This window comes from Enterobacter sp. WP_7_1 (assembly GCF_003688535.1).
GTDB classification, from domain to species: domain Bacteria; phylum Pseudomonadota; class Gammaproteobacteria; order Enterobacterales; family Enterobacteriaceae; genus Enterobacter; species Enterobacter asburiae.
This window is the reverse complement of record NZ_REFK01000002.1, coordinates 689,957-746,319: the sequence shown is the minus strand read 5'-3', so window position 1 is coordinate 746,319 and position 56,363 is coordinate 689,957. Positions and strand designations below refer to the sequence as shown.

The 56,363-nt window shown below is 55.5% G+C and carries 58 protein-coding genes, 1 pseudogene and 1 riboswitch (2 of these 60 running past the window's edge); of the genes and pseudogenes, 27 read left to right on the top strand and 32 right to left on the bottom strand.

Annotation, left to right across the window (positions count from 1 at the left end; all coding sequences use genetic code 11):
* Both nhaB and dsbB read left to right on the top strand, forming a co-directional pair.
* Positions 1–1,191 carry the 3' portion of a Na(+)/H(+) antiporter NhaB gene (nhaB, locus tag BJ885_RS12885; protein ID WP_121932081.1) on the top strand. Its footprint begins 348 nt before the window's first position, so 1,191 of the gene's 1,539 nt are visible here — the last part of the coding sequence; its start codon lies beyond the left edge, outside the window; it ends in the stop codon at positions 1,189–1,191.
* Between the two features lie 143 nt (positions 1,192–1,334).
* Complete coding sequence (gene dsbB, locus BJ885_RS12880) at positions 1,335–1,865, top strand: disulfide bond formation protein DsbB (RefSeq protein ID WP_024909807.1); 531 nt, start codon at positions 1,335–1,337, stop codon at positions 1,863–1,865.
* A 123-nt stretch (positions 1,866–1,988) separates the two neighbouring features.
* Here dsbB and BJ885_RS12875 read toward each other — a convergent pair whose 3' ends face one another.
* From BJ885_RS12875 to BJ885_RS12865, 3 genes are all read right to left on the bottom strand, one after another.
* The gene (locus tag BJ885_RS12875; protein ID WP_047652292.1) at positions 1,989–2,429 is read right to left on the bottom strand and encodes a YcgN family cysteine cluster protein; all 441 of its coding nucleotides are present in this window, start codon (positions 2,427–2,429) and stop codon (positions 1,989–1,991) included.
* Between the two features lie 93 nt (positions 2,430–2,522).
* The gene (locus BJ885_RS12870; RefSeq protein WP_121932080.1) at positions 2,523–3,182 is read right to left on the bottom strand and encodes a fumarylacetoacetate hydrolase family protein; all 660 of its coding nucleotides are present in this window, start codon (positions 3,180–3,182) and stop codon (positions 2,523–2,525) included.
* Positions 3,183–3,229: 47 nt separating this feature from the next.
* A complete protein-coding gene (locus BJ885_RS12865; RefSeq protein WP_029742143.1) occupies positions 3,230–3,505 on the bottom strand; it encodes a YcgL domain-containing protein in 276 nt (91 codons plus the stop codon).
* 123 nt (positions 3,506–3,628) lie between these two features.
* On the opposite strand from BJ885_RS12865, the gene minC reads away from it, so the two are divergent.
* Genes minC through minE form a run of 3 tightly spaced genes read left to right on the top strand, consistent with a single transcriptional unit; the run spans position 3,629 to position 5,445 of the window.
* The gene (gene minC / locus BJ885_RS12860) at positions 3,629–4,336 is read left to right on the top strand and encodes a septum site-determining protein MinC (protein ID WP_121932079.1); all 708 of its coding nucleotides are present in this window, start codon (positions 3,629–3,631) and stop codon (positions 4,334–4,336) included.
* A gap of 23 nt (positions 4,337–4,359) precedes the next feature.
* Positions 4,360–5,172, top strand: coding sequence for a septum site-determining protein MinD (minD, locus tag BJ885_RS12855; protein WP_029742160.1), 813 nt, complete (start codon positions 4,360–4,362; stop codon positions 5,170–5,172).
* Positions 5,173–5,175: 3 nt separating this feature from the next.
* Positions 5,176–5,445, top strand: coding sequence for a cell division topological specificity factor MinE (minE, locus tag BJ885_RS12850; protein WP_008500504.1), 270 nt, complete (start codon positions 5,176–5,178; stop codon positions 5,443–5,445).
* Positions 5,446–5,520: 75 nt separating this feature from the next.
* On the opposite strand, the gene rnd is transcribed toward minE, so the two are convergent.
* The 5 genes from rnd to BJ885_RS12825 all read right to left on the bottom strand — a co-directional run bounded on the left by rnd (position 5,521) and on the right by BJ885_RS12825 (position 11,900).
* Entirely contained in the window at positions 5,521–6,648 is a 1,128-nt protein-coding gene (gene rnd, locus BJ885_RS12845) for a ribonuclease D (protein WP_121932103.1), read from the bottom strand.
* A 71-nt stretch (positions 6,649–6,719) separates the two neighbouring features.
* Positions 6,720–8,405, bottom strand: a complete 1,686-nt coding sequence (gene fadD, locus BJ885_RS12840) for a long-chain-fatty-acid--CoA ligase FadD (protein WP_147449220.1) — start codon at positions 8,403–8,405, stop codon at positions 6,720–6,722.
* 203 nt (positions 8,406–8,608) lie between these two features.
* Entirely contained in the window at positions 8,609–9,190 is a 582-nt protein-coding gene (locus BJ885_RS12835) for a Slp family lipoprotein (protein WP_032658483.1), read from the bottom strand.
* 37 nt (positions 9,191–9,227) lie between these two features.
* On the bottom strand, positions 9,228–9,923 hold the full coding sequence (gene tsaB / locus BJ885_RS12830; RefSeq protein WP_121932077.1) for a tRNA (adenosine(37)-N6)-threonylcarbamoyltransferase complex dimerization subunit type 1 TsaB: 696 nt from the start codon (positions 9,921–9,923) through the stop codon (positions 9,228–9,230).
* Between the two features lie 66 nt (positions 9,924–9,989).
* Positions 9,990–11,900 (bottom strand): ATP-dependent DNA helicase, encoded by a 1,911-nt coding sequence (locus tag BJ885_RS12825; RefSeq protein ID WP_121932076.1) that lies wholly within the window; start codon positions 11,898–11,900, stop codon positions 9,990–9,992.
* A gap of 133 nt (positions 11,901–12,033) precedes the next feature.
* Between BJ885_RS12825 and BJ885_RS12820 the strand changes: the two genes are divergently transcribed.
* On the top strand, positions 12,034–12,378 hold the full coding sequence (locus BJ885_RS12820) for a RidA family protein (RefSeq protein WP_029742004.1): 345 nt from the start codon (positions 12,034–12,036) through the stop codon (positions 12,376–12,378).
* Positions 12,379–12,384: 6 nt separating this feature from the next.
* Here BJ885_RS12820 and BJ885_RS12815 read toward each other — a convergent pair whose 3' ends face one another.
* Complete coding sequence (locus BJ885_RS12815) at positions 12,385–12,576, bottom strand: YoaH family protein (protein WP_023336068.1); 192 nt, start codon at positions 12,574–12,576, stop codon at positions 12,385–12,387.
* Between the two features lie 61 nt (positions 12,577–12,637).
* Here BJ885_RS12815 and pabB point away from each other — a divergent pair, with 61 nt between their 5' ends.
* From pabB to BJ885_RS12790, 4 genes are all read left to right on the top strand, one after another.
* Positions 12,638–13,963 carry an aminodeoxychorismate synthase component 1 gene (gene pabB / locus BJ885_RS12810; protein ID WP_121932075.1) on the top strand — a complete coding sequence of 442 codons (1,326 nt, stop codon included), beginning with the start codon at positions 12,638–12,640 and terminating at the stop codon, positions 13,961–13,963.
* Between the two features lie 6 nt (positions 13,964–13,969).
* Positions 13,970–14,548: a CoA pyrophosphatase gene (locus BJ885_RS12805; RefSeq protein WP_023312196.1), complete on the top strand. Its 579-nt coding sequence runs from the start codon at positions 13,970–13,972 to the stop codon at positions 14,546–14,548.
* Positions 14,549–14,732: 184 nt separating this feature from the next.
* Positions 14,733–16,097: an L-serine ammonia-lyase gene (gene sdaA / locus BJ885_RS12800; protein ID WP_023312197.1), complete on the top strand. Its 1,365-nt coding sequence runs from the start codon at positions 14,733–14,735 to the stop codon at positions 16,095–16,097.
* 130 nt (positions 16,098–16,227) lie between these two features.
* Positions 16,228–17,826 (top strand): cyclic diguanylate phosphodiesterase, encoded by a 1,599-nt coding sequence (locus BJ885_RS12790; RefSeq protein WP_029742002.1) that lies wholly within the window; start codon positions 16,228–16,230, stop codon positions 17,824–17,826.
* Between the two features lie 6 nt (positions 17,827–17,832).
* Here BJ885_RS12790 and yoaE read toward each other — a convergent pair whose 3' ends face one another.
* Together yoaE and BJ885_RS23580 are read right to left on the bottom strand one after the other, a co-directional pair.
* Positions 17,833–19,392, bottom strand: coding sequence for a CNNM family cation transport protein YoaE (gene yoaE, locus BJ885_RS12785; RefSeq protein WP_121932073.1), 1,560 nt, complete (start codon positions 19,390–19,392; stop codon positions 17,833–17,835).
* Entirely contained in the window at positions 19,380–19,538 is a 159-nt protein-coding gene (locus tag BJ885_RS23580; RefSeq protein ID WP_404851393.1) for a protein YoaL, read from the bottom strand. Before BJ885_RS23580 ends, yoaE begins: the two co-directional genes overlap by 13 nt.
* A gap of 317 nt (positions 19,539–19,855) precedes the next feature.
* On the opposite strand from BJ885_RS23580, the gene manX reads away from it, so the two are divergent.
* The 5 genes from manX (at position 19,856) to mntP (ending at position 24,011) form a co-directional block, all read left to right on the top strand.
* A complete protein-coding gene (manX, locus tag BJ885_RS12775) occupies positions 19,856–20,821 on the top strand; it encodes a PTS mannose transporter subunit IIAB (protein ID WP_032658500.1) in 966 nt (321 codons plus the stop codon).
* A gap of 46 nt (positions 20,822–20,867) precedes the next feature.
* Positions 20,868–21,668 (top strand): PTS mannose transporter subunit IIC, encoded by an 801-nt coding sequence (gene manY / locus BJ885_RS12770; RefSeq protein ID WP_008500490.1) that lies wholly within the window; start codon positions 20,868–20,870, stop codon positions 21,666–21,668.
* Between the two features lie 12 nt (positions 21,669–21,680).
* The gene (locus BJ885_RS12765) at positions 21,681–22,532 is read left to right on the top strand and encodes a PTS mannose transporter subunit IID (protein WP_006810994.1); all 852 of its coding nucleotides are present in this window, start codon (positions 21,681–21,683) and stop codon (positions 22,530–22,532) included.
* Positions 22,533–22,587: 55 nt separating this feature from the next.
* The gene (locus tag BJ885_RS12760; protein ID WP_121932072.1) at positions 22,588–23,046 is read left to right on the top strand and encodes a DUF986 family protein; all 459 of its coding nucleotides are present in this window, start codon (positions 22,588–22,590) and stop codon (positions 23,044–23,046) included.
* A gap of 198 nt (positions 23,047–23,244) precedes the next feature.
* Positions 23,245–23,434, top strand: a riboswitch (yybP-ykoY riboswitch).
* 10 nt (positions 23,435–23,444) lie between these two features.
* Positions 23,445–24,011 carry a manganese efflux pump MntP gene (mntP, locus tag BJ885_RS12750; RefSeq protein WP_029741998.1) on the top strand — a complete coding sequence of 189 codons (567 nt, stop codon included), beginning with the start codon at positions 23,445–23,447 and terminating at the stop codon, positions 24,009–24,011.
* Here the strand turns inward: mntP and rlmA are convergent.
* The 7 genes and pseudogenes from rlmA to mgrB all read right to left on the bottom strand — a co-directional run bounded on the left by rlmA (position 24,008) and on the right by mgrB (position 29,241).
* Positions 24,008–24,823: a 23S rRNA (guanine(745)-N(1))-methyltransferase gene (gene rlmA, locus BJ885_RS12745; protein ID WP_121932071.1), complete on the bottom strand. Its 816-nt coding sequence runs from the start codon at positions 24,821–24,823 to the stop codon at positions 24,008–24,010. The two genes, mntP and rlmA, sit on opposite strands and share 4 nt — an antisense overlap.
* Positions 24,824–24,888: 65 nt before the next feature.
* Positions 24,889–26,607, bottom strand: a complete 1,719-nt coding sequence (ftsI, locus tag BJ885_RS12740) for a peptidoglycan glycosyltransferase FtsI (RefSeq protein ID WP_121932070.1) — start codon at positions 26,605–26,607, stop codon at positions 24,889–24,891.
* Between the two features lie 219 nt (positions 26,608–26,826).
* A complete protein-coding gene (gene cspE / locus BJ885_RS12735; RefSeq protein ID WP_001062678.1) occupies positions 26,827–27,036 on the bottom strand; it encodes a transcription antiterminator/RNA stability regulator CspE in 210 nt (69 codons plus the stop codon).
* A 13-nt stretch (positions 27,037–27,049) separates the two neighbouring features.
* Positions 27,050–27,194, bottom strand: a pseudogene (locus tag BJ885_RS12730) (DUF2627 domain-containing protein).
* Between the two features lie 525 nt (positions 27,195–27,719).
* A complete protein-coding gene (locus tag BJ885_RS12725) occupies positions 27,720–28,709 on the bottom strand; it encodes an MBL fold metallo-hydrolase (protein WP_121932069.1) in 990 nt (329 codons plus the stop codon).
* Between the two features lie 23 nt (positions 28,710–28,732).
* Positions 28,733–29,023, bottom strand: a complete 291-nt coding sequence (locus BJ885_RS12720; protein ID WP_008500484.1) for a YebO family protein — start codon at positions 29,021–29,023, stop codon at positions 28,733–28,735.
* 74 nt (positions 29,024–29,097) lie between these two features.
* Positions 29,098–29,241 (bottom strand): PhoP/PhoQ regulator MgrB, encoded by a 144-nt coding sequence (gene mgrB, locus BJ885_RS12715; protein WP_006175995.1) that lies wholly within the window; start codon positions 29,239–29,241, stop codon positions 29,098–29,100.
* A 161-nt stretch (positions 29,242–29,402) separates the two neighbouring features.
* On the opposite strand from mgrB, the gene BJ885_RS12710 reads away from it, so the two are divergent.
* On the top strand, positions 29,403–29,642 hold the full coding sequence (locus tag BJ885_RS12710) for a YobH family protein (protein WP_029741993.1): 240 nt from the start codon (positions 29,403–29,405) through the stop codon (positions 29,640–29,642).
* Between the two features lie 68 nt (positions 29,643–29,710).
* On the opposite strand, the gene kdgR is transcribed toward BJ885_RS12710, so the two are convergent.
* Positions 29,711–30,502, bottom strand: coding sequence for a DNA-binding transcriptional regulator KdgR (kdgR, locus tag BJ885_RS12705; RefSeq protein ID WP_023312208.1), 792 nt, complete (start codon positions 30,500–30,502; stop codon positions 29,711–29,713).
* A gap of 179 nt (positions 30,503–30,681) precedes the next feature.
* Here kdgR and BJ885_RS12700 point away from each other — a divergent pair, with 179 nt between their 5' ends.
* A complete protein-coding gene (locus BJ885_RS12700) occupies positions 30,682–32,055 on the top strand; it encodes an MFS transporter (RefSeq protein ID WP_121932068.1) in 1,374 nt (457 codons plus the stop codon).
* Positions 32,056–32,105: 50 nt separating this feature from the next.
* Here BJ885_RS12700 and htpX read toward each other — a convergent pair whose 3' ends face one another.
* From htpX to BJ885_RS12680, 4 genes are all read right to left on the bottom strand, one after another.
* Positions 32,106–32,987 (bottom strand): protease HtpX, encoded by an 882-nt coding sequence (gene htpX / locus BJ885_RS12695; RefSeq protein ID WP_014884290.1) that lies wholly within the window; start codon positions 32,985–32,987, stop codon positions 32,106–32,108.
* A 193-nt stretch (positions 32,988–33,180) separates the two neighbouring features.
* On the bottom strand, positions 33,181–35,229 hold the full coding sequence (prc, locus tag BJ885_RS12690) for a carboxy terminal-processing peptidase (protein ID WP_121932067.1): 2,049 nt from the start codon (positions 35,227–35,229) through the stop codon (positions 33,181–33,183).
* Between the two features lie 19 nt (positions 35,230–35,248).
* Positions 35,249–35,935 (bottom strand): RNA chaperone ProQ, encoded by a 687-nt coding sequence (gene proQ / locus BJ885_RS12685; RefSeq protein WP_023336085.1) that lies wholly within the window; start codon positions 35,933–35,935, stop codon positions 35,249–35,251.
* Between the two features lie 96 nt (positions 35,936–36,031).
* Positions 36,032–36,529, bottom strand: a complete 498-nt coding sequence (locus BJ885_RS12680) for a GAF domain-containing protein (protein WP_008500476.1) — start codon at positions 36,527–36,529, stop codon at positions 36,032–36,034.
* A gap of 132 nt (positions 36,530–36,661) precedes the next feature.
* Here BJ885_RS12680 and yebS point away from each other — a divergent pair, with 132 nt between their 5' ends.
* The 4 genes from yebS (at position 36,662) to BJ885_RS12660 (ending at position 42,413) form a co-directional block, all read left to right on the top strand.
* A complete protein-coding gene (gene yebS / locus BJ885_RS12675) occupies positions 36,662–37,945 on the top strand; it encodes a membrane integrity lipid transport subunit YebS (RefSeq protein WP_023312213.1) in 1,284 nt (427 codons plus the stop codon).
* Positions 37,914–40,547, top strand: coding sequence for a PqiB family protein (locus tag BJ885_RS12670; RefSeq protein WP_121932066.1), 2,634 nt, complete (start codon positions 37,914–37,916; stop codon positions 40,545–40,547). The genes yebS and BJ885_RS12670 overlap by 32 nt, the downstream gene beginning before the upstream one ends.
* 77 nt (positions 40,548–40,624) lie before the next feature.
* Positions 40,625–42,067 carry a 16S rRNA (cytosine(1407)-C(5))-methyltransferase RsmF gene (gene rsmF, locus BJ885_RS12665; RefSeq protein WP_121932065.1) on the top strand — a complete coding sequence of 481 codons (1,443 nt, stop codon included), beginning with the start codon at positions 40,625–40,627 and terminating at the stop codon, positions 42,065–42,067.
* Between the two features lie 106 nt (positions 42,068–42,173).
* On the top strand, positions 42,174–42,413 hold the full coding sequence (locus BJ885_RS12660; protein ID WP_008500472.1) for a YebV family protein: 240 nt from the start codon (positions 42,174–42,176) through the stop codon (positions 42,411–42,413).
* A gap of 34 nt (positions 42,414–42,447) precedes the next feature.
* Here the strand turns inward: BJ885_RS12660 and pphA are convergent, their stop codons facing one another.
* Positions 42,448–43,092 (bottom strand): protein-serine/threonine phosphatase, encoded by a 645-nt coding sequence (pphA, locus tag BJ885_RS12655; RefSeq protein WP_121932064.1) that lies wholly within the window; start codon positions 43,090–43,092, stop codon positions 42,448–42,450.
* A 166-nt stretch (positions 43,093–43,258) separates the two neighbouring features.
* Between pphA and BJ885_RS12650 the strand changes: the two genes are divergently transcribed.
* The gene (locus BJ885_RS12650; RefSeq protein ID WP_047647455.1) at positions 43,259–44,200 is read left to right on the top strand and encodes a VirK/YbjX family protein; all 942 of its coding nucleotides are present in this window, start codon (positions 43,259–43,261) and stop codon (positions 44,198–44,200) included.
* Between the two features lie 173 nt (positions 44,201–44,373).
* On the top strand, positions 44,374–45,270 hold the full coding sequence (locus tag BJ885_RS12645) for a benzoate transporter (protein WP_059346924.1): 897 nt from the start codon (positions 44,374–44,376) through the stop codon (positions 45,268–45,270).
* A 440-nt stretch (positions 45,271–45,710) separates the two neighbouring features.
* Here BJ885_RS12645 and BJ885_RS12640 read toward each other — a convergent pair whose 3' ends face one another.
* From BJ885_RS12640 to yobA, 3 genes are read right to left on the bottom strand one after another with little or no spacing between them, the layout of a single operon-like run.
* Positions 45,711–46,049 (bottom strand): YebY family protein, encoded by a 339-nt coding sequence (locus tag BJ885_RS12640; RefSeq protein WP_045404471.1) that lies wholly within the window; start codon positions 46,047–46,049, stop codon positions 45,711–45,713.
* Between the two features lie 16 nt (positions 46,050–46,065).
* Complete coding sequence (gene copD, locus BJ885_RS12635; protein ID WP_121932063.1) at positions 46,066–46,935, bottom strand: copper homeostasis membrane protein CopD; 870 nt, start codon at positions 46,933–46,935, stop codon at positions 46,066–46,068.
* Between the two features lies 1 nt (position 46,936).
* A complete protein-coding gene (gene yobA / locus BJ885_RS12630; protein WP_121932062.1) occupies positions 46,937–47,308 on the bottom strand; it encodes a CopC domain-containing protein YobA in 372 nt (123 codons plus the stop codon).
* Positions 47,309–47,444: 136 nt separating this feature from the next.
* Here yobA and BJ885_RS12625 point away from each other — a divergent pair, with 136 nt between their 5' ends.
* The 3 genes from BJ885_RS12625 to exoX all read left to right on the top strand — a co-directional run bounded on the left by BJ885_RS12625 (position 47,445) and on the right by exoX (position 49,123).
* Entirely contained in the window at positions 47,445–47,675 is a 231-nt protein-coding gene (locus BJ885_RS12625; RefSeq protein WP_013096102.1) for a DNA polymerase III subunit theta, read from the top strand.
* Positions 47,676–47,785: 110 nt separating this feature from the next.
* On the top strand, positions 47,786–48,436 hold the full coding sequence (locus BJ885_RS12620; protein ID WP_121932061.1) for a carbon-nitrogen hydrolase family protein: 651 nt from the start codon (positions 47,786–47,788) through the stop codon (positions 48,434–48,436).
* A 24-nt stretch (positions 48,437–48,460) separates the two neighbouring features.
* On the top strand, positions 48,461–49,123 hold the full coding sequence (gene exoX / locus BJ885_RS12615; RefSeq protein ID WP_010432611.1) for an exodeoxyribonuclease X: 663 nt from the start codon (positions 48,461–48,463) through the stop codon (positions 49,121–49,123).
* Here exoX and ptrB read toward each other — a convergent pair.
* The gene (gene ptrB, locus BJ885_RS12610) at positions 49,120–51,180 is read right to left on the bottom strand and encodes an oligopeptidase B (protein WP_121932060.1); all 2,061 of its coding nucleotides are present in this window, start codon (positions 51,178–51,180) and stop codon (positions 49,120–49,122) included. The two genes, exoX and ptrB, sit on opposite strands and share 4 nt — an antisense overlap.
* An 85-nt stretch (positions 51,181–51,265) precedes the next feature.
* A complete protein-coding gene (locus BJ885_RS12605; RefSeq protein ID WP_024909700.1) occupies positions 51,266–51,913 on the bottom strand; it encodes a tellurite resistance TerB family protein in 648 nt (215 codons plus the stop codon).
* 170 nt (positions 51,914–52,083) lie between these two features.
* On the opposite strand from BJ885_RS12605, the gene purT reads away from it, so the two are divergent.
* Positions 52,084–53,262 carry a formate-dependent phosphoribosylglycinamide formyltransferase gene (gene purT, locus BJ885_RS12600; RefSeq protein ID WP_121932059.1) on the top strand — a complete coding sequence of 393 codons (1,179 nt, stop codon included), beginning with the start codon at positions 52,084–52,086 and terminating at the stop codon, positions 53,260–53,262.
* 41 nt (positions 53,263–53,303) lie between these two features.
* Here purT and kdgA read toward each other — a convergent pair whose 3' ends face one another.
* The 3 genes from kdgA to zwf all read right to left on the bottom strand — a co-directional run.
* Complete coding sequence (gene kdgA / locus BJ885_RS12595) at positions 53,304–53,945, bottom strand: bifunctional 4-hydroxy-2-oxoglutarate aldolase/2-dehydro-3-deoxy-phosphogluconate aldolase (protein WP_014884307.1); 642 nt, start codon at positions 53,943–53,945, stop codon at positions 53,304–53,306.
* A 39-nt stretch (positions 53,946–53,984) separates the two neighbouring features.
* Positions 53,985–55,796: a phosphogluconate dehydratase gene (gene edd, locus BJ885_RS12590; RefSeq protein WP_121932058.1), complete on the bottom strand. Its 1,812-nt coding sequence runs from the start codon at positions 55,794–55,796 to the stop codon at positions 53,985–53,987.
* A gap of 232 nt (positions 55,797–56,028) precedes the next feature.
* Positions 56,029–56,363, bottom strand: the end of a protein-coding gene (gene zwf, locus BJ885_RS12585) for a glucose-6-phosphate dehydrogenase (RefSeq protein WP_023312228.1). Its footprint extends 1,141 nt past the window's final position; only the last 335 of its 1,476 coding nucleotides appear in the window; its start codon lies off the right edge, out of view; its stop codon occupies positions 56,029–56,031.

Genomic DNA, 56,363 nt, shown 5'->3' with positions numbered 1-56,363 from the left:
TTCACGCGCCTGCTGCTCAGCATTCCGTCGAAAATGTTCCTCTCGCTGGCGTTTTGCCTTGCCGCCGCCTTCCTGTCGGCCTTCCTGGATGCGCTGACGGTCGTCGCGGTGGTGATAAGCGTTGCGGTTGGGTTTTACGGTATTTATCACCGCGTGGCCTCCTCTCGCCCAAATGAGGACCTGCAGGATGACAGCCACGTCGAGGCGCATAACCGTGACGTGCTGGAACAGTTCCGCGCGTTTCTGCGCAGCCTGATGATGCATGCCGGCGTGGGTACCGCGCTGGGCGGCGTGATGACCATGGTGGGCGAGCCGCAAAACCTGATCATTGCCAAAGCGGCGGGCTGGCACTTCGGTGAGTTCTTCCTGAGAATGGCCCCGGTGAGCGTACCGGTGCTGATCTGCGGGCTGGCGACCTGTCTGCTGGTGGAGAAGTTTCGCCTCTTCGGCTATGGGGCGCAGCTCCCGGAGCCGGTACGTCAGGAACTGCATAAATTCGATGTGCAGAGCCGAAGCCAGCGGACGCGCCAGGAGACGCTACGACTGATTGCTCAGGGGATCATCGGCGTCTGGCTTATCGCGGCGCTGGCGTTCCATCTTGCCGAAGTGGGGCTGATTGGCCTGTCAGTCATTATTCTCGCCACCACCTTTACCGGCGTGACGGATGAACATGCCATCGGCAAGGCGTTTACCGAAGCCCTGCCGTTTACCGCCCTGCTGGCGGTGTTCTTTGCCGTCGTGGCGGTGATTATCGACCAGCACCTTTTCGCGCCGATTATTGCCTTTGTACTACAGGCATCACCGGATGCTCAGCTCTCGCTGTTTTACCTGTTTAACGGCCTGCTCTCGTCGATCTCAGATAACGTCTTCGTCGGGACGGTCTACATCAACGAGGCCAAAGCGGCCATGGAGCAAGGCGTTATCAACGCCGGACAGTTTGAGCTGCTGGCCGTGGCGATCAATACCGGCACCAACCTGCCGTCGGTAGCGACGCCAAATGGCCAGGCCGCCTTTCTGTTCCTGCTGACCTCCGCCCTCGCGCCGCTCATACGTCTTTCTTATGGCAGGATGGTGTGGATGGCGCTGCCCTATACGCTGGTGCTCACGATCGTCGGATTGCTTTGCGTCAAAATTACCCTCATTCCCTGTACGCAATGGCTGGTACAAGCGGGTATACTTGCGGCGCAGTAAACTATGCATCTCGGGCAGTTCGCTGCCCGTTTGCCTTTTCGCACGATAAACATCCAATTACGTTTTATTTCGCCAGGTACAGGTGGCGCGAAAAACGAATTCGTTTACACTGCGCTTTCTAAGCATGTTCCAGGGAAATGATTATGTTGAGATTTTTAAACCAGTGCTCCCGCGGTCGCGGAGCGTGGTTGCTAATGGCCCTGACCGCCTTTGCGCTGGAAATGGTCGCGCTGTGGTTCCAGCACGTAATGGGACTGAAACCTTGCGTGCTGTGTATTTACGAACGCTGCGCGCTGTTCGGCATTATGGGTGCGGGCCTGGTCGGCGCGATTGCCCCAAAATCGCCGCTTCGCTATGCCGGTATTGCCATCTGGATCTACAGCGCCTGGAAAGGAATTGAACTCTCCTGGCAGCACACCATGATGCAACTGCATCCGTCACCGTTTATGACCTGTGATTTTGCCGCCCGCTTCCCGAGCTGGCTGCCGCTGGACAAATGGCTGCCGCAGGTGTTTGTCGCATCCGGTGACTGCTCCGTTCGTCAGTGGGAATTCCTGACGCTGGAGATGCCGCAGTGGCTGGTGGGTATTTTTGCCGCCTACTTCGTCGTGGCGCTGCTGGTGCTGATTGCCCAGCCGTTCAAACCGAAGAAACGCGATCTTTTTGGAAGGTAAAAGCAAAACGGCAACCTCGGTTGCCGTTTTTAGCGTTTGCGCCCTCTCCCATGGGAGAGGGTTGGGGTGAGGGCATCAGGCCGCACAAACACAAAAAAACCCGCCTCGGCGGGTTTTTTATTCTCAACGGGTCGGGTGGTTCATGATGTGATCTTCCCAGTCACGCACCTCGGATTCTTTCACCGCAATGTGGCGCACAGAAATACGTTCACCGTGCATCGCCGCTTTTGACCCGGTCAGCAGCGGGTGCCAGTTCGGTAAATCTTTCCCTTCCGCCAGCAGGCGATACGCGCAGGTATGCGGCAGCCATTCAAACGTTGGCAGATTATCCCGGGTTAGCTTGATGCAGTCAGGCTCAAATTCAAACCGGCGCTCATAGTTGCGGCACTGGCAGGTTTTAATGTTTAACTGCTTGCAGGCAACGTTGGTGAAGTAGATTTCGTCCGTATCTTCATCCATCAGCTTGTGCAGGCAGCACTGCCCGCAGCCGTCGCACAATGATTCCCATTCCGCGTCAGTCATGTCGTCGAGAGTTTTGCTTTGCCAGAAAGGGATGTCGTTCATCAGGATGTCCACACGTCAAAAGAAAGCGCACCTTATAACGAGTCTGGCACGTTGTTGCAAGTTTTGCCGCCCTCTTCAGGCGGCAAGATGGGGTTACAGCACGCGGGTTTTCAGCGACAGGCCGTTAAAACCGACCTCTAGCTCGTCACCGCTGAGTAGCGGACCAACGCCTTCTGGGGTCCCGGTCAGGATCACATCGCCTGGTTTAAGGGTAAAGAAGCGGCTCATGTAGGCGATCAGCGGCACAATCTTATGGATCATGTCTGCCGTGGTGCCCTGCTGGCGGATCTCGCCGTTGACCTTCAGGTTGAGCGGCGTGTCCTGCGGATCGCCGGTAAATTCGCTCACCGGCACAAACGCCGAAATCGGGCAGGAATTATCAAACCCTTTGGCTTTTTCCCACGGCTGCCCTGCTTTTTTCATTTTGCCCTGCACGTCACGCAGGGTGAGGTCCAGCGCCACGCCGTATCCGGCAATCGCTTTTTTAACATGTTCTTCTGAGGCCTGGCGCAGCGTCGCGCCGATCAGCACCGCAAGCTCAACTTCGTGATGCACCGAGCCCAGCCCCTGCGGCAGCGCCAGCGGCTGGCGGATATCGCAAAGCGCCGTTTCAGGCTTAATGAACAGGACCGGCTCTTCTGGCGTCGCGCTGCCCATCTCCTGAATATGTTTTGCATAGTTGCTGCCCACGCAAACCACTTTGCTGACGGGATAATCCAGTAATGCACCTTGCCAGTTATGATGTTGATACATGGTCGACCCCTAAACGGTTGATGTGTTGTGCCCAAAAACAGTTGAGACTATTTTTTACCGTTCGCCTCAAGATGCTGTTTTAATAAATTCTCGGGTGGCGGTGGAAGCTGTAAATAATAGCCTTGCTCGGCTAAGGCCGTTTTCACTTTATCCAGATCGGCATTAATCAGTTTCTTACGACCATCAAGCGGCAGCAGCATCGCCAGCTGTGGTCGGCCAAAGTTCTTCATTAATTCTTCAGGCACGCGTGAAAAATCGTCTTTCTTTTCGACATAAAGATAGGTCTGGTCACGGCTTGTACTTCTGTAGATCACACAAAACATGTTTTTACTCTGAATTAATGGGTGGTTGCTTGCCTCAATATACTCCTGACTATAACATGCCTGATACTCTTCGGAATATCGCAGCGAGTGGTTGCGGTTAATAGCAAATTGAGTAAGGCCAGGATGTCAAACACGCCCATCGAGCTTAAAGGCAGTAGCTTCACCTTATCAGTGGTACATTTGCATGATGCAAAACCCGAGGTTATTCGTCAGGCGTTAGAAGACAAAATCGCCCAGGCTCCCGCCTTTCTGAAGCACGCCCCTGTTGTTATCAACGTCAGCGGTCTTGAGGCTCCGGTTAACTGGAAACTTCTCCAGCAGGCCGTCTCCTCGACCGGACTGCGAATCGTGGGCATCAGCGGCTGCAAAGATGCTGAGCTGAAAGCGGAAATTGAGCGTGCGGGGCTGCCCCTTCTGAATGAGGGCAAAGAAAAAGCCTCGCGTGCAGCACCCGCTGCCGTGCAAACGCCCCCTCCTGCGGTGCAAAACGTTACTTCCGTCACAAAAACGCGAATGATTGATGTGCCGGTTCGTTCCGGTCAGCGCATTTATGCACCAAACTGTGATCTGATTGTTACAAGCCACGTCAGTGCTGGCGCTGAGCTGATTGCAGATGGCAATATTCACGTATACGGTATGATGCGTGGACGTGCGCTCGCAGGTGCAAGTGGCGATCGAGATGCGCAAATATTTTGTACTCACCTGACGGCGGAACTGGTGTCCATCGCAGGTGAATATTGGCTGAGCGACAAGATCCCAGCCGAATTTTATGGCAAAGCGGCTCGCCTGCTTCTGGCAGACGACGCGTTGACCGTTCAACCGTTGAATTGATCCCTTTTTAACAAGGAATTTCTATGGCACGCATTATTGTTGTTACTTCGGGTAAAGGAGGCGTTGGCAAGACCACCTCCAGCGCGGCCATCGCTACTGGTTTGGCCCAGAAGGGAAAGAAAACCATCGTTATCGACTTCGATATCGGTCTGCGTAACCTCGACCTCATCATGGGATGCGAGCGTCGCGTCGTGTATGACTTCGTAAACGTCATTCAGGGCGATGCCACGCTTAACCAGGCGATGATCAAAGACAAGCGCACCGAGAATCTCTACATTCTTCCGGCTTCTCAGACGCGTGACAAAGACGCACTGACCCGTGAAGGCGTGGAAAAGGTGCTCGACGATCTGAAAAAAATGGATTTCGACTTCATTGTCTGCGACTCCCCTGCGGGCATCGAAACCGGTGCCCTGATGGCGCTCTACTTCGCTGATGAAGCGATCATCACCACCAACCCTGAAGTTTCATCCGTGCGTGACTCTGACCGCATTCTGGGCATCCTCGCCTCTAAATCCCGTCGTGCGGAGAATGGCGAAGACCCGATTAAAGAACACCTGCTGCTCACCCGCTACAATCCGGGCCGCGTGAACAAAGGTGACATGCTGAGCATGGAAGACGTGCTGGAGATCCTGCGCATTAAGCTGGTAGGCGTTATCCCGGAAGATCAGTCCGTGTTACGCGCGTCTAACCAGGGCGAGCCAGTGATCCTTGATACATTGGCAGATGCAGGTAAAGCTTACGCCGATACCGTTGACCGTCTGCTGGGAGAAGAACGTCCTTTCCGCTTCATTGAAGAAGAGAAGAAAGGTTTCCTCAAACGCCTGTTCGGAGGATAAGTTATGGCATTACTGGACTTTTTTCTCTCGCGGAAAAAGAACACCGCCAACATCGCAAAAGAACGTCTGCAAATTATCGTTGCGGAGCGTCGTCGTAGCGACGCCGAGCCTCACTACCTGCCGCAGCTGCGCAAGGACATCCTGGAAGTGATCTGTAAGTATGTGCAGATTGACCCGGAGATGGTCACGGTGCAGCTGGAACAAAAAGACGGGGATATTTCGATTCTGGAGCTGAACGTTACGCTCCCGGAAGCGGAAGAGTCGCGTCCGTAGGTTTGTGTTTTCGTCGCCCCGGTAAGCGCAGCGCCACCGGGGAAATATGCCGGGTATATCGCCCGGCATATTTTTTTATCGCGGGTAACCTTCCAGCAGCGTATTCAGGCGATCGGCCATCAATTCCCCGCGCCAGCCCGCCATCATCTCCGGCACGCCATTCTGCGGCTTCAGCTTCCAGTGCCAGTTCAACAGCTGGTTAATCTGACGACGTGAGGCGAGCAGTTCCGCGCTCAGCTTGCTTTCCGTTGCAACTGCCTGCACCAGCGCTTTGATATCCTTAAACGCTTTGCGATAGCCCGGCATGTCCATCAGGTTCAGCAGCGGTTCCGGCAGCGCATCTTCCGGCAGCTCCTGCGCTTTGGCGACCAGCGCCAGCAGGGTTTTACCGTGGAAGCGGATCTCGCTGCCCGAAAGGCCAATGCTGTCCAGCTCGCCCAGGCTGCCAGGCATATAGCGCGCGACTGCCCAGAGATGCTCTTCGCGAACCACAAAGTTAACGGCCAGATCGCGCTCGCGCGCTTTACGCAAGCGCCAGTCTGCCAGCAGCTGCAGGCATGCCAGCTGACGCGTACGCAGCTGCCAGGCGTTGCTGATATCGCGCCAGGCCTCTTTCGGGTCAACCACTTCCTGACGACGCTGCTGGGTCATACGGCACTCGTCCAGCGCAGCAGCGAGCCAGCCGGAGGCTTCCGCCTCTTTCATCAGCTGTCCGGCAATTGGCAGCAGGTAAAACACGTCTGCCGCCGCATACTCCAGCTGACGCTCGGTAAGCGGGCGCGCCAGCCAGTCGGTACGGGATTCACTTTTATCCAGCGTCAGGCCCGTATACTCCTCCACCATGGCAGCAAAGCCCCATGAGAGCGGACGATTGCTGAATGCCGCAAGGATCTGCGTGTCAATCAGCGGCTGGGGCATGATGCCAAAAGTGTTCAGAAAGACTTCCAGATCTTCACTGCCTGCGTGCAGGTATTTCGTCACGGCGGTATCGAGCAGCAGGTCACGCATCGGCGTCCAGTCGGTAATGCCGAGAGGGTCAATCAGCGACACGTTTTTACCGTCGTACATCTGAATCAAACCCAGCTGCGGATAATAGGTCCGGGTACGGACAAACTCGGTATCCAGGGCAATGGCAGGAAAGTCGCGCGTCACTTCGCACAGCGAAGCCAGCTCGTCGTTGGTCGTGATCATCTGGTAATTCAAAACGGGTTCTCTTTTGTTTGCGCCCATAAAAAACGCCGGCTTAACCGGCGTCTGGGCGATTAGCGTGAAGCTCAGGCCTTATTGTCTACTTTGCCACGGGCTTCGTCACGTAATTCTCGTCGTAATATCTTTCCGACGTTGGATTTCGGCAGCTCATCGCGGAATTCAACCAGCTTCGGCACCTTGTAGCCCGTCAGCTGACGACGGCAGAACGTTACCAGCGCCTCCTCCGTCAGGGAAGGATCTTTCTTGACCACAAATATCTTAACCGCTTCACCGCTGCTGCCGGAAGGGACGCCGACAGCCGCCACTTCGAGTACGCCGCTGTGCTGCATAACCACGTCTTCGATCTCATTCGGATAGACGTTGAAGCCGGAGACCAGGATCATGTCTTTCTTGCGATCGACGATGCGCAGGAAGCCCTCATCATCCATTACCGCAATATCACCGGTGTGCAGCCAGCCGTCTTTGATGATTTCGTCAGTCGCATCGGGACGCTGCCAGTAACCCAGCATCACCTGCGGACCTTTGACGCACAGCTCACCCGGCTCGCCCGGCGCGACTTCGTTATCGTTATCATCGACCAGTTTGGCCTCGGTGGAAGGAACCGGCAGACCAATGCTTCCACTGTGATAGTCGATATCGTGTGGGTTGACGCTGACCAGCGGAGCACATTCCGTCAGCCCATAGCCTTCCAGCAAATACTGGCCGGTGAGCTTCACCCAGCGCTCGGCGACCGCCTGCTGAACCGGCATGCCGCCCCCCGCAGAGAGATGCAGCGTGGAGAAATCCAGCTGCTGGAACTCTTTGTTATTAAGCAGCGCGTTAAACAGGGTGTTCACCCCCGTCATGGCGGTGAATGGGTATTTCGCCAGCTCTTTCACCAGGCCCGGGATATCGCGCGGGTTGGTGATGAGGATGTTCTGACCACCCAGTTCAATAAACAGCAGGCAGTTCATGGTCAGCGCAAAGATGTGATACAGCGGAAGCGCGGTGATCACCACCTCTTTGCCCGGATGCAGCAGCGGCCCGTAGGTGGCGTTCACCTGTTCAAGGTTTGCCAGCATATTGCGGTGGGTGAGCATGGCCCCTTTGGCGACGCCGGTGGTTCCGCCTGTGTATTGCAGAAACGCAAGATCTTCCGCGACCACTTCGGGTTTCACATACTGCATACGGTAGCCCGCATGCAGCGCGCGGCGGAAGGAGATGGCGTCCGGCAGGTGGTATTTTGGCACCAGGCGCTTGACGTATTTGACGACAAAGTTAACCAGCGTGCCTTTGGCAGTGGAGAGCTGATCCCCCATGCGCGTCAGTATGACGTGTTTAACCTGGGTTTTGTCGACCACTTTTTCCAGGGTATGGGCGAAGTTGGACACAATGACAATCGCGGCCGCGCCGCTGTCGTTCAGCTGATGCTCCAGCTCGCGCGGGGTATACAGCGGGTTAACGTTGACGACAATCATCCCGGCTCGCAGGATACCGAACAACGCCACCGGGTATTGCAGCAGGTTTGGCATCATCAGCGCGACGCGGTCCCCTTTTTGCAGCCCCAGCCCTTCCTGAAGATACGCCGCAAAGGCGCGGCTACGCTCCTCAAGCTTACGGAACGTCATGACCTCGCCCATATTCACGAATGCGGGCTGGTCCGCGTAGCGCCTTACCGAGCGCTCAAATAATTCCACCAGGGATTGATAACGGTCAGGATTGATCTCAGCAGGAACATCTGCGGGATAACGGTTAAGCCAAACCTTCTTCAATGCATCACCTCTGAAATGAGTGTTCGTCGTCATCACAACCCCGATAATAAACAGTTTGTTAACATTATATTAACTCAGCGTACCAGTTTATTAATTGTTCACATTTAAGGTTGCGAAGCGCGTCACTCTTTTTTTTCGTTTTATCCGTAAAAAAACAGAGACAGCGGCTGAGCCGCTGTCTCTTTTCTAACAATAACAGTAAGTTACTCAGTAACGATCGTCTGAACCTGTGCAGGGCCCGGGTTATACCAGCCCCAGCCCGGGTAGCCATAACGATAAGGATGTGGACCCCACATCCACGGATCCATCGGCTGAGGCGGCATGATCACCTGCTGTGCCAGCCGCCAGCGTTTATACCCATTGACCTGCATGGTCATAAATTTATACGGCGTGCTGCCGATTTTACCCTGCACGGCGCCGGTAATCGGCCCGACGACGGTCACCAGCTGTCCGCGAAAATCGACCGGATCGAGGAAACCACTGACGTCCGCATAGATACGCCCGCGAGAGGCCTCACCCAGTACCGGCCGCGCGCCGCTGTCCAGCGGAACGGTCGCGATCTCCAGACGGGTTTTCCCCTGCTGGTTTTGTACGTCGATGACCTTACCGCCAAAGCGCGCTTCCTGGCCGACGTAAAGCTCAGGCGCATTCATCACTCGCACCAGATCCTGCTGTGGCGTCGGGCTGCTGCCCTTAATCGCATCAGGAACGGAAACGCATCCGCTCAGTGCTATGGCAACCGCGCCTGCCATAATAAGGCGTACTACTTTAGTCTGAACCGCCATGATGCGACTCCTTTTTCTCAGTTCCTGTTACTGAGATTCACTCGCGGCCCGGAAGTTTCTTCCACGCAACGGTGTTTCGCAAATAAACCGGCTCCGCGTGTTCAACGGCAACGGTTTTTCCTGCCGCGAGCAGCTGGCAGGCAATCGGAAGCATGTCTTCCGCAGCCGGCAGCAGCATGTTGCCGTCCACCAGCATCACCCCGGTGTCGTTTGCCATGTCAGGCCACGCCGGCCAGCCGGTACCGACGGTCGCCCACTCACCGGAGAGCTGCTGCAGCCGCTCAGTGACCGCTTCCGGCTTGAGCACGGCTTCCGTCTCTTCACCGTGCCACACGCCCTGCTCGTCGCGGGTGTATTCGGCCCAGTAAACTTCGCCCATGCGGGCATCTATTGCGGCCAGGACGCGCGTTGCCCCGGTCATGCGCCATGCGCCCTGCGCCATGGTGGCGAGGGTTGAGACGCCGATCATCGGCAGTTCGGCGCCCAGCGCCAGCCCCTGCGCAATGCCGATCCCGATACGTACGCCCGTAAAGCTGCCGGGGCCACGGCCAAAGGCCAGCGCGTCGAGGTCGGTTAAGGAGGTGTTGCCCTGAGTTAAAATGGCTTTTACCAGGGGCAGAATGCGTTGGGTGTGTTCCCGTGGGCACTCTTCGAAATGAGCAGAAACAGCACCGTCGTTAAACAGAGCGACAGAGCAAGCCTCTGTCGCGGTATCAATAGCCAGAATTCGCATCAGTCGTCGCGCTCTCGCAAGGGTCAGTCACAAAATGGCGCGCATCTTAGCACACTCCGGGGTAAATTACTCCGCCGTTGGGTTTGCCAGGAAACGCACCGCGCGTTTTATGTCCCGCGTCCGCGGCGCGGGCGGCAGGCTGGCGAGGAAGGTTGCCCCGTAAGGACGCATCACCAGCCGGTTATCGCAAATGACCAGCACCCCGCGATCGGTAACGTCGCGGATTAATCGCCCTACCCCCTGCTTGAGGGTAATCACCGCATCCGGCAGCTGTACCTCGTCAAACGGATCGCCCCCGCGCAGACGGCAGTCTTCCATCCGCGCCTTCAGCAGCGGGTCGTCCGGAGAGGTAAATGGCAGCTTATCAATGATCACCAGCGAGAGCGTATCGCCGCGCACGTCCACCCCTTCCCAGAAGCTGCTGGTTGCCACCAGCAGGGCATTTCCGGCGCTGACAAACTGCTGTAACAGCTGGCCTTTGCTGGTTTCTCCCTGCAGCAGCACCGGTAAGGCCATGGTGGCGCGGAACTGCTCGGCGAGGTCACGCATCATGGCGTGAGAGGTGCAGAGCATAAAACAGCGGCCGTTGTTGGCCTCGATCATCGGTTTCAACATCGCGGCCAGATGGCGCGCCGCGCCCGGCTGGTTCGGCAGCGGCAGATTACGGGGAACGCAGAGCAGCGCCTGTTTTTCGTAATCGAACGGGCTGGGCAGGAGCAGGGATTCCGCCTCCTCAATGCCAAGACGTTCCGTGAAGTGATGCAGATCGTCATTCACCGACAGAGTTGCCGAGGTGAAGATCCAGCTCCCCGGCTTTTGCGCCATCACCTCTTTAAATTTATCGGCCACCGTCAGCGGCGTGAGCGCCAGCGTGAAGTGCCGCGAGGTGCACTCATACCAGTAGCTGAACCCCGGCTGGTTAATCTCTTTCAGCCGCTTGAGCCGCCCGCGATAGAGCGTGGCGCGTTCGAAGGCCGCGTCCAGCAGCGCGGAGCGGCCGAGGGACAGTTTTGCCACGTCGTAGCAGAGTTCCAGGGCATCATCGAGCAGCAGCAGCGCGCGCTGGATGTTTTTGTCCGCCAGCAGCTCGCGCAGGTTGCCGCGATAGCCCGGCTCGCCGAGCTGTAAGCGGAAATCCTGCGCGCTTTGGGCCAGACGGTCGGCGCACTTCTGCAGCTGCTGGGTATCTTTGAGTTCGGTCCGGTAAGCGATGGTGAAATCTTTCGCCAGATCCTGCAGCTGGCGGCTGGAAAGCGACTGGCCGAAGTACTGGCTGGCGATGTCCGGAAGCTGGTGGGCTTCGTCGAAAATCATCACGTCCGCCTCCGGGATCAGCTCGCCGAAACCGCTGTCCTTGACGACCATATCCGCGAGGAACAGATGGTGGTTCACCACCACCACATCCGCATCCATCGCCGTTTTGCGCGCCTTCACCACAAAGCAGTCTTTATACAGCGGACAGTCGCTGCCGAGGCAGTTGTCGTTGGTGCTGGTCACCAGCGGCCAGGCAGGCGAGTCTTCCGGCACGCTCGCGCAGGTGCTGATATCGCCCTCTTCAGTCTGGTTCGCCCAGGCGCGAAGGATAATAACGTCGCTGAGGGTTTGCACCGGCAGGTCGCCGCCCGCCAGCGCCTGCTGCTCAAGACGTTCCAGACAGAGATAGTTGGAGCGCCCCTTCAGCAGGGCCAGACGTCCCTTGTATTTCAGCGCTTTCGCCACCGTGGGCAAATCGCGGCTGTAGAGCTGATCCTGCAGCGCCTTCGAACCGGTGGAAATAATCACCTTCTTCTTCGCGCGCAGCGCCGGAGCAAGGTAAGCATACGTTTTACCCGTGCCGGTTCCGGCTTCGACCACCAGCGGCTGAGCCTTATCGATGGCGCGTGCAACGGCGTGCGCCATCTGGCGCTGAGGCTCACGGGGCTTGAAGCCGGGAATAGCCTGCGCTAATTGACCTTCAGGGGAAAAATCGTCTGCCACGGTGCTCTCTCACTGTATTTTTGCACAGGGATTATGTCAGCCCATCCTCTCCTGTGCCACCCCAAATAGTGACGACAGGAGAACAATATGGCAGTCTTGCCGCCTGACGACGAAAAATAACGAGGAAACGTTTATGACAATTGTGCGCATTGATGCCGAAGCCCGCTGGTCTGATGTGGTGATCCATAACCAGACGCTTTACTACACCGGCGTACCGGCTAACCTGGACGCGGATGCGTTCGAGCAGACGGCTAACACCCTGGCACAGATTGATGCGGTGCTGGAAAAACAGGGCAGCGACAAATCCCGCATTCTGGATGCGACGATTTTCCTGGCAAACAAAGATGATTTCGCGGCGATGAACAGAGCCTGGGATGCATGGGTGGTGGCGGGTCACGCGCCTGTACGCTGCACCGTACAGGCCACGCTGATGAAACCGGAGTATAAGGTTGAGATCAAGATTATCGCGGCGGTGTAAGCCCGATTACTCCTCTGGATCTTCATCTTCATCTTCGAATCGCGCCACGATCCGCTCGCCGGAATGACTGGCGCGAATCTCCTGAGCGACAACCGTAATCGCCTGTCCGCTGCTCATCCCCTGGGACATCAGTTCCTGAATTCGCTCAACCGCTTTCTGCTGCTGTTCATGGCTCAGAGAAGGTAAACCTGCAAACATCGTCAACTCCTGCTAAATTATTTGCGCTAATTATTTCACGCTGCCCGGTAGTATGCCACACATGAACATGCGCTTCCCCACTGTTATTACCTTGCCCTGGCGTGCAGACGCCGCTGAATTCTGGTTTGCCCGCCTGAGCCATCTTCCGTATGCGATGCTGCTGCATTCCGGCCATGCGGACCATCCCTATAGCCGCTTCGACATTCTGGTGGCAGATCCGCTAAAGACGCTGACAACCGATGACCTGTCGTTAACGGACGATCCCCTGAAGCAGCTGCAGCAAGCCATTAACGCGCTGGGCTTATCTGCTGCGCCGAACCCGGACTTCCCTTTTCAGGGGGGCGCACTGGGCCTGTTTGGCTACGATCTGGGTCGCCGTTTCGAAACGCTGCCGGAGCATGCGCAGGCAGATATTTCCCTGCCAGACATGGCCGTGGGGCTGTATGACTGGACGTTAATTGTCGATCACCAGAAAAAAGCGGTTTCCCTGCTGAGCCATCATGACGTCCAGGCGCGTCTGGCGTGGCTGGAGGCGCAACAGCCTGCACCGGCACAGACGTTCACGCTCACCTCCGGCTGGCGCTCAAATATGAGCGCAGCGGAGTATGCCGAAAAATTCGCGCGCGTTCAGGCGTATCTGCAAAGCGGTGACTGCTACCAGGTTAACCTCGCCCAGCGCTTCCAGGCGACATACCGGGGAGATGAGTGGCAGGCATTTACCCGTCTTAACGCCAGCAATAAGGCGCCGTTCAGCGCGTTTGTCCGTCTGGAACGGGGGGCCATACTCAGCCTGTCTCCGGAGCGTTTTATTCATCTGGCAGAGGGCACGATTCAAACCCGTCCGATTAAAGGCACTCTGCCGCGTCTTGCCGATCCCGACGCCGATCGCCAGCAGGCGGAAAAGCTGGCCGCCTCGCCGAAAGACCGCGCCGAGAACCTGATGATTGTCGATCTGATGCGTAACGACATTGGCCGCGTCGCCGAACCGGGCAGCGTGCGCGTGCCGGAACTGTTTGTCGTCGAGCCTTTCCCGGCGGTGCATCATCTGGTCAGTACCATTACCGCGCGTCTCCCTGCCTCTCGCACCGCCTGCGATCTGCTCCGCGCCGCGTTCCCGGGCGGCTCCATCACCGGCGCGCCAAAGGTGCGGGCGATGGAGATCATTGATGAGCTGGAGCCGCACCGCCGCAACGCCTGGTGCGGCAGCATCGGCTATATCAGCCTGTGCGGCACCATGGATACCAGCATTACCATTCGCACGCTGACGGCCTGCGACGGAAACCTTTACTGCTCGGCCGGGGGCGGCATTGTTGCCGATAGCCAGGTCGATGCGGAATATCAGGAAACCTTTGATAAAGTTAACCATATCCTGAAACAACTGGAGTAATCACGGGTGGAAAAAGAGAACCTGACGCTGGACGATTTTTTATCTCGCTTTCAGCTATTACGACCGCAGGTCAACCGCGAGGCGCTGAATCAGCGTCAGGCGGCCGTGCTGATCCCGGTCGTGCGTCGCGCGCAGCCGGGCCTGCTGCTCACCCAGCGTTCTCCCCATTTACGTAAGCACGCGGGTCAGGTCGCCTTTCCGGGTGGCGCAGTAGACAGCTCCGACGCCTCGCTGATTGCCGCCGCGCTGCGGGAAGCGCAGGAAGAGGTTGCCATTCCGCCGGAGGCTGTGGAGGTCATCGGCGTGCTGCCGCCCGTCGACAGCGTTACCGGTTTTCAGGTCACGCCGGTGGTGGGCATTATCCCGCCCGGCCTGCAGTATCATGCCAGCGTCGATGAGGTGTCTGCGGTGTTTGAAATGCCGCTTGAAGAGGCGCTCCGGCTAAGCCGTTATCATCCGCTGGATATCCATCGTCGCGGGCATGACCATCGGGTCTGGTTGTCCTGGTATCAGCATTATTTTGTCTGGGGCATGACGGCGGGCATCATTCGCGAACTGGCGCTGCAAATCGGCCTGAAACCTTGACTATACTTTACATTCCACCCTTTTTTGCAGGTTTGCGATCCGCGTCGCGCTATTAGCAAAACCCATCGTTAACCATTAGTTTAATTCATGTGAATAGTTAAGCCGAGGTCGGTGTTCCCTCTTACACTATGCGCAGTTATAACATCGTTACTGGAACCCCGGTAACCCTGTCAGGAGTGTGAAAGTGATTAGTATATTCGACATGTTCAAAGTGGGAATTGGCCCTTCGTCTTCCCATACTGTTGGCCCGATGAAGGCCGGTAAACAGTTCGTCGATGATCTGGTCGAAAAAGGATTACTGGAAAGCGTTACCCGTGTCGCCGTGGATGTTTACGGCTCGCTGTCATTAACGGGTAAAGGCCACCACACCGATATCGCCATTATTATGGGTCTGGCAGGCAATATGCCGGATACCGTAGATATTGATGCCATCCCGGCATTCATCCGCGACGTGGAAACACGCGGCCGCCTGCTGCTGGCAAACGGTCAGCAGGAAGTCGATTTCCCGCAGGATGACGGCATGCGTTTTCGCAGCGACAACCTGCCGCTGCATGAAAACGGCATGACCATTCACGCTTACAGCGGTGAAAAAGAGATTTACAGCAAAACGTACTACTCCATCGGCGGTGGCTTCATCGTGGATGAAGAGCATTTTGGCAAAGACAGCGTCGGCGACGTCAGCGTACCGTACCCGTTCAAATCGGCTACCGAAATGCTGGGCTACTGCAAAGAGACCGGTCTTTCACTGTCCGGCATGGTGATGCAGAACGAACTGGCCCTGCACAGCAAAAAAGAGATTGAAGACTATTTTGCGAACGTCTGGCAAACCATGCGCGCCTGTATCGACCGCGGGATGAACACCGAAGGCGTTCTGCCGGGTCCACTGCGCGTACCGCGTCGTGCCTCTGCCCTGCGCCGTATGCTGGTGACCACGGACAAGTTCTCCAATGACCCGATGAACGTGGTCGACTGGGTAAACATGTTTGCCCTGGCGGTTAACGAAGAGAACGCCGCCGGTGGCCGCGTCGTGACGGCGCCAACCAACGGTGCGTGCGGTATCGTTCCGGCAGTGCTGGCCTATTACGATCACTTTATTGAGCCCGTGACGCCGGACATCTATATCCGCTATTTCCTGGCGGCAGGTGCCATCGGTGCGCTGTACAAAATGAACGCCTCCATCTCCGGCGCGGAAGTGGGATGTCAGGGTGAAGTCGGCGTTGCCTGCTCCATGGCGGCGGCGGGTCTGGCAGAGCTGCTGGGCGCAAGCCCTGAGCAGGTCTGCGTGGCGGCGGAAATCGGTATGGAACATAACCTCGGTCTGACCTGTGACCCGGTCGCGGGCCAGGTGCAGGTGCCGTGCATCGAGCGTAACGCGATTGCCTCGGTGAAAGCCATCAACGCCTCACGTATGGCGATGCGCCGTACCAGCGAACCTCGCGTATCGCTGGATAAGGTGATTGAAACCATGTACGAAACCGGCAAGGACATGAACGCGAAATACCGCGAGACGTCCCGCGGTGGCCTGGCCATTAAGGTGCAGTGCGACTAATACTGCCTTTCGCCCATCTGCAACGGATGGGCGAATTTCCCTCTTCTTTCTCGTCTCCTTCAGCTTTCCCCACTACACTTTTACTGTTGCGTCCGGCTTTTGTGGCTGGTGGCTTATCAGGCGACCGTTCATGCAAACTGCACAAACGATCATTAAAAATTATCGCCGAAAACGCGTTATCGTCTGTGTCACGGTTGCGCTCCTCACGCTCATCCTGACGTTAGGCATTCGCTTTATTTCACAGCGCAATGTTAACCAACAGCGGATCCTCGATTTTACCAGCCACACCGTTCGCGCCCTTGATAACGTCCTGCTTTCTTTAGAGAACCGCCGCAGCGTGCTGCAGCCCCTGGTGGGGCAGCCCTGCCCGCAGGCGCACCTGGCGCTGCGAAAGCAGGCCGCCATTTTGCAGACGGTACGCTCCATCGCCCTGATTAACGAGGGTATCCTGTATTGCTCAAGTATTTTCGGGAGCCGCAACGTGCCCGTTCGCGACTTCCTGAAAGAACTCCCCGCCAGCACGGCAAAGCTGATTTTATCGACCGACCAGTGGCTGCTTAAAGATAGCCCGATATTGGTCCAGTGGTATCCCGTCTCACAGGACGGTGAAGCTGGCGTTATCGAAATCATCAATATCGATCTGATCGCCAAAATGATCCTTGAGCCCCAGCGCCCGCTCATCAATGACGTGGCGCTGACCGTAGGCGATCGCTTTCTGCGCTATGGACAACGCGTCAGCGACAGCCTGACCTTTGATGAGGAAGGTTCTCTTTTCCAGCAATCGTCAACCCGAAACCCTTTCACCATTACGGTCAGCGGGCCAGGCCCTGGAGAGTTAGCCTTAAAAAGCCTGCCAGCCCAGCTGCCGCTTGGACTCATGCTCAGCCTGCTGCTGGGCTATCTCGCCTGGCTGGCAACGGCAAACCGCATGAGCTTTACGTGGGAGATCGATATGGGCATTGCGGCGCGGGAATTTGAGCTTTTCTGCCAGCCGCTGGTGAATGCCCGCACCCAGGCGTGCACCGGCGTGGAAATCCTGCTGCGCTGGAATAACCCCCGTCAGGGTTGGATCACCCCGGAGGTATTTATCCCTCTGGCAGAAGAACATAACCAGATTGTCCCTCTGACCCGCTATGTCATCGCCGAAACGGTGCGCCAGATAGGCTACTTTCCTTCCAGCGCCGGTTTTCACATCGGTATTAACGTCGCCGCCAGCCATTTCCGTCACGCGGTGTTGATACAGGACCTGAATCGCCTCTGGTTCAGCGCCAGTCCGCGCCAGCAGCTGGTGATTGAACTCACGGAACGGGATGCGCTGCTGGATGCGGATTATCGCATCGTGCGCGAGCTGCATCGCAAAGGGGTGAAGCTGGCCATTGACGATTTTGGTACCGGGAACAGCTCCCTCTCCTGGCTCGAAAAGCTTCACCCGGACGTGCTGAAAATCGACCAGTCGTTTACCACCGCCATCGGCACCGACGCCGTGAACTCGACGGTGACGGATATGATTATTGCGCTGGGTCAGCGGCTGAATATCGAACTGGTTGCTGAAGGGGTCGAGACGGAGGAGCAGGCGCGCTACTTGCGCCGCCATGGCGTACCTGTCCTGCAGGGGTTTTTCTATGCGCGGCCCATGCCGCTACGGGATTTTCCGAAGTGGCTGGCGGGGAGCGCGTCCCCGCCAGCGCATCATAACGGGCACATCGTGCCCTTAATGCCGCTGCGCTAAGCCGGCTTACTCATCTTCGTCGTGGGCTGATTGTTCTTTAACAATACGAACCATATCAACGCGATAGTCGTTGGCTTCAACGATCGTAATGTGCAGCGGCCCCAGCTCGATCACATCTCCGACGCGCGGGATTTGCCCGTTAACGGCGATAACCAGACCGGCAACGGTCGCGATGTCTTCTTCATCGTTGATCACGTTTTCCAGCCCCAGCGTGTGCGAGAGCGCGTGCAGGTCGGTGGTACCTTTAACCAGCCAGCCTTCACCGTCGGCAACGATCTCAGGCGTTTCGTCGGCATCCGGGAATTCACCGGCAATCGCTTCCAGCACGTCCAGCGGCGTAACCAGCCCCTGCACCACGCCAAACTCGTTGGTGACGATAACAAAGCTACCGCGAGCGCGGCGCAGCACCCCGAGCAGGTTGATAGGATCCAGCGTTTCCGGCACGACAATCGCAGGTGACGCGGCGGCAACGGCTTCCACGTTGAAGCCCTCTTCCAGGGCCACCAGCATCTCTTTCGCCCGCACGACGCCGATGATCTCATCCAGCTCTCCGCGACACACCGGGAACAGGCTGTGCGGAGAAGAGAGCAGCTGCTGGCGAATTTCATCCACGCTCAGGTTTGCATCGACCCAGCTGATCTCCCCACGCGGCGTCATGATGCCGCGCAGCGAACGGGAGGCCAGGGAGAGCACGCCGTTGATCATATAGCGTTCTTGCTCCACAAACGCCCCTTCCGGGACCGGAACCGGGTTATGGTTTTCGGAATCAGACTGGACGTTCACCTGACGACGACCGCCCATCAGGCGCAGTATCGCATCTGCGGTACGGGCGCGCAGCGGCTGATTCGACTGCTGCTTAATAAAGTTACGGCGCGCAATCTGGTTGAACAGCTCGATCAGGATCGAGAAGCCAATCGCGGCGTACAGGTAGCCTTTCGGAATATGGAAGCCAAAACCTTCCGCCACCAGGCTCAGGCCAATCATCAGCAGGAAGCTCAGGCACAGCACGACCACCGTTGGATGCTGGTTAACGAAGCGCGTCAGCGGCTTCGAGGCCAGAAGCATTACCGCCATCGCAATGACAACAGCCGCCATCATTACCGGCAGATGATTCACCATGCCGACCGCCGTGATCACCGCATCCAGCGAGAAGACCGCATCAAGCACCACGATCTGCATCACTACCACCCAGAAGCTGGCATAGCCCTTACCGTGCCCATCATCGTGCTGACGGTTTTCCAGCCGCTCGTGTAGCTCCGTCGTCGCTTTGAAAAGCAGGAATATCCCCCCGATCAGCATGATTAAATCACGCCCGGAGAAGGTGTAGTCCATGACGGAGAACAGCGGTTTGGTCAGCGTGACCATCCAGGAGATGACGGAGAGCAGCCCCAGTCGCATAACCAGCGCCAGCGAGAGACCAATCAGTCGCGCTTTATCACGCTGTTTTGGCGGCAGTTTGTCCGCGAGGATGGCGATAAACACCAGGTTATCAATGCCGAGAACAATCTCGAGCACCACCAGCGTGAGCAATCCCACCCAGATTGACGGGTCCATTAAGAATTCCATGACAAGCTCCTGCTAAAGGAATGACGAAACGGTGCCCCACTCAACGTGGGCAAAACAGAGGTAAACAGAGTCGATACGTGGCGAGGATCGCCGGTGAATAAGGCGCGAAATGGCCTGGCAGATGACTGACGTCGGTGACGGTCCATATAGTGGGCTGTAGCCCTATACTCCTGAACTATTAAACGGAGGCTAAACATATCAGAGACACTGTGTTTTTAGCAAAGATTTACGTTCCTTTGCAAAGTTCTGTAACACAGCGGCTTTACGCTACAGATAAATCTGTAACGCGTGGCTAAATTACGGATCTTCATCACATAAATTATTTTTTCACTATCTAAAATAATTCGCGGAAGTCTTAGTTTTTTTGAACTCTAACCCTTATCTGAATCGATTCGGTTCGCCAATACGATTCTCAGTACGGCTGCCTGGCAGGCGTATTAATGATAATAAAAGGAGGTAGCAAGTGACCATTGCTATTGTCATAGGCACACATGGTTGGGCTGCTGAGCAGCTACTCAAAACGGCAGAGATGCTGTTGGGCGAGCAGGAAAACGTCGGCTGGATCGATTTCGTTCCCGGTGAAAACGCCGAGACGCTGATAGAGAAGTACAATGCTCAACTCGCGAAGCTGGATACCAGCAAAGGCGTGCTGTTTCTCGTTGATACATGGGGCGGCAGCCCGTTCAATGCCGCCAGCCGCATTGTCGTCGATAAAGAGCACTATGAAGTTGTCGCCGGGGTTAATATTCCCATGCTGGTGGAAACCTTCATGGCTCGCGACGACAATCCGGCGTTCGATGAGCTGGTGGCGCTGGCCGTTGAAACCGGTCGCGAAGGGGTAAAAGCCCTGAAGGCGCAGCCAGTTGAAAAACCCGCCCCTGCGCCTGCAGCGGCACCAAAAGCGGCAGCACCGGCAAAACCGATGGGTCCGAACGATTACATGGTTATCGGCCTGGCGCGTATTGATGACCGCTTAATCCACGGCCAGGTCGCCACGCGCTGGACCAAAGAGACCAACGTTCGACGCATTATCGTGGTCAGCGACGAAGTGGCCGCCGATACCGTTCGTAAAACCCTTCTGACTCAGGTTGCTCCTCCTGGCGTTACCGCGCACGTCGTGGATGTCGCCAAGATGATCCGCGTGTACAACAACCCGAAATACGCGGGTGAACGCGTGATGCTCCTGTTCACTAACCCGACAGACGTTGAGCGCATTGTTGAAGGCGGCGTGAAAATCACCTCTGTGAACATTGGTGGTATGGCATTCCGTCAGGGCAAAACGCAGGTCAACAACGCCATTTCAGTCGATGCGAAAGATATCGAGGCATTCAACAAGCTGAATGCGCGCGGTATTGAACTGGAAGCCCGTAAGGTTTCCACGGATCAAAAACTGAAAATGATGGATTTGATCGGCAAAGTTGGGAAATAAGCCCGCGCCGGTTCTCATATAAAGTTTATGTAATAGGAGAAGTGCAATGGAGATTACCACTCTTCAGATTGTGCTGGTGTTCGTCGTCGCATGTATTGCGGGTATGGAATCCGTACTTGATGAATTTCAGTTCCACCGCCCTCTGGTGGCCTGTACGCTGATTGGGGCCGTTCTGGGTGACATGAAAACCGGTATCATCATCGGTGGTACCCTGGAAATGATAGCCCTGGGCTGGATGAACATCGGCGCAGCGGTTGCGCCCGATGCCGCTCTGGCCTCTATCATTTCGACCGTTCTGGTTATTGCCGGTCACCAGAGTATTGGTGCCGGTATCGCGCTGGCGATCCCGCTGGCAGCAGCTGGCCAGGTTCTGACCATCATCGTTCGTACTATCACCGTTGCCTTCCAGCACGCGGCGGATAAGGCGGCCGAAAACGGCAACCTCACGGCACTGTCGTGGATCCACGTATCATCCCTGTTCCTGCAGGCGATGCGTATCGCGATCCCGGCGGTTATCGTGGCGATCTCTGTTGGTACCAGTGAAGTGCAGAGCATGCTGAACGCCATTCCAGAAGTGGTCACCGGCGGTCTGAACATCGCGGGCGGTATGATCGTAGTTGTCGGTTATGCGATGGTCATCAACATGATGCGCGCAGGCTACCTGATGCCGTTCTTCTACCTCGGCTTCGTGACCGCTGCCTTCACCAACTTCAACCTGGTTGCACTGGGTGTGATTGGCGCGGTGATGGCGATTCTCTACATCCAGCTCAGCCCGAAATATAACCGCGTTGCGGGTGCCCCAGCGCAGGCTGCTGGTAACAACGATCTCGATAACGAACTGGACTAACAGGTGAGCGAAATGGTTGATATGACAAAAACTACCACCGAGAAAAAACTCACTCCGGGTGATATTCGTGGCGTGTTCATCCGTTCTAACCTGTTTCAGGGTTCATGGAACTTCGAACGTATGCAGGCGCTGGGCTTCTGCTTCTCCATGGTGCCAGCGATCAAGCGCCTGTACCCGGAAAACAACGAAGCGCGCCGTCAGGCGATCAAGCGTCACCTGGAATTCTTTAACACCCATCCTTACGTAGCGGCTCCGGTTCTGGGCGTAACGCTGGCGATGGAAGAACAGCGTGCGAACGGCGCAGAGATTGACGATGGTGCCATCAACGGTATCAAAGTCGGCCTGATGGGTCCGCTGGCCGGTGTCGGTGACCCAATCTTCTGGGGCACCGTGCGTCCGGTCTTCGCGGCGCTGGGTGCCGGTATCGCGATGAGCGGCAGCCTGCTTGGCCCGCTGCTGTTTTTCATCCTGTTCAACGCCGTGCGCCTGCTGACCCGTTACTACGGTGTGGCCTACGGTTACCGTAAAGGGGTGGACATCGTTAAGGACATGGGCGGCGGCTTCCTGCAGAAACTGACTGAGGGGGCGTCAATCCTCGGCCTGTTTGTCATGGGGGCGCTGGTTAACAAGTGGACGCACGTGAACATCCCGCTGGTGGTATCGACCATCACCGGTCAGGATGGTCAGACGCGCGTCACCACCGTGCAGACGATTCTGGACCAGCTGATGCCTGGCCTGGTACCGCTGCTGTTAACCTTCGCCTGCATGTGGCTGCTGCGTAAGAAAGTGAACCCGCTGTGGATTATCGTTGGCTTCTTCGTCATCGGTATCGCGGGCTACGCTGTCGGCCTGCTGGGTCTGTAAGCTTCAATGCTATAGGCCGGGGGCTTGCCCCCGGTTTTTTTTATCTGGAGGATGAATGACTGTCACGGACATCGTACTGGTTTTATTTATTGCTGCCCTTCTGGCTTACGCGATCTATGACGAATTCATCATGCCCCGCCGTCACGGCGAGACGCTGCTCTCCCTTCCCCTTCTGCGACGCGGGCGCGTGGATGCGTTTATCTTCGCGGGTCTCATCGCTATTCTTATTTACAATAACGTCACCAGTCATGGTGCAATATTAACCACATGGTTATTATGTGCGCTGGCATTAATGGCGGTTTATCTGTTCTGGATCCGCACGCCGAAAATCATTTTTAAATCCCGCGGATTTTTCTTCGCCAATGTGTGGATAGAATATAACCGTATTAAAGAGATGAATTTATCCGAAGACGGTGTGCTGGTGATGCAATTAGAACAACGCCGCCTGCTTGTTCGGGTGAAGAATATTGACGACCTGGAAAAGATCTACAAGTTACTCGTTAAAACTCAATGACTTAAATATATAGCAATGGCTATATTCTGTGTTTATCTTGCGCAAGAAATATAGCCAAAGCTATATCCCCTTCGTTAATTTGTTCTCTATTTGTTAACGATACGTTCACGCTTAAAGACAAATGAAAATCGTTATCACCAAGCATTTTAAATAATGCCTCTTCGTTGTTGTTTTATATTCTCAAAATATGTTAAGGTTGCGCCCGTCGTTGGGGAGTAGCCGATTTCCTGTTCGCAGGAAATGTACGTGTCAACATACTCGTTGAAAAACGTGGCGCGTACGGATCGCTGACAGCACATCTTATGTGCGGCGCGATCAGGCGAGACCATAGATACATCAACTGCTGTTTACTGGGGGCAGTGATGTGTCATATGGATATCCCCGGTCTGGACGCTGTTATGAATATCTCCGCTACGATCCTTCTCGCTTTTGGCATGTCCATGGACGCATTTGCTGCTTCCATCGGAAAAGGCGCCACGCTCCACAAACCTAAGTTCTCAGAAGCCCTGCGTACCGGCCTCATTTTTGGTGCTATCGAAACGCTTACGCCGCTTATCGGTTGGGGACTTGGCATGCTCGCCAGCCAGTTCGTGCTGGAGTGGAACCACTGGATTGCCTTCGTACTGCTGGTGTTTCTCGGCGGCCGAATGGTGATTGAAGGTTTTCGCGGCGGTGATGATGAAGACGAGGAACCGCAGCACCGCCACGGGTTCTGGCTGCTGGTCACCACGGCGATTGCCACCAGCCTTGATGCGATGGCCGTCGGCGTCGGTCTGGCATTCCTGCAGGTCAATATTATTGCCACCGCGCTGGCCATCGGCTGCGCAACGCTGATCATGTCCACGCTGGGCATGATGGTAGGACGGTTTATCGGCCCGCTGCTGGGTAAACGCGCCGAGATCCTGGGAGGAATTGTGCTGATTGGCATTGGAGCCCAGATCCTCTGGGCACACTTCGCCGGTTAATCTTCGCGCTGCCAGACGTGGATACTGAAATCCGTCTGGCAGTTAAATATTGATTGTACAGCTAACGCTTCCCACACTTCCGGTTTTGCCCGCCACGCGAACGGCGTCATCTGCAGCAACGCGGTGGCCTCTTCCCCTTTCAGCGTCATTTCATACGCCACGCTTTGCTCCTGCTTCAGGCTAAAACCGGCCAGCTGTTCAGAATGAGGGGCATGGAGACGCACTTCGTCGTAGATCAGCCCTTTCAGCTCCATCAGATGACGCGGGCCCGGCGTTACGGTGACCACCCATCCGCCCGGCTTCACCACGCGAGCCAGCTCTTCCGCCTTGCAGGGCGCGTAAATGCGGATAACAGCGTCCATGCTGGCATCGTCAAACGGCAGCCGGTGGCTGGATGCCACGCAGAACGTCACGTCCGCGTAACGCTTTGCCGCCGCGCGAATGGCCACTTTCGACACGTCCAGACCGAATGTCAACGCGCCCTTCTCAAGGGCGATCCCGGCAAAGCGTGCGGTGTAGTACCCTTCCCCGCAGCCGATATCGAGCATGGCGGTGGCTGAACCCGGCAGGATGTCATTCAGCATCTGCGCGACGGTCTCCCGCAGCGGCAGATAGTGCCCGGCATCCAGAAACGCGCGGCGCGCCTGCATCATCTCTGCACTGTCGCCTGGATCGCGGGAGCGCTTATGCTGCACCGGCAGAAGATTCACGTAGCCTTCTTTTGCCATATCAAACTGATGCCCCTGCGGACAGGTATAACTTTTATCTGAATGCGTCAGGGGGGCGTGGCAAAGGGGACAGCTGAAGGACATGGTGACTCCGGAGCATAATCAAAGGGCGAAGTGTACCGCTATTCGCCCTGGTTATAAACGCCCGGTTAACGCATTACGATAAGGTGATCGGAGCCCGCCGGTAACCCGTCAGGTTTCACATTCTCCAGACGCAGCACGTTACCCATAATCTCGCTGAATACAGGCGCGGAAACGGCACCGCCGTAGTAGGCACCATTTTGCGGATCGTTAATGACCACCACCAGGGCAAAACGCGGATCGCTGGCGGGCGCAACGCCGGCCGTATAGGCGACGTATTTATCGACGTACTTCCCGCTGTCGTCAATTTTCTTCGCCGTACCGGTTTTCACCGCCACCCGGTAATCACGAACGGCAGCCTTAACGCCCCCGCCGCCGGGCAGCGCAACGCTCTCCATCATGTGCTCCACCTCGTGCGCGATCTCTTCCGGCATGACGCGGTGCCCGATAACGGGTGGATCGATACGCGTAATCGAGAGAGGTCGCTCGAGCCCGAAGCCACCGATCGTGGCGTAGACGTGCGCCAGCTGGAGCGGCGTCACCATCAGCCCGTAGCCGAAGGCAAAGGTCGCACGATCGAGCTGGCTCCAGTATTTACGATTTGGCAACAGCCCCGAGCTCTCACCCGTTAAGCCAAGCCCCGTATTCGTGCCAAACCCAAAGTTTCTATAAGTATCAATTAGATGCTGGACAGGCATTGCAAGGGACAGTCGGGAAACTCCGGTGTCGCTCGATTTTTGCAGGATCCCGGTCATCGTCAGTTCAGGATAATATCCCACGTCGCGGATACGATGCCCGGCAAGGGTATACGGGTGAGTGTCAATCACGCTGTCCGGCTGGACCAGGCCCTGCTGCAGAGCCGTCATCAGCACCAGCGGCTTGACCGTCGAACCGGGTTCGAACGTATCGCTGATGGCGCGATTACGGAAATCGTTGATCGTCGCGCCTTCCCGATTATTGGGGTTGAAATCCGGATAGCTCGCCATGGCGAGTATTTCCCCGGTTGGGATATTAATTAGCACCGATGCGCCAGACTCGGCCTTGTTCCAGGCCACGGCATTATTGAGCGCATCTTCGGTGATGGTTTGCAGCCGCTCGTCGATACTTAACTGGATGTTATGCGCCGGCGCGGGCGCCACTTCCGTCAGGTTTTCAACCACTCGGCCGTAGCGGTCTTCCCTTACCTGCCGCACTCCGGCCTTGCCGGTCAGCTGCGCATTGAAGCTTTTTTCCACGCCTTCAATGCCCTGCCCGTCAATATTGGTGAAGCCAATCAGGTTCGCTGCCACATGGCCGGCAGGATAAAAACGGCGGGATTCATCGCGTAAATTGATGCCGGGCAGATTCAGCTTATCGATCCACTTTGCCTGTGCGGGATCGACCTGACGGGCAAGATAAATAAAACGCCCCTGCGGGTTGGCGTTGATTCGCGCCGAAAGTGTGCCCAGGGAGAGATGCAGCGCATTTGCCAACGCCTGCCAGCGTTCGTCAATGCCAACGCCTCCTTTTGCCAGCACCGTTTTAGGATCGGCCCAGACGGCCCGGACGGGCACGCTCACCGCCAGAGGGCGACCTTCGCGATCCATTATCATGCCGCGCGGCGCATCAATCGCCAGCTGGCGAAGGGAGCGCATATCTTCCTGCTTCACCAGATTGTCAGGCTTGATGATTTGCAGCCAGGCAACGCGGCCCAGCAAAAAAGCCAGACTACAAAAAATAGCTAAACAGAGCAGCACAAAACGCGCTGGCGTGAAATTGCCAGCGGTCGTTATCAATTTCTTCTTCACCTGAACCCCAGGACTGTTAAACAACGCCCTGATTTAACGGGAAAAGATGGGTTTAAGGTGGCAAAACAGTGCTACTAACCTCGCAGCTTTGCAACAAGTTACTAACAAGACCGCGAATGGTAATATTTTGAAAGATAAGGGACATAAAAAAGCCCCGCATTATGCGAGGCTTTATGTCTGAGATTGAAGTGCTAAGCGCTTCAGTCAGCAGCGGTTCGATCAGATAGCAGTTACGTTAACTGCAGCTGGGCCTTTCTGGCCATCCTGAATTTCGAACTCAACGTTCTGGCCTTCAGCCAGAGTTTTGAAGCCGTTACCCTGGATTGCAGAGAAGTGTACGAACACGTCTTTGCTGCCGTCAGCAGGAGTAATGAAACCAAAACCTTTAGACTCGTTGAACCACTTAACTTGACCTTTAATCTTTGCCATTTTGCAAAATTCCTTAGAGTGTTTTCTTAGCCCGCAGGCATTAACTGAGATAAAACTGAGACATTACTGCATGAGGCACTAATATAAGGTTCGGCAGAGAAGCGGTATTCAACGACAACGTGTTTACTCAGGACTTCTTTACTGAAAATGCCACACATAAACAGAACTGTACCTCGTTTGACCCAAAACGTGTTATCACACACTATGTTTAATATGGCAAGCCATTTTTAAACATGTCTCGATCCGCCGCACAAATTCGAACAGTGCCTGTCAGGTTTTGCACAATTATGCGCATCACTCACAGACAGCTCAGCTGCGTAACAAAGACCCAGCGTTGCTTTCACAAGCGCTGTAATCTAAGACTTTTTTAACATAGCTCAATCATTACGAAGCGTCCAGCAACCGGGAAAAGAAATCTTACGTCCTGATTGAGTTAGAACATTTTGTGAAAACTTATGCTTAAATCATTGTAACGCGACCAAATTGTTTCAGAGAAAAAACACCGTTAATAACCCGCGCCGAACTGTATTAAAATGCACCAGCTAATAAACAGTGTTATGCACCAAAATAATGAAATTTTTATGACTCTGCATCAAAAGAAGGCAAGCAAAACGTTTCGATAAAAATAAAACATTCCTGCACGCGTTTACATACAGAATATATGCACTACCTTATCGCTTCGTTTATAAGGATAAATATTCACCAACTTTCAGTATCCTGAAAGAATGATTAACCGGTGCTAAATTATCTAGCGCGTCAGTTAACTCCCGCACAGGTTCATCGAGGGCTTCATCTGCCAGTTCAAACACGCCCCAGTGAATGGGAAACGCCAGAGGACAACCCAGCTGCTGCCACAATGCCACCGCAGATTGCGGATCCATATGATGGACAGCCATGAACCATCGTGGGGCATAGGCACCTATTGGTAACGCGGCAGCATCGATATGGCCAACGCGTTCAGGTATCAACAGCAGTTCAGGCGAATACCCCGTATCTCCGCTGAACCAGAAACGATGATGTCGACCTTCCATAACCCAGCCGCACCATAATGAGCGATTGCGGTTCCATGGCGTGCGCATACTCCAGTGCTGTGCCGGTACGGCGGTCAGCGTCATCCCCTGCCAGGTAAAGCTCTGCCACCAGTCGAGCTCAACCACGCGTTTTGCCCCCCGGCGGCGAAACCAGTCGGCCAGGCCCAGCGGAACAAAAAAACTGACCTCGGGGAAGCGTTTGAGAATACGGCGAATGGTCGCATCATCAAGATGATCGTAATGATTATGGGAGATGACGACCGCATCAAGCTGATTGAGTTGACTGACTGACAGCGCGGGAGGCGTTTTGCGCTGTGGTCCCAGGAAAGGGAGTGGAGAAGCGCGCCGTGAAAAAACCGGATCGGTAAGGATGATATTGCCGTCCAGCTGCAGCATTACGCTCGCGTGTCCCAGCCACCATACCCCATCTTCATGAGGTTGCGTAAGCTCAACCGGTTGCCACCACTGTTGGATAAAGTCTTCATAGCCCAGCGCGGGTGGCTTCGGTAAACCGGCCTCTTTACGCGCTTTACGCCAGCGGTCAACATCGCCGGGTTGATGTCCGACAGGATCGGTATTACGAAAACCGTTCGGGGTGTGATGTTTCAGGGAGGGGTCATACCAGGGATTTTTCCAGACCACAGCCACCTCCCAGCATAAAAAGATTAACGCTCAGCCACCAGGCGGATAAAGTCGTCTTCGTCTTTGTTATCTTCAGCAACCGCGTCTTTCGGCGCGTCTTTCTCTTCCGGTTCGTTAGCCTCACACAGACGGCGTAGCAGCGCATTCTGACGTTTTTGCTGATCGAGCAGCGCTTCCAGCAGTTCAATCTGCTCGTTAGTACGGGAACTGGCGCGGTTCACGAAAAACCAGATGACCAGGCCCACAAGCAGAACAACCAAAGAAATCATCAGGGATGCCATATTCAGCAGCCCTGAATTCAGTAACTCACCCATTTCACCACCTCAATAAAAACATCTATTTTACCACTGGCGCGAAGGAAGGAAATCACCTTGAGAAAAAATGCGTATTACCACGGAATAAACTTATTGATTGCGCAAACGCCGCTAAAAAACTGTACATCCTGATCGCACATCACATTGATCGTCTGCGTCCATAACACCACGCACGCTATCAGCACGATAATCAGAATTACCCAGCGTATTTTTTTCACTCCACACTCCGTCTAAAAACCTGATGTAACGAGGTTATCACGCTTATCTTAAACAAGGACTAACTGTACCGCCATCGCACTTTTTTCAGAATCCTGCACTTGTTTCATCGTGTAAACCGTTTAGGCTAGCTTTATGATAACAACGACAAAAGAGGTTAATGATGCGCTTAATCATTCGAACAATTATTGCACTGGCCATCGTCTGGATTGGCCTTCTGCTTACGGGTTATGGCGTGCTTGTGGGAAGCACCGAAAACGCAGCCGGGTTAGGGATTCAATGTAAATATTTAACAGCACAGGGCGTGAGCACTGCGCAATATTTGCATACTGACAGCGGGATCGTTGGCTTGACCAACTGTCCGGTCCTGCGAAAGACATCCGTCGTGATTGATAATGGCTAATCAGCCGGTGACATGACTGATATAAAAAACGCCGCAACAGATGCGGCGTTTTTTTATGCGAGCAGAGATTAAAACGGGTAGTCGTGATAACCCATTTGTTCAGAAATCTTACGTGCGGCAGTGTGCAGAATAGCCACATACTCATGCAGGCGCTCTTCGGAGAAGCGTAAGGTTGGGAAGGAGATACTTAAGCCCGCGATTACTACGCCAAAGCGGTCAAACACCGGAACGCCGATGCAGCGCAGCCCTTCTTCCTGCTCTTCGTTATCTTCGCCATACCCCTGCTCGCGTACGCGATCGAGCACCGTTAACAGCGCGTCCGTACTGGTAATGGTTCGTGAAGTACTTTGCTTGTATTCCACGCCTTCGAGGATCTGCTTCACTTCTTCACGATCGCGCCACGCCAGCAGAACCTTACCAATCGCGGTGCTGTAGAGCGGGTTGCGACGACCAATGCGCGAGTACATGCGCAGATTGTACATGGAGTCGATTTTATGGATGTAAACAATGCTGTCTTCATCCAGTGCGCCGAGATGAATGGTCTCTTTGGTCAGGCGAGAGATTTCACGCATCTGAATATCGGCGCTGCGGATCAGGTCAACATTTTGTAGCGCACGGGCACCCAGCTCAAACAGCTTCAGCGTCAGAGAGTATTTTTCAGATTCGCCTTCCTGGGCAACGTAGCCCAGCGACTTCATGGTTTGCAAAAAGCGATATACGGTGCTTTTAGACATCATCACGCGCTGCGACAACTCTGTAATACCTATTTCACGCTCTTCCCCCAGCGCCTGTAAGATGCCAAACACCTTCAGCACGGAAGAAACAGAATCTGGCTGTTTATCCAAATCCGCAATAGCCATTTACCACCTCATAGAGAGTGTTTTATAAAAATCAGAACCGGTTTTTATTATAAGTTCCCGTCATGTCACCTGCAATCAATCCACGTTTACTTCGTTACAAATCTGCGACATATCGCAGCTGTAACAATGCTAAAATAGTTACCCTGAGAATAATTTCACGCTGAGCTTTTTTAATCCTAATGGAAAAGACCCTTTCCGATGGCCTGCCTTTACCCCAGCGGTATGGCGCTATAGCGACCATCATTATCGGTATCTCAATGGCCGTCCTTGACGGCGCAATTGCGAACGTTGCCCTGCCAACCATCGCCAGCGACCTGCATGCCTCTCCCGCCAGTTCGATATGGATCGTTAACGCCTATCAGATTGCGATTGTGGTTTCCCTGCTCTCGTTCTCTTTCCTGGGCGATATGTTCGGTTACCGTCGGGTGTATCAGTGCGGTCTGGTGGTTTTCACCTTCACGTCCTTGCTATGCGCCCTTTCAGATTCACTGCATACCCTGACGCTTGCCCGCATCGCGCAGGGTTTTGGCGGCGCGGCGCTCATGAGCGTAAACACGGCGTTGATCCGCTTAATTTATCCGCAGCGTCATCTGGGGCGCGGCATGGGGATAAACTCGTTTATTGTCGCCGTCTCTTCCGCCGCCGGGCCAACTATTGCGGCGGCGATCCTTTCCGTTGCGTCATGGCAATGGCTGTTTGCTATTAACGTGCCGCTGGGCATTGTCGCTATATTCTTTGCCCTGCGCTTTCTTCCCGCTAACGGCCCTAAAAGCACCATGCCGCGATTCGATGTGGCGAGTGCGGTGATGAATGCCCTGACCTTTGGCCTGCTGATTACGGCGCTGAGCGGCTTTGCGCAGGGACAGTCTCTGATGCTTACCGCCGCGGAGCTCATCGCCCTGCTGGCGATCGGCTTCTTCTTTGTTCGCCGCCAGCTCACTCTCCCTGTGCCTTTACTGCCGGTCGATCTGCTGCGTATTCCCCTCTTTTCCCTCTCCATTTGCACGTCTGTCTGCTCGTTCTGCGCCCAAATGCTGGCTCTGGTTTCTCTGCCCTTCTTTCTGCAGAGCGTGGTCGGCCGTTCAGAAGTGGAGACCGGCCTGCTGTTAACCCCCTGGCCGCTGGCGACCATGGTGATGGCGCCGCTGGCAGGTTACTTAATTGAACGCGTCCATGCCGGTTTCCTGGGAGCATCGGGGCTTGCGGTGATGGCGACAGGCCTTTTCGCGCTGGCGCTGCTACCGTCCTCGCCAACCGATCTGGACATCATCTGGCGCATGATCCTGTGCGGCGCAGGGTTTGGCCTGTTCCAGTCCCCTAATAATCACACCATCATCACCTCCGCGCCGCGCCATCGGAGCGGTGGTGCCAGCGGCATGCTGGGAACCGCGCGCCTTCTGGGGCAAAGCAGCGGCGCGGCGCTGGTCGCCCTGATGTTTAACCTCGCCGGGCAAAACGGCAACCATGTTGCGCTTCTCACCGCGGGTGCCCTTGCCTCGCTCGCGGCGGTCGTCAGCGGCCTGCGTGTGACCCAGCCCAGGGTTCAGGCATAAAAAAAGCCGGGCGGAGAGTTCTCCTGCCCGGCTTATTAGGGTTCTTAGCGTTACTTCAGGTATTCCCCACTGCGCAGCGCTTCGATACGTTTATCCAGCGGCGGGTGAGACATAAACAGCTCGCTCAGCGATTTGGATTTACCGTTAATGCAGAAGGCCATCATGCTGTTCGCTTCCTGCGGCTCATAGCTGGTTTTCAGACGCTGCAGCGCGGCAATCATCTTCTCACGACCAACCAGCTTCGCCGAGCCGGCATCCGCGTGGAATTCACGGTGGCGGGAGAACCACATGGTGATGATGCTGGCCAGAATACCGAATACCAGTTCCAGAACCATCGAAACGGCGAAGTAGATCAGCGGGTTGCCGTTGCTCTCTTCACCTTCGTCACGGTTTCCGCCCATAAAGCCTGCCGCGATCTGCGCCAGAATACGGGAGATGAAGATCACGAAGGTGTTCACCACGCCCTGAATCAGGGTCATGGTCACCATGTCACCGTTGGCGATATGGCTGATTTCGTGGGCAATAACCGCTTCGGCTTCGTCACGGCTCATGTTCTGCAGCAATCCGGTGCTGACGGCAACCAGTGACGCATCGCGACGGGCGCCCGTGGCGAAAGCGTTGATGTCCGGGGCATGGTAAATCGCCACCTGCGGCATGGCGATCCCGGCCTGACGGGATTGCTGAGCCACCGTATTCATCAGCCACTGTTCCATATCGTTACGCGGCTGTTCAATAACCTCACCACCCACCGATTTCAGTGCCATCCACTTCGACATCAGCAGGGAGATGAACGAGCCACCAAAACCAAACAGCAGCGCCATAATCAACAGACCCTGAACGCTGCTCGACTGAATTCCTGTCAGGCTTAGCACGAGCCCGAAAACCACCATGACCGCCAGGTTGGTGAGCAGGAAGAGCGCGATTCGCATCATAATTTTCTTTTTACCTCAGTTTAACAAAACGCACTATGCGATTACCCACATCGTATGGGTATTGCGTCTATTTTCAAGCATCCGGCGGGCGTAAGTCACCAGAAAGACACAACTTTACACAATTGGAAATCTGGCTGACGGAAGGATGCAGAACAAAAAGAAACAGGCACAATTTCTTGTGCCTGTTGGGAGGTTATTTTGCCGGAGCGGGCTGTACGGCTGGTTTCTCTTTTTCCTGATTCGCAAGGTCGAGAGCAATATGCACCGTCTCGTCCAGATACGGATCCGGCTCCTGGTAATCTTTTGGCAGATCGTCCAGTTTCTTGAGCAGAGGCTTGCCTTCGCGCTTGAAGCGATCGTTGATACGCGCCAGGCGGGTTGCATCGTCTTCGTTGTTCTCTTTCTCACGCTGTGCGTAGTTCAGAGAAACGATATTCCGCTTATCTTTCAGGGCATTGAATCGTGCAATGTCCTTCATGATGTACTGGAACTCCGGATCTTTCGCGATGCGGTCGTTATGCGCTTTCAGCAGTTCTGGGCCAAATTGCGTCATATCACCCGCTTTCACGTAGGTCGCGGCATTGATGCTGTCCCACGGCAAGGCGTTATCTTCAAACTTCTCGCCGGTTTCCGTCTCTTCCGTGCCTGTCGGCATCATGATGTCCGGCGTTACGCCCTTACGCTGCGTACTGCCGCCGTTCACGCGGTAGAATTTCTGAATGGTGTACTGAACCGAGCCCAGCGCAGGCCATTCCGGACGCAGCATCTGATCGTAAATACGATTCAGAGAGCGATACTGCTGAACGGTGCCTTTCCCGAAGGTTGGCTCACCGACAATCAGCGCGCGGCCATAGTCCTGCATTGCAGCGGCAAAGATTTCAGACGCTGAAGCACTGAAGCGGTCAACCAGGACCACCAGCGGGCCTTTGTAGTAGACCACACCGTCGTTGTCGGCATCTTCACGCACTTTACCGTTGTTATCGCGCACCTGAACCACAGGACCTGATGGAATGAACAGACCGGAAAGTGAAACCGCTTCCGTCAGCGCCCCGCCGCCGTTACTGCGCAGGTCGATGATAATGCTGCTGACGTTCTGCTTTTCAAGCTTCTGCAGCTGAACCTTCACATCGTCAGTCAGCCCCACGTAGAAGCCAGGAATATCCAGAACACCCACCTTCTCTTTACCCACGGTTTTCACCGACATTTTCACCGCGCGGTCTTCCAGACGGATACGCTCGCGGGTCAGGGTAACGATACGGGTTTTGGTGCCTTTACCGGCAGGCAGAATTTCCAGACGAACCTTGCTGCCTTTCGGACCTTTGATCAGCGCAACCACGTCATCGAGACGCCAGCCGATCACGTCGACCATGTTCTGGCCGGTTTGTCCTACACCCACAATGCGATCGCCTACGCTAATCGCTTTGCTTTTAGATGCCGGGCCACCCGCGACCATCGAATTGATCACCGTGTAATCATCGTCCATCTGCAGCACCGCGCCGATACCTTCCAGAGACAGGCTCATCTCGGTATTGAACTGTTCGGTGTTGCGCGGAGAGAGATAGTTGGTGTGCGGATCGATTTCGTGAGCAAAGGCGGTCATGGCCAGCGAGAAGACATCCTCACTGTTGGTCTGGGCCAGACGACGAATGGCGAATTTGTAACGACGCGTCAGCGTGTGACGGATCTCTTTTTCGTCTTTGCCGGTCAGCTTAAGACTCAGTTCGTCGTATTTAACTTTACCGTCCCACAGCGCATTCAACTCGGCCTCATCTTTCGGCCAGGGTGCTTTACTGCGATCCAGATTAAAGGTGTCAGTGCCGGTGAAGTCCATCGGACGTTCCAGCACTTTCAGCGCGTACTGATAGCGTTCAAAGCGGCGCTTTTGCGACAGGTTGTAGAGATCGTAGAACAGATCCAGCTTGCCTGAACGCAACTCGTCACCCACCTCGGATTTGCGCTTAGCGAACTGCTCGACATCGCTGGCGAGCAAAACGTTATGGCTGTAATCCAGCAAGTTCAGATAGCGGTCAAAGATTTTGGCCGAAAAGGCCTGATCGAGATCGAACTGACGATAGTGCGAGCGGGTAAAACGTGAGGTCACGCGCTCGCTCACCGTCGCGTGCTGCGTCTCTTCCTTGAGTACCGGAATTTGATCAACACGCGTGATATCGTCCACTGCAAAAGCGTGACCTGTTATGGCAAACAGGCCCGCCAGCGCGGTGAGCTTAAAAAAAGTGTTCATGCCAGGCTTGGCCTCCGTTTCAGAACAACAAGTGTTCTGCGCGTACAATCATTGACATACCAGAAGTCAGCTGTACACGAACGCCATCTTTGGTGATTTCCAGTACGGTGGCGTCCATAGCATTGTTACCCGCTTTTACCTTCAGCGCCTGACCTACGCTCAGAGCGTTAATGTCAGAAACCGGCGTATGGCGCGGCTCTTCACGAGGGGCACGCGGGGCTTTTGCTGCTGGTTTGTCTGCACGCGGTTTGCGATCGTTATTATCGTGACGACGCGGCGCAGGGCGTGGTTTACGCTCACGACGAGGCGCTTCTTCCTGGCCGTTTGCCGCTGCGGCTTCGCGTTTTTTCGCCTGCTGTTCTGCACGTTGTGCCTGAACGCGTGCTTTGGCTTCTTCAAGCTGCTTGCGCGCGTGCTCAACGTGCTGCTCGTCCAGCTCACCACACGGGTTGCCGTCGAGATCCACGCGGGTCGCGCCAGCTTTGATACCGTACAGGTAACGCCAGCTCGAAGTATAAAGACGTAAGGCGGAACGCAGCTGAGTTTTGCTGAGGTTCATTTCCCCTTCAACACGCGCCACCAGATCCTGAAAAATACCGACTTTCAGGGGACGAGCTTCACCTTCCGCGCTGAAGCACTGCGGGAAACGCTCGGCCAGAAATGCGATAACTTCTTTACTGCTATTCAACTTAGGTTGATTTTCCATGAAATTTCCTGATTACAACGGACGTTGCCAACAAGCGCAGGCATGAACAGGCGTCATTATAATGACGCTATCAGTAAATGCTACGTTATCCGTTGATTATCCTGCGACGCTCGCAAAGAATTTTTGATAATCGGTTGCAGCGAGTACGTTTTCCAGATTCGCCACCAGCTCGCGTAGCCCCTGTTCGTCCTCGGTTGTAAAGCGACTGAAGACCGTGCTGTCGATATCCAGAACGCCAATAATCTGATTTTTCACCACCAGCGGCAGAACGATTTCAGAATTACTGGCAGCATCGCAGGCAATGTGCCCGTCAAACGCATGAACGTCTTCCACACGCTGGACCTGATTCTCAGCCACCGCCGTGCCGCATACGCCACGCCCTACCGGAATACGCACGCAGGCCAGTTTGCCCTGGAACGGGCCGAGCACCAGAGTTTCACCTTCCAGGAGGTAAAAGCCGGCCCAGTTCACGTCAGAGAGACGTTCAAACAGCAATGCGCTAGTATTTGCCAGAGTGGCTAAGAAGCTGGTCTCACCCGCCATCAATGCCTTAAAATCGCGGTTCAGATCCGCGTAGAATTCTGTTTTGTTCATTATTCAATCACTTAGTTGTCTTACAAATTTACCGCATAGCCTATTAAAATAAGCATTAAATGCGCTCATGCTCAAGATGAATCCGTTCATGAGTTATTATAACTTTCAACAATACTTATTTGTGCGCAGCTGATGGCCTTAAAAACAACCAAAATTACGCCGACAAGAAAGATAACTGTCCATACGGTAAGCGAAGCTTTGCCACGTGCACATTATCAGCGTTGCCCCCAGTGCGATACGCTTTTTATGTTGCCGAAGATGAAATCGCACCAAAGTGCCTTTTGTCCGCGCTGCGACGCAAAAATTCGCGATGGCCGCGACTGGTCGCTAACCCGTCTCGCCGCCATGGCCGTCACCATGCTGCTGCTGATGCCCTTCGCCTGGAGCGAACCGCTGCTTAAACTCTACCTGCTTGGGGTACGTATTGACGCCAACGTGCTGCAGGGTATCTGGCAGATGACCCGTCAGGGGGATCCCATCACCGCTGCCATGGTGCTGTTCTGCACCGTTGGCGCGCCGCTGGTGCTGGTCGCCGCCATTGCCTATCTTTGGTTTGGCAATATTCTCGGCATGAACCTTCGCCCGGTGCTGCTGATGCTCGATAAGCTCAAAGAGTGGGTGATGCTGGATATTTATCTGGTGGGCGTGGGCGTTGCGTCAATAAAGGTACAGGACTACGCCTTTTTGCAGCCCGGCATCGGACTCTTTGCTTTCATCAGCCTGGTATTGCTGAGCATACTGACGCTTATCCACCTGAACGTTGAACAGCTCTGGGAACGATTTTACCCTCAGCGCCCCGCCACGCGACCTGATGAAAATCTGCGCGTCTGTCTGGGATGTCACTATACCGGCTTGCCAGACGCGCGTGGGCGCTGCCCGCGGTGCCACATTCCGTTGAGACTGCGGCGCAACAACAGCCTGCAAAAATGCTGGGCCGCGCTGATCGCCTCCCTGGTGTTTCTGATCCCAGCCAATATGCTGCCGATTTCCATCATTTACGTGAATGGCGGGCGTCAGGAGGATACTATCCTCTCCGGGATTATCTCCCTTGCGCACAGCAACGTCGGGGTGGCGGCGATCGTCTTTATTGCCAGTATCCTGGTTCCCTTTACCAAAGTGGTGGTGATGTTTACCCTGCTCATCAGCATTCACTTTAAATGTGAACAAGGCTTACGGACCCGCATTCTGCTGCTGCGGTTCGTCACCTGGATTGGCCGCTGGTCAATGTTAGATCTGTTCGTGATTTCGCTGATGATGTCGCTCATCAATCGCGACCAGCTACTTGCTTTTACAATGGGACCCGCGGCTTTTTATTTCGGCTCTGCGGTGATATTGACTATTCTTGCTGTGGAATGGCTGGATAGCCGCTTACTTTGGGATGCACATGAGTCAGGAAACCCCCGCTTCGCCGACTGAAGCGAGAATTAAAACAAAACGCCGCATTTCGCCATTCTGGTTGCTGCCCGTCATCGCCCTGATGATTGCAGGCTGGCTTATCTGGACGAGCTATGAAGATCGCGGGAGTACCGTCACCATTGATTTCCAGACCGCCGACGGCATCGTCGCCGGGCGAACGCCCGTTCGCTTCCAGGGGGTTGAAGTGGGTACGGTTCAGGACATCTCCCTTGGAAAAGGGCTGAACAAGATTCAGGTGCGGGTCAGTATTAAATCTGACATGCAGGATGCCCTGCGCAGCGAAACGCAGTTCTGGCTGGTGACGCCGAAAGCCTCTCTGGCCGGCGTGTCAGGGCTGGATGCGCTCGTGGGCGGTAACTATATTGGCATGATGCCGGGTAAAGGAGAGCCGCAGGATCACTTTGTTGCCCTGGATACACAGCCCAAGTACCGCCTCAATAACGGCGATTTAATGATCCACCTGCAGGCGCCGGATCTCGGTTCTCTGAACAGCGGTTCGCTGGTCTATTTCCGCAAAATCCCGGTTGGCCGCGTGTACGATTACGCGATCAACCCGAATAAACAGGGCGTCACCATCGACGTGCTGATCGAGCGTCGCTTCACCAATCTGGTGAAAAAAGGCAGCCGCTTCTGGAACGTCTCCGGCGTGGATGCGGACGTCAGCCTGAGCGGTGCGAAAGTGAAGCTGGAGAGTCTGGCCGCACTGGTGAATGGTGCCATTGCCTTTGACTCCCCGGAAAACTCCAGCCCTGCCACCGCTGATGATTCATTTGGATTGTACGCTGACCTGGCGCACAGCCAGCGCGGCGTGCTCGTCAAACTCGCCCTGCCCGATGCTAAGGGGCTAAAAGCGGGTTCGACGCCGCTGATGTATCAGGGGTTGCAGGTTGGTCAGCTCACCAAAATGACGCTCAACCCGGGCGGCTCGGTCACCGGCGAAATGACTGTCGACCCGAGCGTGGTCGATCTCCTGCGCGAGAAAACGCGTATCGAAATGCGCAGTCCAAAGCTCTCTCTGAACGATGCCAGCCTCAGCACGCTGTTGACCGGAAATACGTTTGAGCTCATCCCCGGCGAAGGCGAGCCCAGCAATAGCTTCGTGATTGCCCCGGCGGATAAATCCCTGCTGCAAAAGCCGGGCGTAGTGACCGTCACCCTGAATGCGCCAGAAAGTTACGGTATCGAAGCCGGACAGCCGTTAATTTTACACGGCGTGCAGGTCGGCCAGGTGCTGGAGCGTAAGCTCTCCGCGGATAGCGTGACGTTCTCTGTCGCCATCGATCCGCAGTACAGCGACCTGGTGCACGGTGACAGCAAATTCGTGGTGAACAGTCGCGTCGACGTGAAGGTGGGTCTGGACGGCGTGGAGTTCCTCGGTGCCAGCGCCAGCGAATGGGTTAACGGCGGTATCCGCATTCTGCCCGGCGATAAAGGCCCCGTGCGGGACAGCTATCCGCTGTATGCCAACCTGGAGAAAGCGATTGAAAACAGCCTGAGCGATCTTCCTACCACCACGCTGACGCTAAGCGCCGAGACGCTGCCGGACGTACAGGCGGGATCCGTGGTGCTGTATCGCAAGTTTGAAGTCGGGGAAGTGATCGCCGTTCGCCCGCGTGCGGACGCGTTCGATATCGAACTGCATATCAAGCCGGAGTACCGCAAGCTGCTGACGCCAAACAGCGTCTTCTGGGCCGAAGGCGGCGCGAAAGTTCAGCTTAACGGTAACGGCCTGACCGTGCAGGCCTCCCCGCTCTCACGCGCGCTGCGCGGGGCGATTAGCTTCGATAACCTCAGCGGCGCGGGTGCGAATCTGCGCAAAGGCGATAAGCGTATTCTCTTCCCGTCCGAAACCGCCGCACGCGCCGTGGGTGGACAGATTACCCTGCACGCGTTTGATGCCGGCAAGCTGGCGGAAGGTATGCCAATCCGCTATCTGGGCATTGATATCGGGCAGATCCAGAAGCTGACGCTGATTACCTCGCGCAACGAAGTGCAGGCCACCGCCGTGCTGTACCCGGAATACGTGCAGACCTTCGCCCGGACGGGTTCGCGCTTCTCGGTGGTGACCCCGCAGATCTCGGCCGCGGGCGTTGAGCATCTCGACACCATTTTGCAGCCGTACATCAACGTTGAGCCGGGCCAGGGCAATGCCCGTCGTGATTTCGAGCTGCAGGAAGCCACGATCACCGACTCGCGCTACCTTGGCGGCCTGAGCATCGTGGTGGAAGTGCCGGAAGCGGGCTCGCTGAGCATCGGCACCCCGGTACTGTTCCGCGGCATTGAAGTGGGTACGGTTACGGGCCTGACGCTCGGTACGCTTTCCGACCGCGTGATGGTGGCGTTACGCATCAGCGAGCGTTACCAGCACCTGGTCCGTAATAACTCGGTATTCTGGCTGGCATCCGGCTATTCGCTGGACTTTGGCCTGACGGGAGGCGTGGTGAAAACCGGCACCTTCAACCAGTTCATTCGCGGCGGTATCGCGTTTGCCACGCCGCCGGGCACGCCGCTGGCGCCGAAAGCGCAGCCGGGTAAACACTTCCTGCTGCTCGAAAGCGAACCGAAAGAATGGCGTGAATGGGGAACCGCCCTGCCGCGTTAATCTGAAAGGCTCCGGTGTCAACGCACCGGAGCCTTTATGTTACACTGCGCGCCTGAACTTTTCCCTGTGGTGTGCCCGTGGCTCAAAACTCCGTATTTCTTCCTGAACAATTCCTGGCGCAGATGCGCGAGGCGCTTCCTTCTCACCTGTCGTTAGATGATTTTATCGCCACCTGCCAGCGTCCGTTACGCCGAAGTATTCGCGTCAACACGCTGAAAATCAGCGTCGATGATTTTCTGGCGCTGGTCTCGCCGTACGGCTGGCAGCTTACGCCGGTACCGTGGTGCGCCGAGGGGTTCTGGATCGAACGCGATGACGAAGCCTCGCTGCCGCTGGGCAGTACCGCTGAACATCTGAGCGGCCTGTTCTATATTCAGGAAGCCAGCTCGATGCTGCCGGTGGCCGCCCTGTTCGCCGATGGAAATGCGCCTGAGCGCGTGATGGATGTTGCCGCTGCGCCCGGCTCAAAAACCACGCAAATTGCCGCGCGGATGGGTAACCACGGGGCGATCCTCGCCAACGAGTTTTCCGCCAGCCGCGTGAAGGTGCTGCATGCCAACATCAGCCGCTGCGGTATTCATAATGTTGCCCTGACGCACTTCGACGGACGCGTGTTTGGCGCCGCCTTACCGGAAGCCTTCGATGCCATTCTGCTGGACGCCCCCTGCTCCGGCGAAGGGGTGGTGCGTAAAGATCCCGATGCGTTAAAAAACTGGTCCGTGGAAAGCAACCTGGAGATCGCCGCCACGCAGCGAGAGCTGATCGAGAGCGCATTTCACGCGTTGCGCCCCGGCGGCACGCTGGTCTATTCAACGTGCACCTTAAACCGCGATGAAAACGAAGACGTCTGTCTGTGGCTGAAAGCGAACTACCCGGATGCCGTCGAGTTCCTGCCGCTTAACGACCTGTTTGCCTCGGCACAGGAGGCGGTCACGCCGGAGGGTTTCCTCCACGTGTTCCCGCAGATTTACGACTGCGAAGGGTTCTTTGTGGCGCGTCTGCGTAAAACGCAGGCCGTTGAGCCCCTGCCCACGCCTAAATTTAAGGTCGGCAACTTCCCGTTTGCTCCCCTTAAAGGTCGCGATGCAGCACAGCTTGAAGCCGCCGCCAAAAAGGTTGGGCTGGTCTGGGATGAGAGTCTGCACCCCTGGATGCGTGATAAAGAGATATGGCTGTTCCCCGCACAGATCGAGCCGCTCATCGGAAAGGTCCGTTTTTCGCGAATCGGGATCCGCCTGGCAGAAGTGCATAACAAAGGCTATCGCTGGCAGCATGAGGCCGTTATCGCCCTTGCCGGTCGCGAGAATACCTTTGCCCTGACGCATCAGGAAGCCGAAGAGTGGTACCGTGGTCGCGATGTCTATCCGGACAGCACGCCATCAGGCGATGAAGTGATAGTGACGTATCAGGGATATCCGCTGGGGCTGGCAAAAAAAGTCGGCTCAAGGCTGAAAAACAGCTATCCGCGCGAGCTGGTTCGGGATGGCCGTCTGTTTACCGGTAACGATCGCACAGCCTGAAAAAAAGCGCATTTTTTTACTGGCGATTTTGCTCTCCTTGTCTACGATCAAAAATGGGTGATCGCACTGGTCATACCAGATTTTGACAACCGACCCGGAGAGCACTATGACGAAAACCAGCGTGCGTATTGGCGCTTTTGAGATCGACGACGCAGAGCTGCGCGGCGAAGCACAAGGCGATCGAACGTTAAGTATTCCCTGCAAATCCGACCCGGATTTGTGCATGCAGCTCGATGCATGGGATGCAGACACCAGCGTCCCGGCAATACTTGATGGCGAACATTCTGTCCTTTACCGTGAGCATTACGATAGTAAAACCGATGCCTGGGTCATGCGTCTTGCCTGACCTAAAGAGAACCCGCCCGAAGGCGGGTTATTTATTACTGCAGCTGCGCCAGCGTGAAGTAACCGTCGAAAACAGCCCCCGTATCAATGTAGTGAAGATTATTAAAATCGTATCTTCTGTCGAGGGGCGTATGCCCAAACCAGAAATGATCCGCGCCGCTGATGCCCTCTCCTTTACCCACCATAAATCCCATCAGCCTGTCGCGGTTCCATAAGACGCGCTGAGCGCTAACCGGTTTTTGCCACCGGTATTCCGCGGCCGGATAATCAGCATGGGCAATCACATTCAGACCGTTCGCACAGGTTATCTCGATGATATGCGGTAAATCGCGACAGGCGTCGAGCAACGACAGGGCAAGCTGCTGCTGGTCACGTTCAAGATCCGAAAACCATATTCCACCATTCATTGTCCAGAGAGAAAAATCGTTATTATCCAGACTGTCGAGAGCCATTTGCTCATGGTTTCCCCGCACGGCACGAAACCATTTTTCATGGATTAACTGCAGACATTTAACGCTATCAGGGCCACGGTCAATCACATCCCCGACTGAAATAAGTAAATCCTCATATGGGTTAAAATGACGGCGTTTAAGCTCATCCATAAGCCACTGGTAACAACCGTGTATATCGCTGACAACCCAGACGTGACGCCACATCCCACCTTCAATTCGCTGATACATAGGACCTCCTTTAAACAGTATAGCCGCCGCAGAAAAGGCAACAGACATGCGCGGTCATCACGAAGTCAAACAAACGGTAAACCAAACAGAAATAAAGATCCTCGCGCTATTAATCCCTTTTTATTGGCTCTTTAGAATAAGGGTATAAAAAAAGAGGGGTCTTCACGTGTCTAATACGCACCTGCATAACGATGTTTTTTATCCGCATCGCACAAATATTATTTCCGAGCTGGTGAACGGCAAACGCGTGCCGGGTCCGATCTGGCGCAAACGCGAATATCGTCTGAAGTTCCTTTTACGCTCGCTTCTGTTCTGGTCTTCCACCCATCGCATGCTGGAAGCCCTTTCGGGTCGCGACGATTTCGACAGGCTGCTGGCCTCTCAAATTACGTTGCCCAGCAAGACCCACCGACAGTATCTGATGCGCGGCCTGACGGCTAACGATCGCGCCGACGCTATCGTCAACCATTACTACTGGATTGATAGCCTGAAAGAGAGCGGTCTCGCTCAGGCCCTGACGAGCCCGCAGGAGCAAACCGTTGTGCAGTTCCATGCTAAAGACGGTGTAACCTATACGGTCAATGCTTCCTCTGCGGGAAAAGCCGAGCGCGAAGGAGAAAGCACGCTGTGGCTACACGACAACGAGGATACGCTGCTGGCCAGCCTGACCTTTAGCGTCGCGCGCAGCAATGGTCAGCAAGTGATGGTCATTGGCGGGCTTCAGGGGCCCCGTCGCTGCGTATCGCGAGACGTCATTAAACAGGCCACCCGCGCCTGCCACGGCCTGTTCCCTAAACGTGTGTTGATGGAAGTTCTTTTTCAGCTGGCTGCGCAGTCATCTGTCCGGGCGATTTTTGCCGTCAGCGATGAAGGGCACGTTTTCCGCGCGTTGCGATATCGCCTGAGCAAAGGCCGCCATTTCCACGCCAGCTACGATGAATTTTGGGCATCTCTGGACGGTAAAAAGCTCTCAGCTTTTTGCTGGCAGCTGCCGCTGCAGATGGAGCGTAAATCCCTTGAAGAAATTGCCAGTAAAAAACGCGCCGAATACCGCCGTCGCTTTGAGCTGCTCGATGAAATAGAGGCATCCGTTAAGTCCCACTTTTAAGCCTGGCTGGCGTCTTCGCTCACTGCATATCGGATGCATTCCGTTTTAAAAAGCATGATAAAGCAGTGCACTATTGCACAGGGCGAGGGCGCTCAGTTAGCATTGCGCGAAATGAAACCGGCGAATGCGTTGGGAAGAGCGCAATGTGGGCGCAAAAATGAGGGACTTCGGTAATGATCTATGACTGCTTCTTATATTACGATGAAGATATGCTTCTCGAAATCAGGCTAAACACGCTCGCGGACGTTGTCGACCGCTTCGTTATCGTTGAGTCAACGCATACCTTTACCGGTAAAAAGAGGCCGCTGCATTTTGACATTAATAAATACAGCCAGTTTAAAGATAAAATTATATACGTTGTTCATGATAAAGAGCCGATTACGAAAGCCGCTGAAGAATCACACCAGGCTCGGGAGGTGATTCCGGGTCTGCCAGTGGGAATGGAGGTGGATGCGTGGGCAAATGAAGCCGCGCAGAGGAATGCCATCATGCAGGGTTTGACGCAGGCCAGCGATGATGATTTGATTTTAGTTTCCGATGTCGATGAGATATTTTCACCACAGGTGGTAGCATCGATAAATCCCAAAAAGCTCTGCACCACTATTTATCAGAATTTCTATAATTATCAGTTCAACCTGCAGGTTTTTAATACTGACAACACGCCAAGAAAATGTAAATTGCCGAGAGCCACACAATATAAAAACCTCGTTAGTTTCTTTGGCGGCGAACCTGAATCATTCAGGAATCTTAAACGCACCCGAAGCGTTAAAAACTGGTCCTGGCTAAAGTGGAACTGGTTCAAGATTAACAACAGCATTATTGACAATGGTGGCTGGCACTTCTCATGGGTAATGACACCCGAGCGCATCTCAGAAAAAATGTCGACCATATCCCATACTGAATATGATCTTCCTGAGTTTAACAACCCGGAACACATCATGAAGGTCATTAAAAATGCGGAAGATATCTGGGGACGCGACAGGACGTTAACCAGGCAAGAGCTGACGGTTGAAAACTTCCCGGAGTACATTGTCCGCCACAAAGATAAATTCAGCGCGTTCATTATTTAACTTATGGGCTGCCCTTTTGCTGGCCGGAAGACTTTTGCTTAGCGATCTCTCGGACACAAAATTTTAACAAAGATCCCAAAAAACCCTGGACGCACGCGGTCCTGAGTATGTTATGGTTTAGACAGGATATGGAATGTTCGAGTAATTTTCGGGGGATTTTGTGTTGAGACCGAAAAAACCCTTGAGAAACAAATAGATAAAAAGAGACCGAATACGATTCCTGTATTCGGTCCAGGGAAATGGCTCTTGGGAGAGAGCCGTGCGCTAAAAGTTGGCATTAATGCAGGCTAAGTCGCCTTGCCTTTTAAGAATAGATGACGACGCCAGGTTTTCCAGTCCACAGCTAAAGCGGCCGGAAAAAAAGCGCCAGAGCATCATTAAAAGTGAAAAACCGCAGTGCTTTCGCAAGCATCTGCGGTTTTTTATTGGAAACCCGAACGTTAGCAGAGTTTGTCGGCGCGCTCGATAAACGGCGCCAGACTCATTTTTTGTCCCGGATGCGACGGGTCATCGATTTGAATAATGCTAATCGGCTGACCGCTGCTCTTGCCGCTGGCTACCTGCTGCTCTGCGGTATCATTCAGCGGGTATTGCACCAGCGTGCTCGGATTGATGGCATACAGCGCATGGCCCGGACGGCAGGTCAGCATCACCTCTTCGCGATTGAACGCCCATTTGTCCTTACCCACTTCGAAACGGCTCACGGTGATGACCTGCGGTGCGGCAAACGCGCTCCCCGTACAGGCCAGCAATAAAAGAGAAAGTACTGTCTTTTTCATATGATATTTAACCTTGTCAGAAGGGTTCCCAGGTGGCAAACAGACTGACCGTTGCCAGCACCAGCGCTCCCAGCACCACTTCTGCCTGTGTCATCCTGATAAAAATCTGTTGTGCTCGCCCGGTCTCCGGACGAAACCGTGGCACCAGAAAATACCGATTTGCCAGCGCAATTACCACCATCAACGCCACCAGCGCACATTTGAACAACAAAAACCGCACGTAGCCAGCCTGCCAGGGAATATCGAGGCCCAGTATCATGAGCGCATTTATCACCCCGGAGAGCAGGACGCCCGCAACGGCGTAATGCCCCACGCGCGAGAAGCGCATCATGGTAAAGATGGCGGCATTCTGCCAGCGCCCTTTCGCCAGACGCATGCAGAACAGCAGGGGCAGTAATCCGCCAAGCCAGGTGGCGGCACATATCAGGTGAAAAGCATAATTAAGACGCTGCAGCGCCCCCGTCGGACCGTCGTTCATCGCCGCGTGACCTACCCCAGCCAGCAGGATAAGCTGTCCCATTGCGAGCAGCAGCAGCCGTGAACCTTTCAGCGGCGCAAGCCATGCCGCACCGACCGTCAGCGCAGCGAGGATTATTTGCCACAGCCAGACGCCGCCAAACCGGGTTCCCATCACGCTGAACCATACCTGTGGCGCAAACACATCTCCCCAGCCGTTGCCCATCAATCCACCCTGCAGCACAAACATCAGGACCGCAGCCGCCAGGCTCACTAATGCCGCCACTTTCTGCTGCGACTGAAAACGCCGGGACAGCAGACGGTGGAGAGACGAAGGCGCAAACCAGACGCTGTAAAGCGCATTGCCAAACACCAGCATCAGCGCCCCGAAATGGATAAAGCGTAGCCCGATATAACACAACGCCAGCATGCTATTTCACGCTAAAGTGATAGCTGCCTTTGGTTTTATGGCCGTCCACGGAGACCACATGCCAGTCCACCTGGTAAGTCCCTGATGCCAGCGTTTGTTCCAGCGGCACGGTAAGCTGAGCTTTGTTCTTTTCGTCGCGCGTAGCGGTTCCCGTTTTGATGACCTGGTTTTGCGCATCCGTTACCACCACACCGCTAAAACCAGGTTCGATGCCTTCCGAAAAATTCAGCGTAAGTGCCTGCGGTGCGGTCACCACGCTGTCTGCTGCCAGGATCTGCTGTTTAAGATGTGCATGTGCCAGCACGGAAGGCGTCATCATTGTCGAGGCCACAAAAACCAGTGCGCAGACCGCGCGGGAAGCGGAGAAACCCATCCTATCATTCCTTTTTGTTATGTCTGTGTGCTAAAGAATAACGCTGTATAATAAACGAGTCGAGGATCATCCTGCCTCCGCTTGTCATCTTCGTGCAATCGCGGTAACGTTGCCGCCGCATAAAAAGGAGAAGGTAATGAAGATCAATCTGGCCGCCCTTCCGCAGGACGAGATGGATAAAGTGAATGTCGATCTCGCTGCCGCTGGCGTCGCGTTTAAAGAGCGTTACAACATGCCCATCGTGGCTGAAGTCGTGGAACGGGAACAGCCCGCCCATCTGCGCGACTGGTTTCGCGAAAGACTCATCGCCCACCGTCTTGCCTCGGTCAATCTCTCCCGTTTACCGTACGAGCCTAAAGTTAAATAAGCTTAACGAGTCGTTACACTTCCTTACGCGGAATCTGGCAGGATAAGAAAACCCTGATTATTTTGGGTGTATTCTTAAATCTCTGCGACTCAGTGTATAAGGAAGTCACGATGTCACATTGGAATATAGCGGCAGCCCAGTATGGCGGGCTGCATCAGACTGTAGATGACCATGTTACGCACCACCTGCGCTTCATCGCCGAAGCAGCACGGCAGCGGTGCGATCTGCTGGTTTTCCCAGAACTCTCATTAACGGGCTCTGGCGCGCCGACGTTACCTCCCCCGCCCGATGACGCGCAGCTGGAACCGCTGCTTAACGCGGCACATCTACACCAGATTACCGTTATTGCCGGGCTCCCCCTGGAACAGAATGGCCAGCGCCAGAAAGGCCTCGTGCTGTTTTCGCCCGCTCGCCATCGCATTTTGCGCTATCCGCAAGGGCGCGGAGCGAGCCTGGTGCCGGGAGATAAACACCTTACCATCCTTGATGCATATCCCGATTCCCCCAATCTCGATCCCCGGGCAACGCTTGTTACCAGCTGCCAGTCGGTGGGGGATAATCGCTGGCGGCAGTCCATCAGTAACCTGCAGCGCTTCGCGCATAAATATGCCATTGCGGTGCTGATGGCGAACGCCTGCGGCGGCAGCGCGCTGTGGGATGAAAAAGGCCAGCTGGTCGTGCGCGCGGATAAGGGCGAGCTTCTGGTGACCGGCACGCTCGGCGGAGAGGGTTGGCAAGGCGATATCATTCCTTTAGGCTAGGCGTTTTAAGCTCAGGAGTTTTCAATGCTGCGCGTCATCGATACCGAAACTTGCGATCTTCAGGGCGGAATAGTGGAAGTGGCCTCTGTCGACGTGGTTGATGGTAAAATCGTCAACCCCATGAGCCATCTGGTGCGCCCAGATCGCCCCATCAGCCCCCAGGCGATGGCTATCCATCGCATTACCGAATCGATGGTGGCGGATAAGCCGTGGATCGAAGAGATCATTCCGCACTACTACGGTAGCCCGTGGTACGTCGCGCATAACGCCAGCTTTGACCGCCGGGTGTTGCCTGAAATGCCGGGGGAATGGATTTGCACTATGAAGCTGGCGCGTCGTCTCTGGCCGGGGATTAAATACAGCAATATGGCGCTGTACAAGTCCCGCAAGCTCAGCGTACGTACCCCTGAGGGGCTTCACCATCACCGCGCCCTGTATGACTGCTATATCACCGCCGCGCTGCTGATTGATATTATGAATATCTCTGGCTGGACGCCGGATGACATGGCGACGATCACCGGCCGTCCCGCGCTGCTGACCACGTTTACCTTTGGTAAATATCGCGGAAAGCCGGTGTCCGAGGTGGCGGATAAAGACCCGGGCTATTTGCGCTGGCTGTATAACAACCTCGACAGAATGAGCCCGGAACTGCGCTTAACGCTGAAACATTATCTGGGCGACGCCTAACGCTCCGCACGGCCTGGCAAAGTTTCCTGCGCCAGGCCTATTAAAAAGGCATATTCCAGAGCAACCCCTTCGTACGATTTAAACCGTCCCGATTTCCCCCCGTGTCCGGAATCCATATCGGTACACAGCAGCAGCAGATTGTCATCGGTTTTCAGCTCGCGCAGCTTTGCCACCCATTTTGCCGGCTCCCAGTATTGCACCTGAGAATCATGCAAACCGGTGGTGACCAGCATATGCGGGTAGGCTTTCGCCTCAACGTTATCGTACGGGCTGTACTCTTTCATATAGCGGTAGTACATCTCATCCTGCGGATTCCCCCACTCCTCAAACTCCCCGGTGGTAAGAGGAATGGATTCATCGAGCATTGTCGTGACCACATCGACAAACGGAACCTGCGCGACAATCCCCTTAAAACGGTCGGGACGCTGGTTGATCGCCGCCCCCATCAGCATGCCGCCCGCGCTGCCCCCCATCCCAAAGCAGAGCTGCGGATCGCCGTATCCCTGCTCAATCAGTGCATCGCAGACGTCGAGGTAGTCATTGAAGGTGTTTTTCTTTTTCAGGAATTTCCCGTCTTCATACCAGTTCTGGCCCAGCTCACCGCCGCCGCGAATATGGGCGATGGCGAAAACAAAACCGCGATCGAGCAGGCTTAACCGGCTGCTGCTGAAATCGGCGTCCATGCTTGAGCCATACGAGCCGTAGCCGTACACCAGGATCGGGTTTTTGCCTTTCTGGAAATGAGCACGATGGTAAACGAGAGAGACCGGCACCTCCACGCCATCACGGGCGGTGACCCACAGGTGCTCGCTGCGGTAGTTTTCGGACTCAAACCCTTTTACCTCGGTCTGTTTAATCACCTGGCGCTGCCCGGTATCCATATCCAGCTCAAACAGGGTGTCCGGCGTGGTCATGGAAGAGTAGCCGTAGCGCAACCGCGACGATTCGGGTTCAGGGTTGAAACCAATCCACGTCACGTAGGCCGGGTCGTCGAACGCAATCCCCACCACTTCCCGGGTTTTACGGTTGATCTGCCGGATACTGGTCAGCCCGCGCTGACGCTCTTCCACCACCAGCCAGTCGGTAAACAGGGTGAATCCTTCGAGCATCACCTGATCCCGCGCGGGGATAAGCACCTCCCACTTCCGCTCATCGCGTACTTTGGTTTTATAGAGACCAAAGTTTTTGCCCTCGCGATTGGAGCGCAAATAAAAGCTGTGCTGGAAGTGATCCAGGCTGTACTCGTGATCCTTGCGGCGCGGCAGGAAACAGAGCGGCTGGGCGTCCGGCAGTTCGGCATCCAGCAGCAGAACTTCCGACGTCGTCGCGCTGGCAAGGAAGATAATCACATAGTGGCGTGAGGAGGTTTTATGCAGGCTGACATAGAACGTTTCGTCTTTCTCTTCATAAACCAGCTCGTCGTCAGCGGAGTCCGTTCCCACCGTATGTCGCCACACCTGATAAGGCAGCAGCGTCGACGCGTGCTTTTTGACGTAGTAAACCGTCTCGGAATCATTCGCCCAGACAAAATCCGGGGAGACGTTTTCCAGCATTTCCGGATACCAGTTGCCGGTGTCCAGATTGCGAAACCGCAGGCCGTACTGGCGACGGGAGAGATAATCCTCCGCCAGCGCCATTACCGCGTTGTCAGGCGAAATGGACATGCCGCCCAGGGTATAAAACTCGCTGTGGGCGGCGCGCTGGTTGGCATCCAGCAGAATATCCCACTCATCCCATTCGGCGCTTAACACCGACTGACGCTGGTAGATGGGATACTCATTGCCGGGCTCGTAGATGTGGCGATAGCGATAGCCGTTTTTGGTCCAGGGCGCGGAGATATCGCGCTGAGGAATACGCTGCACCATTTCATTCAGCAGCTGGTCCTGAAGCGTCTGCTGGCTGGACATGACCTTGCGGCCATAGTCGTTTTCCTCGTGCAGGTAGTCGAGTACCTCTGGCCGGGAGCGCGAATCGTCCCGCAGCCAGTAATAGTTGTCTATACGCGTATCGCCATGCGTGGTGATCGCATAAGGAGTACGTCGGGCTTTCGGTGGCATGTCATCATTCTTTTAAGTTTTACACCCTATAAGGTTGGCAAAACCCACGCATGATGCAAGCGAAACAGCGTCGCGACGGCGACGGCTATCCCTGTAACGCCTGTTTTTGCTCCCGGATATCCCGCTCAATGCCCTCGCGCACGTCCTGAGGGATCTTTAGCGCATCGCCCAGAGCGTTAAGGTAGCTGCGCTCCATAAAATGATCGATATCGATGGCGGCGCAGCTGAGGAAATAGAGCTCCAGCGCCTCTTCCTCATTTTTCACACTCTGCGCAAGACGCTGCGGCTCAAGCGGCTGTTCTATCGCCTGCGCCACCAGCGCTCTTCCCTTCTCTTCAACACCGGCCTCGCGCAGCTGCTGCTCGATCGCCGATCGTTCTTTATCGTCAATATGCCCGTCGCTTTTCGCGGCAAAAACCAGCGCAAGAATGAGCCGTTCGGTACGCAGATCCAGCGGCGAGGTGTGCTCGCCGTAATGCGGTTCATCGCTGTGCGCGGTTCGCACTCTGTCCTTGTATTTATTCCACAGCACGGTGCCCGCGATGGCGCCGCCGCCGGCCAGTAGCGCGCCTGTACCATACTTTGCCAGCAGCTTGCGTGAGGATTTATTCGCAACCAGCAGGCCTGCCAGCCCGCCGAGCGCCCCGGGTACCAGCAGTTTGCTGAGGTCCCGCTCTCCAGACGATGTTTTCTGCCCTAACAGGGATTGCAGTTGATTTAACCAGCCAGACATGGTTTCCCTCACTTAACGGTGAACATGTTTCACAGCGTAAGCGAGCGGGCGTCAGGAAACGTCTGGTCGGGCTAAAGATGCGCAAATTTCTGCCCCCTCCTGTAGCCGTGCACAAGACAGACGCAAACGTTTTCGTTTATACTGCGCGCAACTTTTTCAGGGGGATTGTTATGATTCGTTTAGGAACTGCGCTGCGACCTGCAGCGACGCGAGTGATGCTGTTGGGATCGGGCGAGCTGGGAAAAGAGGTCGCCATTGAGTGCCAGCGTTTAGGTGTGGAAGTCATTGCCGTAGACCGTTACGCTGACGCACCCGCCATGCACGTCGCCCATCGTTCTTATGTGATTAACATGCTGGATGGCGATGCCCTTCGCGAACTGATTACGCGCGAAAAACCCGATTTTGTCGTGCCGGAAATTGAGGCCATCGCCACCGATACGCTGATCGCCCTGGAGCAGGAAGGCCAGCGCGTGGTGCCCTGTGCGAAAGCCGCAAAGCTGACCATGAACCGCGAAGGCATTCGTCGCCTGGCGGCGGAAGAGCTGGGATTGCCCACCTCGAGCTACCGTTTTGCTGGCGATAAGGCCGCGTTCCTGCAGGCCGTCGAGGAGATTGGCTACCCGTGCATCGTTAAGCCGGTGATGAGCTCCTCCGGAAAAGGGCAGAGCTTTATTCGCGACAGCGGCACTCTGGATAACGCGTGGGATTATGCCCAGCAGGGCGGCCGTGCCGGAGCCGGTCGCGTCATCGTCGAAGGCGTCGTGAAGTTTGATTTCGAAATCACCCTGCTGACCGTCAGCGCAGTTGACGGCGTCCATTTCTGCGACCCGATTGGTCACCGTCAGGAGGATGGGGATTACCGCGAGTCCTGGCAGCCGCAGCAGATGAGCGCCCTGGCGCTGGAGCGTGCTCAGGAGATCGCCCGTAAAACCGTCCTGGCGCTGGGCGGATATGGCCTGTTCGGCGTGGAGCTGTTTGTGTGCGGTGATGAGGTGGTTTTCAGCGAAGTCTCCCCTCGCCCGCATGATACCGGCATGGTCACGCTGATTTCGCAGGATCTCTCCGAGTTCGCCCTGCACGTACGCGCGTTCCTCGGCCTGCCCGTCGGCGGTGTACGTCAGTATGGCCCGGCCGCCTCGGCGGTGATCCTGCCGCAGCTAACCAGCCAGAACGTCACGTTTGATAACGTCGACGGGGCGGTGGGTGCAGGATTGCAGGTACGTCTGTTCGGCAAGCCGGAGATCGACGGAACCCGCCGTCTTGGCGTGGCATTAGCCACCGGGGATAACGTTAACGACGCCGTGGCGAGAGCGAAAGCAGCCGCTGCGAGCGTCAAGGTTTCAGGATAAAAAAACGGGCCGTAAGGCCCGTTTTTCATGCGGCGAGTGGCTTACTGCTTCGCGCCTTCAACCGCTTCGCGAGCCAGTTTGGTGATGCGATCCCAGTCGCCCGCTTCCAGCGCATCCGCCGGAACCAGCCATGAACCACCGATGCAAAGCACGCTTTTCAGCGCCAGGTAGTCACGGTAGTTGGCAGGAGAGATACCGCCCGTCGGGCAGAAGCGTACCTGAGAGAAGGGACCCGCAATCGCCTGGAGCGCTTTGGTGCCGCCGTTCGCTTCAGCCGGGAAGAATTTGAACTCTTTCAGACCGTAGTCCATGCCCAGCATCAGTTCAGACACGGTGCTGATGCCCGGGATCAGCGGAATGGTACCTTCGGTGGCGGCTTTCAGCAGCGGTTCGGTCAGGCCAGGGCTGATGGCGAACTGCGCGCCAGCTTCGGTCACTTCCGCCAGCTGCTGCGCGTTGAGAACGGTACCCGCACCGATGATGGCGTCCGGCACTTCTTTGGCGATAGCGCGGATAGCATCCATCGCACAGGCGGTGCGCAGGGTCACTTCCAGAACGCGAACGCCGCCCGCGACCAGCGCTTTCGCCATCGGTACAGCGTGCTCCAGCTTGTTTACCACGATAACCGGCACGACAGGGCCAGTGGTCAGGATTGCTTCTGCACTTGTTTTCCAGTTTTTCATCAGAGTTTTCTCTCGCCAGATCGTTAAAATCAAGTCGTCTTAAAACGTAATACAGGTTGCGCCCTGCTCCGCACCGGAGAGTTTCTCACGCAGCGCGCTGAACATTTCGCGTCCGGTCCCCACGCGCGATGCGCTCAGGTCAGGAATATGGGGCTGACGTGCAGCCAGTTCGGCTTCATCCACCAGCAGGGTTAACTCGCCCGTCTGGCCGTTCACGCGGATCATGTCACCGTCGCGTACTTTCGCCAGCAGACCGCCGTCGTAGGCTTCCGGCGTCACGTGGATGGCTGAAGGCACTTTACCGGATGCCCCGGAGAGGCGTCCATCGGTGACTAGCGCAATTTTGAAACGGCGGTCCAATAATACACCAAGTGGTGGCATAAGTTTATGTAATTCTGGCATCCCGTTAGCTTTAGGCCCCTGGTGACGCACCACCACCACGCAGTCTTTATCAAGCAGACCGGCGTCAAAGGCGGGTAACACCTCATGCTGGCTTTCAAACACCACCGCCGGCGCTTCGATAATCTGGTTCTCTTCCGGTACGGCAGAGGTCTTCATTACCGCGCGACCGAGGTTGCCGCTCAGCACTTTGGTGCCGCCGTGAGGTGAGAACGGTTTGTCGATGGTGGCGATCACCTGCGCATCAAGAGACGCGCTCGCCCCTTCGCGCCAGTCCAGCTCGCCGTTGTTCAGCCACGGCTCCTGGGTGTAGCGCTTAAGGCCAAAGCCCGCCACGGTATTCACGTCTTCATGCAGCAGTCCGCCTTTCAGCAGCTCGCGCATCAGCAGCGGTACGCCGCCTGCGGCCTGGAAGTGGTTAATATCCGCCGGACCGTTCGGGTACAGGCGTGCCATCAGCGGTACTACAGAAGAGATCTCGGAGAAGTCATCCCAGTTAATCAGAATGCCCGCCGCACGCGCCATGGCCACCAGATGCATGGTGTGGTTGGTTGACCCCCCGGTTGCCAGCAGCGCGACAATCCCGTTAACAATGACTTTTTCGTCTACCATTTTACCCATCGGCATCCATTCATTGCCGTTGCCTGTCAGACGCGTGACCTGACGGGCCGCAGCCTCGGTCAGCGCCTTGCGCAGCGGCGCATCCGGCTGGATGAAGGACGAGCCCGGAAGCTGCATCCCCATAAATTCCACCACCATCTGGTTGGTGTTAGCCGTACCGTAGAACGTACAGGTCCCCGGCGCATGATAGGACGCGGCTTCCGCCTCCAGCAGCGCCTGACGGTCTGCTTTCCCTTCCGCGTACAGCTGGCGAATACGCACTTTTTCTTTGTTTGGCAGACCGCTCGCCATTGGGCCGGACGGGACGAAGATCGCAGGCAGATGCCCAAACGACAGCGCCGCCATCACCAGGCCCGGGACAATCTTGTCGCACACGCCGAGGTACAGCGCGCCATCAAACATGTTGTGTGACAGGCCCACCGCGGCGGACATCGCAATCACTTCGCGGCTCAGCAGGGACAGCTCCATACCGTCCTGCCCCTGCGTCACGCCGTCGCACATGGCAGGTACGCCGCCCGCCACCTGGCCCACCGCATTCACGCTGTGCAGCGCGTTACGGATGATAGTGGGATAAACCTCATACGGCTGGTGGGCGGAAAGCATATCGTTATAGGAGGTAATGATGGCGATATTGTTACGCAACATGCTTTTCAGCGACGCTTTATCATCAGGCTGGCAGGCGGCGAAGCCGTGCGCCAGGTTCCCGCAGGCCAGCTGAGATCGGTGGACGGTGCTGCTCTTTGCCTGTTCAATCCGGGCGAGGTAGGCCGAACGGGTCTCTTTCGAGCGCTCGATAATGCGCTGTGTTACGCGTAACAATGTCGGATTCATAAAAGCTCCTCTAAATTATCTGTCCGGCTCGGGAGTTTACAAAGTCGCTGGCAGTTGTTAACAACGCTGAAACGCTTGCTGTCCGGAGCTCAGGGGCAAAATCACTTCCGGCAGTGTAATAAAAAAAGCTCCGCGGGTGAATCCACGCGGAGCTTAAAAGTTGAAAATTGTGCCACTAGCTGTGTTAGATCATGTTACCGGTAAAATAACACTTTCGAGCTAGAGGATTATCTTACTCAAACTCGTTCCAGGAGCGGCCATCGCGGGTGATCATCGCCACCGACGCGACAGGTCCCCAGGTCCCCGCCTGATACGGTTTTGGCGCATCCTGATCGGCAGCCCAGGCTTCGGTGATGGAGTCGACCCATTTCCACGCCTCTTCCACTTCATCACGGCGCACGAACAGCGCCTGGATACCGCGCATGGTTTCCAGCAGCAGACGCTCGTAAGCATCGGCCAGGTGCGTCTGGTTGAAGGTTTCGGAGTAGCTCAGATCCAGCTTGGTGGTCTGCAGGTTGTGTTTGTGATCCAGGCCCGGCACTTTGTTCAGGATCTGGATATCCACGC

Excerpts from the sequence above, each read along its gene's own strand:
- BJ885_RS12720 (WP_008500484.1), bottom strand. The coding sequence starts at position 29,023 with ATGGGTGAGTTACTGAATTCAGGGCTGCTGAATATGGCATCCCTGATG.
- htpX (WP_014884290.1), bottom strand. The coding sequence starts at position 32,987 with ATGATGCGAATCGCGCTCTTCCTGCTCACCAACCTGGCGGTCATGGTG.
- edd (WP_121932058.1), bottom strand. The coding sequence starts at position 55,796 with ATGAATCCGACATTGTTACGCGTAACACAGCGCATTATCGAGCGCTCG.
- BJ885_RS12835 (WP_032658483.1), bottom strand. The coding sequence starts at position 9,190 with ATGGCGGTTCAGACTAAAGTAGTACGCCTTATTATGGCAGGCGCGGTT.
- minC (WP_121932079.1), top strand. The coding sequence starts at position 3,629 with ATGTCAAACACGCCCATCGAGCTTAAAGGCAGTAGCTTCACCTTATCA.
- tsaB (WP_121932077.1), bottom strand. The coding sequence starts at position 9,923 with ATGCGAATTCTGGCTATTGATACCGCGACAGAGGCTTGCTCTGTCGCT.
- cspE (WP_001062678.1), bottom strand. The coding sequence starts at position 27,036 with ATGGCAAAGATTAAAGGTCAAGTTAAGTGGTTCAACGAGTCTAAAGGT.
- BJ885_RS12765 (WP_006810994.1), top strand. The coding sequence starts at position 21,681 with ATGGTTGATATGACAAAAACTACCACCGAGAAAAAACTCACTCCGGGT.
- BJ885_RS12875 (WP_047652292.1), bottom strand. The coding sequence starts at position 2,429 with ATGAACGACATCCCTTTCTGGCAAAGCAAAACTCTCGACGACATGACT.
- BJ885_RS12710 (WP_029741993.1), top strand. The coding sequence starts at position 29,403 with ATGCGCTTAATCATTCGAACAATTATTGCACTGGCCATCGTCTGGATT.
- proQ (WP_023336085.1), bottom strand. The coding sequence starts at position 35,935 with ATGGAAAATCAACCTAAGTTGAATAGCAGTAAAGAAGTTATCGCATTT.
- pphA (WP_121932064.1), bottom strand. The coding sequence starts at position 43,092 with ATGTATCAGCGAATTGAAGGTGGGATGTGGCGTCACGTCTGGGTTGTC.
- BJ885_RS12790 (WP_029742002.1), top strand. The coding sequence starts at position 16,228 with ATGCAAACTGCACAAACGATCATTAAAAATTATCGCCGAAAACGCGTT.
- BJ885_RS12660 (WP_008500472.1), top strand. The coding sequence starts at position 42,174 with ATGACGAAAACCAGCGTGCGTATTGGCGCTTTTGAGATCGACGACGCA.
- ptrB (WP_121932060.1), bottom strand. The coding sequence starts at position 51,180 with ATGCCACCGAAAGCCCGACGTACTCCTTATGCGATCACCACGCATGGC.
- BJ885_RS12815 (WP_023336068.1), bottom strand. The coding sequence starts at position 12,576 with ATGTTTGCAGGTTTACCTTCTCTGAGCCATGAACAGCAGCAGAAAGCG.
- yebS (WP_023312213.1), top strand. The coding sequence starts at position 36,662 with ATGGCCTTAAAAACAACCAAAATTACGCCGACAAGAAAGATAACTGTC.
- yoaE (WP_121932073.1), bottom strand. The coding sequence starts at position 19,392 with ATGGAATTCTTAATGGACCCGTCAATCTGGGTGGGATTGCTCACGCTG.
- exoX (WP_010432611.1), top strand. The coding sequence starts at position 48,461 with ATGCTGCGCGTCATCGATACCGAAACTTGCGATCTTCAGGGCGGAATA.
- BJ885_RS12605 (WP_024909700.1), bottom strand. The coding sequence starts at position 51,913 with ATGTCTGGCTGGTTAAATCAACTGCAATCCCTGTTAGGGCAGAAAACA.
- BJ885_RS12870 (WP_121932080.1), bottom strand. The coding sequence starts at position 3,182 with ATGTATCAACATCATAACTGGCAAGGTGCATTACTGGATTATCCCGTC.
- minD (WP_029742160.1), top strand. The coding sequence starts at position 4,360 with ATGGCACGCATTATTGTTGTTACTTCGGGTAAAGGAGGCGTTGGCAAG.
- BJ885_RS12820 (WP_029742004.1), top strand. The coding sequence starts at position 12,034 with ATGACAATTGTGCGCATTGATGCCGAAGCCCGCTGGTCTGATGTGGTG.
- manY (WP_008500490.1), top strand. The coding sequence starts at position 20,868 with ATGGAGATTACCACTCTTCAGATTGTGCTGGTGTTCGTCGTCGCATGT.
- BJ885_RS12680 (WP_008500476.1), bottom strand. The coding sequence starts at position 36,529 with ATGAACAAAACAGAATTCTACGCGGATCTGAACCGCGATTTTAAGGCA.
- rlmA (WP_121932071.1), bottom strand. The coding sequence starts at position 24,823 with ATGTCCTTCAGCTGTCCCCTTTGCCACGCCCCCCTGACGCATTCAGAT.
- BJ885_RS12620 (WP_121932061.1), top strand. The coding sequence starts at position 47,786 with ATGTCACATTGGAATATAGCGGCAGCCCAGTATGGCGGGCTGCATCAG.
- BJ885_RS12760 (WP_121932072.1), top strand. The coding sequence starts at position 22,588 with ATGACTGTCACGGACATCGTACTGGTTTTATTTATTGCTGCCCTTCTG.
- yobA (WP_121932062.1), bottom strand. The coding sequence starts at position 47,308 with ATGGGTTTCTCCGCTTCCCGCGCGGTCTGCGCACTGGTTTTTGTGGCC.
- mntP (WP_029741998.1), top strand. The coding sequence starts at position 23,445 with ATGAATATCTCCGCTACGATCCTTCTCGCTTTTGGCATGTCCATGGAC.
- BJ885_RS12700 (WP_121932068.1), top strand. The coding sequence starts at position 30,682 with ATGGAAAAGACCCTTTCCGATGGCCTGCCTTTACCCCAGCGGTATGGC.
- BJ885_RS12670 (WP_121932066.1), top strand. The coding sequence starts at position 37,914 with ATGAGTCAGGAAACCCCCGCTTCGCCGACTGAAGCGAGAATTAAAACA.
- purT (WP_121932059.1), top strand. The coding sequence starts at position 52,084 with ATGATTCGTTTAGGAACTGCGCTGCGACCTGCAGCGACGCGAGTGATG.
- copD (WP_121932063.1), bottom strand. The coding sequence starts at position 46,935 with ATGCTGGCGTTGTGTTATATCGGGCTACGCTTTATCCATTTCGGGGCG.
- kdgR (WP_023312208.1), bottom strand. The coding sequence starts at position 30,502 with ATGGCTATTGCGGATTTGGATAAACAGCCAGATTCTGTTTCTTCCGTG.
- BJ885_RS12625 (WP_013096102.1), top strand. The coding sequence starts at position 47,445 with ATGAAGATCAATCTGGCCGCCCTTCCGCAGGACGAGATGGATAAAGTG.
- dsbB (WP_024909807.1), top strand. The coding sequence starts at position 1,335 with ATGTTGAGATTTTTAAACCAGTGCTCCCGCGGTCGCGGAGCGTGGTTG.
- kdgA (WP_014884307.1), bottom strand. The coding sequence starts at position 53,945 with ATGAAAAACTGGAAAACAAGTGCAGAAGCAATCCTGACCACTGGCCCT.
- prc (WP_121932067.1), bottom strand. The coding sequence starts at position 35,229 with ATGAACACTTTTTTTAAGCTCACCGCGCTGGCGGGCCTGTTTGCCATA.
- BJ885_RS23580 (WP_404851393.1), bottom strand. The coding sequence starts at position 19,538 with ATGGACCGTCACCGACGTCAGTCATCTGCCAGGCCATTTCGCGCCTTA.
- BJ885_RS12865 (WP_029742143.1), bottom strand. The coding sequence starts at position 3,505 with ATGTTTTGTGTGATCTACAGAAGTACAAGCCGTGACCAGACCTATCTT.
- pabB (WP_121932075.1), top strand. The coding sequence starts at position 12,638 with ATGAACATGCGCTTCCCCACTGTTATTACCTTGCCCTGGCGTGCAGAC.
- BJ885_RS12640 (WP_045404471.1), bottom strand. The coding sequence starts at position 46,049 with ATGAAAAAGACAGTACTTTCTCTTTTATTGCTGGCCTGTACGGGGAGC.
- BJ885_RS12645 (WP_059346924.1), top strand. The coding sequence starts at position 44,374 with ATGATCTATGACTGCTTCTTATATTACGATGAAGATATGCTTCTCGAA.
- minE (WP_008500504.1), top strand. The coding sequence starts at position 5,176 with ATGGCATTACTGGACTTTTTTCTCTCGCGGAAAAAGAACACCGCCAAC.